General features: G+C 42.9%; 44 protein-coding genes and 1 other annotated feature. Of the genes, 36 read left to right on the forward strand and 8 right to left on the reverse strand.

The genetic code is table 11. From position 1 onward, the window contains the following. Nucleotides 1-196 precede the first annotated feature (196 nt). On the reverse strand, nt 197-904 hold the full coding sequence (locus B0H99_RS15405; protein WP_106534574.1) for an SDR family NAD(P)-dependent oxidoreductase: 708 nt from the start codon (nt 902-904) through the stop codon (nt 197-199). Nucleotides 905-1,029: 125 nt separating this feature from the next. Between B0H99_RS15405 and hpf the strand changes: the two genes are divergently transcribed. The 12 genes from hpf (at nt 1,030) to B0H99_RS15465 (ending at nt 13,628) form a co-directional block, all read left to right on the forward strand. Then, nucleotides 1,030-1,599 (forward strand): ribosome hibernation-promoting factor, HPF/YfiA family, encoded by a 570-nt coding sequence (hpf, locus tag B0H99_RS15410; protein ID WP_106534575.1) that lies wholly within the window; start codon nt 1,030-1,032, stop codon nt 1,597-1,599. 261 nt (nt 1,600-1,860) lie between these two features. Next, the gene (gene secA / locus B0H99_RS15415) at nt 1,861-4,380 is read left to right on the forward strand and encodes a preprotein translocase subunit SecA (RefSeq protein WP_106534576.1); all 2,520 of its coding nucleotides are present in this window, start codon (nt 1,861-1,863) and stop codon (nt 4,378-4,380) included. A gap of 63 nt (nt 4,381-4,443) precedes the next feature. Next, nucleotides 4,444-5,545, forward strand: a protein-coding gene (gene prfB, locus B0H99_RS15420) for a peptide chain release factor 2 (protein ID WP_106534616.1) whose coding sequence is annotated in 2 segments (ribosomal slippage) — nt 4,444-4,515 and nt 4,517-5,545 — 1,101 coding nt in all. Because the reading frame shifts where the segments join, the coding sequence is not laid out codon by codon here. A 160-nt stretch (nt 5,546-5,705) separates the two neighbouring features. Then, on the forward strand, nt 5,706-6,578 hold the full coding sequence (locus B0H99_RS15425; RefSeq protein WP_106534577.1) for a YitT family protein: 873 nt from the start codon (nt 5,706-5,708) through the stop codon (nt 6,576-6,578). A gap of 50 nt (nt 6,579-6,628) precedes the next feature. After that, entirely contained in the window at nt 6,629-6,976 is a 348-nt protein-coding gene (gene cccB / locus B0H99_RS15430) for a cytochrome c551 (RefSeq protein ID WP_106534578.1), read from the forward strand. 263 nt (nt 6,977-7,239) lie between these two features. After that, nucleotides 7,240-7,926, forward strand: coding sequence for a cell division ATP-binding protein FtsE (gene ftsE, locus B0H99_RS15435; RefSeq protein WP_106534579.1), 687 nt, complete (start codon nt 7,240-7,242; stop codon nt 7,924-7,926). Beyond that, on the forward strand, nt 7,916-8,800 hold the full coding sequence (gene ftsX / locus B0H99_RS15440; protein WP_106534580.1) for a permease-like cell division protein FtsX: 885 nt from the start codon (nt 7,916-7,918) through the stop codon (nt 8,798-8,800). Before ftsE ends, ftsX begins: the two co-directional genes overlap by 11 nt. Before the next feature lie 181 nt (nt 8,801-8,981). Further along, nucleotides 8,982-10,301, forward strand: a complete 1,320-nt coding sequence (locus B0H99_RS15445) for a murein hydrolase activator EnvC family protein (protein WP_106534581.1) — start codon at nt 8,982-8,984, stop codon at nt 10,299-10,301. Nucleotides 10,302-10,421: 120 nt separating this feature from the next. Further along, a complete protein-coding gene (locus B0H99_RS15450; protein ID WP_106534582.1) occupies nt 10,422-10,997 on the forward strand; it encodes a redoxin domain-containing protein in 576 nt (191 codons plus the stop codon). 12 nt (nt 10,998-11,009) lie between these two features. Then, a complete protein-coding gene (locus B0H99_RS15455; protein WP_106534583.1) occupies nt 11,010-12,116 on the forward strand; it encodes a trans-sulfuration enzyme family protein in 1,107 nt (368 codons plus the stop codon). Between the two features lie 90 nt (nt 12,117-12,206). Beyond that, nucleotides 12,207-13,358 (forward strand): PDZ domain-containing protein, encoded by a 1,152-nt coding sequence (locus B0H99_RS15460; protein ID WP_106534617.1) that lies wholly within the window; start codon nt 12,207-12,209, stop codon nt 13,356-13,358. Between the two features lie 12 nt (nt 13,359-13,370). Then, nucleotides 13,371-13,628, forward strand: coding sequence for a CsbA family protein (locus B0H99_RS15465; protein ID WP_106534584.1), 258 nt, complete (start codon nt 13,371-13,373; stop codon nt 13,626-13,628). Nucleotides 13,629-13,650: 22 nt separating this feature from the next. Here the strand turns inward: B0H99_RS15465 and B0H99_RS15470 are convergent, their stop codons facing one another. Further along, nucleotides 13,651-13,956 (reverse strand): AzlD domain-containing protein, encoded by a 306-nt coding sequence (locus B0H99_RS15470; RefSeq protein ID WP_106534585.1) that lies wholly within the window; start codon nt 13,954-13,956, stop codon nt 13,651-13,653. Beyond that, entirely contained in the window at nt 13,956-14,648 is a 693-nt protein-coding gene (locus B0H99_RS15475) for an AzlC family ABC transporter permease (protein WP_106534586.1), read from the reverse strand. Before B0H99_RS15475 ends, B0H99_RS15470 begins: the two co-directional genes overlap by 1 nt. 368 nt (nt 14,649-15,016) lie before the next feature. Between B0H99_RS15475 and B0H99_RS15480 the strand changes: the two genes are divergently transcribed. The 7 genes from B0H99_RS15480 (at nt 15,017) to B0H99_RS15510 (ending at nt 27,090) form a co-directional block, all read left to right on the forward strand. Next, the gene (locus B0H99_RS15480) at nt 15,017-15,646 is read left to right on the forward strand and encodes a TVP38/TMEM64 family protein (RefSeq protein ID WP_106534587.1); all 630 of its coding nucleotides are present in this window, start codon (nt 15,017-15,019) and stop codon (nt 15,644-15,646) included. Nucleotides 15,647-15,720: 74 nt separating this feature from the next. Then, nucleotides 15,721-19,197, forward strand: coding sequence for a helicase-exonuclease AddAB subunit AddB (gene addB, locus B0H99_RS15485; protein ID WP_106534588.1), 3,477 nt, complete (start codon nt 15,721-15,723; stop codon nt 19,195-19,197). Further along, nucleotides 19,175-22,786 (forward strand): helicase-exonuclease AddAB subunit AddA, encoded by a 3,612-nt coding sequence (gene addA / locus B0H99_RS15490; RefSeq protein ID WP_106534589.1) that lies wholly within the window; start codon nt 19,175-19,177, stop codon nt 22,784-22,786. Before addB ends, addA begins: the two co-directional genes overlap by 23 nt. 10 nt (nt 22,787-22,796) lie before the next feature. Beyond that, nucleotides 22,797-23,975, forward strand: a complete 1,179-nt coding sequence (locus B0H99_RS15495) for a DUF418 domain-containing protein (RefSeq protein ID WP_106534590.1) — start codon at nt 22,797-22,799, stop codon at nt 23,973-23,975. 43 nt (nt 23,976-24,018) lie between these two features. Next, nucleotides 24,019-24,918 carry a fumarylacetoacetate hydrolase family protein gene (locus B0H99_RS15500; protein WP_106534591.1) on the forward strand — a complete coding sequence of 300 codons (900 nt, stop codon included), beginning with the start codon at nt 24,019-24,021 and terminating at the stop codon, nt 24,916-24,918. A 70-nt stretch (nt 24,919-24,988) separates the two neighbouring features. After that, nucleotides 24,989-25,369 (forward strand): YisL family protein, encoded by a 381-nt coding sequence (locus tag B0H99_RS15505; RefSeq protein WP_106534592.1) that lies wholly within the window; start codon nt 24,989-24,991, stop codon nt 25,367-25,369. A gap of 266 nt (nt 25,370-25,635) precedes the next feature. Beyond that, nucleotides 25,636-27,090 (forward strand): alpha-amylase family glycosyl hydrolase, encoded by a 1,455-nt coding sequence (locus tag B0H99_RS15510; protein WP_106534593.1) that lies wholly within the window; start codon nt 25,636-25,638, stop codon nt 27,088-27,090. A 463-nt stretch (nt 27,091-27,553) separates the two neighbouring features. Here B0H99_RS15510 and B0H99_RS15515 read toward each other — a convergent pair whose 3' ends face one another. Together B0H99_RS15515 and B0H99_RS15520 are read right to left on the reverse strand one after the other, a co-directional pair. Further along, nucleotides 27,554-28,405, reverse strand: coding sequence for a DegV family protein (locus tag B0H99_RS15515; protein WP_106534594.1), 852 nt, complete (start codon nt 28,403-28,405; stop codon nt 27,554-27,556). A gap of 21 nt (nt 28,406-28,426) precedes the next feature. Beyond that, the gene (locus B0H99_RS15520; protein WP_106534595.1) at nt 28,427-29,233 is read right to left on the reverse strand and encodes a Cof-type HAD-IIB family hydrolase; all 807 of its coding nucleotides are present in this window, start codon (nt 29,231-29,233) and stop codon (nt 28,427-28,429) included. A 255-nt stretch (nt 29,234-29,488) separates the two neighbouring features. Between B0H99_RS15520 and B0H99_RS15525 the strand changes: the two genes are divergently transcribed. From B0H99_RS15525 to B0H99_RS15535, 3 genes are all read left to right on the forward strand, one after another. Beyond that, nucleotides 29,489-30,256 (forward strand): alpha/beta fold hydrolase, encoded by a 768-nt coding sequence (locus tag B0H99_RS15525; protein ID WP_106534596.1) that lies wholly within the window; start codon nt 29,489-29,491, stop codon nt 30,254-30,256. 66 nt (nt 30,257-30,322) lie between these two features. Continuing rightward, on the forward strand, nt 30,323-30,631 hold the full coding sequence (locus B0H99_RS15530; RefSeq protein ID WP_106534597.1) for a metal-sulfur cluster assembly factor: 309 nt from the start codon (nt 30,323-30,325) through the stop codon (nt 30,629-30,631). A gap of 144 nt (nt 30,632-30,775) precedes the next feature. Further along, entirely contained in the window at nt 30,776-32,920 is a 2,145-nt protein-coding gene (locus B0H99_RS15535) for an ATP-dependent Clp protease ATP-binding subunit (protein ID WP_106534598.1), read from the forward strand. A 19-nt stretch (nt 32,921-32,939) separates the two neighbouring features. On the opposite strand, the gene B0H99_RS15540 is transcribed toward B0H99_RS15535, so the two are convergent. Further along, the gene (locus B0H99_RS15540) at nt 32,940-33,125 is read right to left on the reverse strand and encodes a DUF2929 family protein (RefSeq protein ID WP_106534599.1); all 186 of its coding nucleotides are present in this window, start codon (nt 33,123-33,125) and stop codon (nt 32,940-32,942) included. 188 nt (nt 33,126-33,313) lie between these two features. On the opposite strand from B0H99_RS15540, the gene B0H99_RS15545 reads away from it, so the two are divergent. The 9 genes from B0H99_RS15545 (at nt 33,314) to B0H99_RS15585 (ending at nt 45,919) form a co-directional block, all read left to right on the forward strand. After that, nucleotides 33,314-34,249, forward strand: a complete 936-nt coding sequence (locus B0H99_RS15545) for a beta-ketoacyl-ACP synthase III (protein ID WP_106534600.1) — start codon at nt 33,314-33,316, stop codon at nt 34,247-34,249. Nucleotides 34,250-34,276: 27 nt separating this feature from the next. Next, nucleotides 34,277-35,518, forward strand: coding sequence for a beta-ketoacyl-ACP synthase II (gene fabF / locus B0H99_RS15550; protein WP_106534601.1), 1,242 nt, complete (start codon nt 34,277-34,279; stop codon nt 35,516-35,518). A gap of 641 nt (nt 35,519-36,159) precedes the next feature. Next, on the forward strand, nt 36,160-37,176 hold the full coding sequence (locus B0H99_RS15555; protein ID WP_106534602.1) for an ABC transporter ATP-binding protein: 1,017 nt from the start codon (nt 36,160-36,162) through the stop codon (nt 37,174-37,176). Beyond that, the gene (locus B0H99_RS15560; RefSeq protein ID WP_106534603.1) at nt 37,163-38,098 is read left to right on the forward strand and encodes an ABC transporter ATP-binding protein; all 936 of its coding nucleotides are present in this window, start codon (nt 37,163-37,165) and stop codon (nt 38,096-38,098) included. The genes B0H99_RS15555 and B0H99_RS15560 overlap by 14 nt, the downstream gene beginning before the upstream one ends. Before the next feature lie 5 nt (nt 38,099-38,103). Next, nucleotides 38,104-39,066: an oligopeptide ABC transporter permease gene (gene opp4B, locus B0H99_RS15565; RefSeq protein WP_106534604.1), complete on the forward strand. Its 963-nt coding sequence runs from the start codon at nt 38,104-38,106 to the stop codon at nt 39,064-39,066. A 25-nt stretch (nt 39,067-39,091) separates the two neighbouring features. Continuing rightward, nucleotides 39,092-40,003 (forward strand): ABC transporter permease, encoded by a 912-nt coding sequence (locus B0H99_RS15570; protein ID WP_106534605.1) that lies wholly within the window; start codon nt 39,092-39,094, stop codon nt 40,001-40,003. 117 nt (nt 40,004-40,120) lie between these two features. After that, on the forward strand, nt 40,121-41,962 hold the full coding sequence (gene opp4A / locus B0H99_RS15575) for an oligopeptide ABC transporter substrate-binding protein (RefSeq protein WP_106534606.1): 1,842 nt from the start codon (nt 40,121-40,123) through the stop codon (nt 41,960-41,962). A gap of 445 nt (nt 41,963-42,407) precedes the next feature. Further along, a complete protein-coding gene (locus B0H99_RS15580) occupies nt 42,408-44,111 on the forward strand; it encodes a peptide ABC transporter substrate-binding protein (protein ID WP_106534607.1) in 1,704 nt (567 codons plus the stop codon). Between the two features lie 110 nt (nt 44,112-44,221). Then, nucleotides 44,222-45,919 carry a peptide ABC transporter substrate-binding protein gene (locus B0H99_RS15585; RefSeq protein WP_106534608.1) on the forward strand — a complete coding sequence of 566 codons (1,698 nt, stop codon included), beginning with the start codon at nt 44,222-44,224 and terminating at the stop codon, nt 45,917-45,919. Between the two features lie 109 nt (nt 45,920-46,028). On the opposite strand, the gene trpS is transcribed toward B0H99_RS15585, so the two are convergent. Beyond that, entirely contained in the window at nt 46,029-47,018 is a 990-nt protein-coding gene (gene trpS, locus B0H99_RS15590; RefSeq protein WP_106534609.1) for a tryptophan--tRNA ligase, read from the reverse strand. A 43-nt stretch (nt 47,019-47,061) separates the two neighbouring features. Beyond that, nucleotides 47,062-47,273: a binding site (T-box leader), on the reverse strand. Between the two features lie 42 nt (nt 47,274-47,315). Beyond that, nucleotides 47,316-47,657 (reverse strand): DUF3899 domain-containing protein, encoded by a 342-nt coding sequence (locus tag B0H99_RS15595; protein WP_106534610.1) that lies wholly within the window; start codon nt 47,655-47,657, stop codon nt 47,316-47,318. Between the two features lie 245 nt (nt 47,658-47,902). Between B0H99_RS15595 and B0H99_RS15600 the strand changes: the two genes are divergently transcribed. The 5 genes from B0H99_RS15600 (at nt 47,903) to B0H99_RS15620 (ending at nt 53,782) form a co-directional block, all read left to right on the forward strand. Further along, entirely contained in the window at nt 47,903-49,627 is a 1,725-nt protein-coding gene (locus B0H99_RS15600; protein WP_106534611.1) for a peptide ABC transporter substrate-binding protein, read from the forward strand. A gap of 191 nt (nt 49,628-49,818) precedes the next feature. Next, the gene (opp3b, locus tag B0H99_RS15605; RefSeq protein ID WP_106534612.1) at nt 49,819-50,754 is read left to right on the forward strand and encodes an oligopeptide ABC transporter permease; all 936 of its coding nucleotides are present in this window, start codon (nt 49,819-49,821) and stop codon (nt 50,752-50,754) included. Further along, a complete protein-coding gene (gene opp3C / locus B0H99_RS15610; protein WP_106534613.1) occupies nt 50,754-51,773 on the forward strand; it encodes an oligopeptide ABC transporter permease in 1,020 nt (339 codons plus the stop codon). Before opp3b ends, opp3C begins: the two co-directional genes overlap by 1 nt. A 15-nt stretch (nt 51,774-51,788) precedes the next feature. After that, nucleotides 51,789-52,844, forward strand: a complete 1,056-nt coding sequence (locus B0H99_RS15615) for an ABC transporter ATP-binding protein (protein ID WP_106534614.1) — start codon at nt 51,789-51,791, stop codon at nt 52,842-52,844. Next, a complete protein-coding gene (locus B0H99_RS15620) occupies nt 52,844-53,782 on the forward strand; it encodes an ABC transporter ATP-binding protein (RefSeq protein WP_106534615.1) in 939 nt (312 codons plus the stop codon). The genes B0H99_RS15615 and B0H99_RS15620 overlap by 1 nt, the downstream gene beginning before the upstream one ends. The last annotated feature ends 199 nt before the right edge of the window (nt 53,783-53,981 follow it).

The raw sequence follows: 53,981 nt of genomic DNA on the forward strand, positions 1-53,981 counted from the left end.
TGGTCGTGGGGGATGACAAGATCATAAAGGGCGGCATAAGGACTGGGTTTCATGGACGGTCTGTCTGGCATCATGGTTATCCCTCCTTGAAGTTAGAACCAGTATACAACAAAAAAAGCACCAAATTTCTAAAATCAGAAATTCGATGCTTTTTCTTAGGGTTTTTCAGTGGCCTCGTACTCCGGATGCCCTTTTTTCAATGCTCATATATCATTTTTCGTGTCATGCCGCCATCAATGGTCAAGCATTCGCCTGTGATAAATGAATTGCGCGGATCACTCAAGAAGAGGCAGGCACGAGCAATATCATCCACTTCGCCGACACGGCCGCTCCAATGTTGGCTGTGGTCAATATTCCGCAATTCTCCTGTCTCGCCAGTATGGATCCAGCCAGGAGCGATGGAATTCACCCGGATCTTTTTCTCGCTTAAGGTTGCGGCCAGTGAATGAGTCAATGCGTAAATCCCGCCTTTTGAAGCGGAATATGTTTCTGTGTTCGGCTCGGACATAAATGCTCTGGTCGAAGCCATATTAACGATCGAACGTATTTCGCCGGTCATGTACCGAGCCGCTTCGCGACTGCAGATAAAAACGCTTTTTAAATTGGTATTTAAAACACGATCCCAATCTGACTCTTCAATTTCCCATATAGACTTGAATTCTGAGACTCCTGCGTTATTGATTAAAGCATGGATTTCTCCGTAATCCCTATGGATTTGGGCAAATACCTCTGTTACTTGGCTAAAGTCGCCTACATCACATTGCCTGGAGTCAACCCCTTCAAGAGTAAACTTTTCTAGATCCAGTCCGATAACACGGGCTTTTTCAGACACGAAATGCTTGGCGATACTTTTTCCGATACCGTTTGCTGCTCCTGTAACAATAATTGTTTTGCCAGTGAACATTAGATCAACTCCTTCCGTTTAGTTTACCTGAATTATCATACTACAAAACTTTTTTTACGTTTTAAGGAGGAGGAGAAAGGGAAGATATAGAACTGTATAGATAGATACAAGAAGGAGGAGTTAAGATGCTACAATTCAATATTAAGGCAGACAACGTAGAAGCAACTCCAGCAGTGCGTGACTACATTGAAAAAAAAATTAGCAAAATTGAACGTTACTTCCCGGAAGGTACAAACTCAACAGCGATGGTTTACTTAAAAGCGATCAACCATAGCCAAACAAAAGTGGAAGTTACGATACCAATGAAAAACTTAACCTTACGGGGTGAAGAAAGCCATATAGAATTATATGCAGCAGTAGATTTGATTGTAAGCAAATTAGAGCGGCAAATACGTAAATATAAAACGAAAGTGAACCGCAAATTCCGCGACCGTGATGGCATCGGGGTTGCATTTGCAGCAGCAGAAAACGATTTGAGAAACCAGCAGGAAGAATCGGAAGAAGAAGATGATCTGACGATTGTCCGCACAAAACAATTCGATCTAAAACCGATGGATGAAGAAGAAGCGGTATTGCAGATGAATATGTTAGGCCACGATTTCTTCGTATTTACGGATGCAGAATCGAACGGCACAAACATCGTCTATAAACGCAAAGACGGAAGCTATGGTTTGATTGAAACAAGCTCTTCTTAACCGATGAATAAAAAGCCTCTCATGACGAGAGGCTTTTTTTGTTTGCCTCTGAATATAGCGCTATACCATGCAATTAAACCCGTTCGGATATTTGCACCCATGTATTCTCAGTGTTAAAATAAGAAGTGAGATTTTTGAAAAGACTAAACGCATAAGGGAATTAGGGAATTTATAAAGCGTTGCGTTAATTAAAATTATTCTATTATAGCAAAGGCGATCCGGCGATTTTCAAGGCGGACACTATGCAAGGAGCGGTTATAAATGCTTGGAGTATTGAACAAAGTATTCGATCCAAACAAACGGGACTTGAAAAGATTTGAAAAAATGGCTGATCAAATAGAGGCGTTAGCTTCTGACTTTGCAGCTCTTTCTGATGAAGAGCTTCAAGGGAAAACGCCAGACTTAATGGAGCGCTACCAAAAAGGTGAAACCCTTGATGCTTTGTTAGTAGAAGCGTTTGCTACAGTGCGCGAAGCTTCTAAACGGGTCCTAGGCATGTTCCCGTTCCGCGTCCAAATCATGGGTGCTATCTCCCTTCATGAAGGCAATATTTCCGAGATGAAAACAGGGGAAGGGAAAACCTTGACTTCTACTTTGTCGGTTTATTTGAACGCTTTATCAAAAAAAGGCGTACATGTTGTAACTGTCAATGAATACTTAGCGAGCCGGGATGCTGAAGAAATGGGCAAGCTGTTCAGATGGCTAGGGTTGTCTGTCGGCTTGAACCTGAATAGCCTAACAAAAGAAGAAAAGCGTGAAGCCTATGCTTCCGATATCACATATAGCACAAACAATGAACTAGGCTTTGATTACTTACGGGACAACATGGTTTTGTATAAGGAAGAGATGGTACAGCGTGAACTAAATTATGCTGTTATCGATGAAGTCGATTCAATCCTTATTGATGAAGCGCGTACACCGCTGATCATTTCCGGCCAAGCTGCAAAAGCTGCACAGCTTTACATGCAAGCTAATGCATTTACGCGAGTTTTGACTAAAGATACTGATTATACGTATGACGAGACGACTAAAGGAGTCATGTTAACGGAAGACGGCATTGAAAAAGTAGAGAAAGCTTTCGGGATCGAAAACTTGTTTGACATGAACCATGTACGCTTAAACCATGCAATCAACCAGGCACTGAAGGCGCAAGTGACGATGCACCGGGATGTTGATTATGTTGTCCAGGACGGCGAGGTTATTATCGTCGATCAGTTTACAGGACGTTTGATGAAAGGCCGCCGCTATTCGGACGGTCTGCATCAGGCAATCGAGGCTAAAGAAGCTTTGGAAGTCCAAAACGAATCCATGACGATGGCTACGATTACATTCCAAAACTATTTCCGTATGTACAAAAAGCTTTCCGGCATGACGGGGACAGCAAAGACTGAGGAAGAGGAATTCCGCAATATTTATAATATGAACGTCATTTCCATCCCGACCAATAAACCGATTATCCGGGATGACCGGGTCGACTTGATTTATGCAACGATTGCCGGAAAATACAAGGCGGTGGGCGACGATATAGCGGAGCGCCATAAAAAAGGGCAACCGGTTTTGGTGGGGACAGTTGCTATTGAAACGTCCGAAATCATATCGGATTATTTGACGAAAAAAGGCATCAAACATTCCGTATTGAACGCTAAAAACCATGCTTTTGAAGCAGAAATCATTTTGAATGCCGGCCAAAAAGGCGCCGTTACAATTGCGACAAACATGGCTGGACGCGGTACAGATATCAAACTTGGCGAAGGTGTTAGAGAAGTCGGAGGCTTGGCTGTCCTTGGTACAGAGCGCCATGAGTCCCGCCGTATTGATAACCAGCTGCGCGGACGTTCTGGACGACAAGGGGACCCGGGCGTTACACAATTTTATCTTTCTCTGGAAGATGAATTGATGCGCCGTTTCGGCTCTGATGCAATGCGCAATATGATGGGCAAGTTAGGTATGGACGATTCCCAGCCGCTGCAATCGCGCATGGTTACCCGCTCGGTCGAATCCGCCCAAAAACGTGTGGAAGGCAATAACTTCGATGCACGGAAACGCTTGCTTCAATACGATGATGTATTGCGCCAACAGCGTGAAATTATTTACAAGGAACGTATGGAAGTAATTGAAACCGATGATATGCGCGCTTTGGTAGAGAAGATGATTGACAGTACAGTCGATAGAATGGTTGCGGTTCACACTGCAGAAGAAAAGCAAGAAAATTGGCACTTGAAGTCTCTTGCTGATACGATTGCCGCTAATTTACTTCCGGAAAACACCATTACCGAAGCAGATTTGCAAAACAAATCACAAGAAGAAATTACAGAGTTAATTAAAACGAAAATAACAGCACATTACGATGAAAAAGAAGCGGAATTGACACCGGAACGCATGCGTGAATTCGAAAAAGTCGTTCTTCTACGTTCAATTGATTCTAAATGGATCGATCATATTGATGCGATGGACCAATTGCGCCAGGGAATTCACTTGCGCGCATATGGACAAACCGATCCGCTTCGTGAATACCAAAATGAAGGCTTTAATATGTTCGAAGCAATGGTTGAATCCATTGAAGAAGACGTAGCCAAATATGCTATGAAGGCGGAAATACGCAATAACCTGGAGCGCCAAGAAGTGGCGAAAGGACAAGCCATCAATCCAAAAGAAGATGGTCCGCCAGCTAAAAAGAAAAAAGAGCCTGCACGGAAGAGTGTCGAAATTGGACGAAATGATGCATGTCCTTGCGGCAGTGGCAAGAAGTATAAAAACTGCCACGGTGCAGCAGCGCTATAAGAAGCACGACAAGACCGAAGAGCCAAGCTCTTCGGTGTTATTTTGAGGAGGAACATATACATGATGGATTTAGCAGATATCCGCAATGAGCTCGACAAATCAGCCAAGAAATTGGCGGACTTCAGGGGGTCTCTTTGACTTAGAGAACAAAGAGGCGCGGATTCAGGAATTAGATGAAATGATGATCGACCCGGATTTTTGGAATAGCCAAGAAAAGGCTCAGGTAGTCATTTCCGAATTGAATGGATTGAAAGATATTGTAAATACGTACCACGGGTTCGTGGATACTCAGGAAAATTTAGAAATGACACTTGAACTTCTGCGGGAAGAACAGGATGAAGATTTGCATGAAGAACTGAGTACGGAAATGAAAACATTTGTATCTGAACTCAGTGATTATGAATTGCAAATGCTGTTAAGTGAACCGTATGACAAAAACAACGCCATTTTAGAATTGCACCCGGGAGCCGGTGGAACTGAGTCTCAAGACTGGTGCTCAATGCTATTGCGCATGTATACCCGCTGGGCTGAAAAACGCGGCTTTAAAGTAGAGACGCTTGACTACTTGGCAGGTGATGAAGCTGGAGTCAAGTCCGTCACACTTGGCATTAAAGGCCATAACGCGTACGGCTACTTGAAAGCTGAAAAGGGCGTTCACCGACTTGTAAGAATTTCTCCTTTTGATTCATCTGGCCGTCGCCATACATCGTTCGTGTCATGTGAAGTCATGCCGGAATTCACTGGCGAAATTGAAATCGATATCCGCACGGAAGACTTGAAGATTGATACGTACCGGGCAAGTGGAGCTGGCGGACAGCATATCAATACAACCGACTCAGCGGTGCGGATTACGCATTTGCCTACGGGAGCTGTTGTCACGTGCCAACAAGAACGTTCGCAAATTAAAAACCGCGAAAAGGCTATGCAAATGCTAAAAGCAAAATTGTATGCTTTAAAGATAGAAGAGCAGGAAGCCCAATTGCTTGAAATCCGTGGTGAGCAAAAAGAAATCGGATGGGGAAGCCAAATCCGTTCTTACGTGTTCCATCCATACTCAATGGTAAAAGATCATCGCACCAATTATGAAACAGGCAATTTATCAGCGGTTATGGATGGGGATATTGATGGTTTCATCAATTCTCTTCTCCGCTCGAAAATGCAGTAATTTTTAAGACCCGAAGCACTAAGTGCTTCGGGTCTTTTTGTTTCCATTCTTTAATATAAGATTTGCTTTATCCGGATGAAGTTCACAAGAAGGCTGCCATTTGCTATACTCTGACAGGAATCATGTGTACTTACTTATACGGAAAGAGGCATCATAAAATATGAAGAAAAAACAGGAACGCACCTACAACGAACCGCATCCAGTGTTATCTGCCATAAGAGATTATCTTGGCGTACTTATCGGATCCGCTATTGTTGCCATTTCCTTCAACGTGTTGCTGCTGCCTAATGAAGTGGCTTCGGGAGGCGTCAGCGGCATTAGTACGATCTTGAAAGGGCTGTTTGAATGGAAACCGGCTTTTGTCCAGTGGACATTCAATATCCCTCTGTTTATCGCTGGAGTCCTTCTTCTCGGCAGAAATTTTGGAATCAAAACAGCCGTAGGAACGATTTTTTTGCCATTTGTCGTGTTCCTGACAGAAACATGGGAACCGTGGACGTTAAATCCTTTGCTTGGCGCGTTGTTTGGCGGCATCATGGTCGGACTTGGACTAGGCATTGTATTTCGGGCAAAAGCTTCAACTGGCGGAACTGATTTGGCTGCGCAGATAATTACAAAGTATACCGGTCTCTCGCTGGGAACCAGTATTGCACTTATTGATGGCTTTATCGTTTTGGCTGCGGCTTTTGTTTTTAATATTGAAAATGGGCTTTATGCATTGATTGGCCTGTTCGTTACGACAAAAACGATTGATCTTGTCCAAGTAGGGTTCGGCCGTTCCAAATTGGTTTATATTATTACTACCAAGCAAGTCGAAATCCGGGACGCTATCTATGAAGAAGTGGACCGGGGAGTTACAAAACTTACTGCAACCGGTGGCTATACAGATACCGAAAAACCGCTTCTGATGGTTGTCGTGCATCAAACAGAATTTACCCGATTAAAGCAATTGGTGAAATTAATTGACCCTTCTGCTTTTGTTATCGTTTCGGATGCATCGGAAGTTCTTGGCGAGGGTTTTAAACGTTCTTAAATTAGGTATACTTTAATTAACGTGAAAACATCTTGGAGGAGGCAGCATACATGAAAAGAGGAATACTCGCTTTAATGCTCGGCTCGGCACTTGCCTTGGGCGCTTGTGGAGGAAATGGCGAAACGACAACAGAACCTGCACCTGCACCAACAGAAGGCGGCGGCTCTGGCTCATCTTCTGTTGACCCGGAACAAGTCGTCCAGCAAAATTGCATCTCTTGCCATGGTGAAAATCTGGAAGGCGCAGGTAATTTTCCTGCATTAAATAATGTTGGTTCGCGTTTATCTCAAGAAGAAATCCGCAGTGTTATTGATAACGGTAAAGGTGCAATGCCTGCTGATATTATCGAAGGCGAAGAAGCAGACGCAGTGGCTGAATGGTTAGCAAGCAAAAAGTAAACCGGCTTAAGAGCCGGTTTTTCTTATGCAAAAAAATTCAAAAATTAGACACATAAACTGCATACTTAATAAAAATGTATGAAAAACAGAAATTAAAATTGTCTTTTATAGGGACTTTAGATATAGATAAGCGAAAACCTTTTAAAATATTTGAAACACAACTGTAATACAAAAAAAGGTTTAAGGTGATATAATAAGTCAGTCGGAAATTTTAACGGAAATGCAAATTGGAGAAAATCCAATAAATATAGGTGGTTAAGTAAATGATTCAAATGAAGAATGTTTATAAAAAATATCCGAATGGCATTGTCGCTCTCAACGGATTGACTGTTGGAATAGAACAAGGTGAATTCGTATATGTGGTAGGTCCGAGCGGCGCGGGGAAATCAACATTCATCAAAATGATGTATCGTGAAGAACGCCCGACTTCAGGACAAATGCTGATAAATGGCGTAGATCTTGCTACGTTAAAAAATAAAAAAGTTCCATTGCTTCGCCGTCAAATCGGTGTTGTATTTCAGGATTTCAAATTGCTTCCACGGCTGAATGTATACGAAAACGTCGCATTTGCTCTTGAAGTAATTGAAGAAACTCCAGAAAAGATCAGGAAACGGGTTATGGAAGTATTAGAATTGGTTGGATTAAAACATAAAGCACGGATGTTCCCGACAGAACTGTCAGGAGGGGAACAGCAACGGGTTTCCATTGCGCGTTCAATCGTCAACAAACCTAAAGTAGTGATTGCAGACGAGCCTACTGGAAATCTGGATCCTGAAACATCTTGGGACATAATGGATTTGTTTGAACAAATCAATGCTACTGGAACGACTATTTTAATGGCCACTCATAACCGTGAAGTGGTTAATAACAGAAGACATCGTGTAATTGCGATAGAAGGCGGCTTAATTGTTCGTGATGTAGCTGGAGGTGATTACGGCTATGAAGGCTAGAACATTAACACGCCATTTTAGAGAAAGCTTGAAAAGCTTAGGCCGCAACAGCTGGATGACATTTGCCTCTGTCAGCGCTGTTACTGTCACTTTGCTCCTAGTCGGTGTATTCGTTTTGATCATGATGAACCTAAATAAAGTAGCCGATGATTTAGAAAATGATGTTGAAATAAAAACATTCGTTTCTTTAGAGGCGGATGATGCTAGAATAGAAGAAATACAAAAAACAATCCAATCCATGCCGGGTGTTGAATCCGTAACTTTTTCGACAAAAGAACAAGAATTGACTGATTTGGTTCTTGATTTTGGGGATGAGCTAAGCTTGTTTCAGCAAAGCAACCCATTGTTTGATGTCTTCTATATAAAAGCTTCGGAACCTCAAAAAACACAAGAAGTAGCGACTGAAATAGCAAAAATAGAAAATATCGAAGACGTGAAATACGGCGAAGGCAAGATTGAAAAGCTGTTCAACGTATTAAATACGGGACGGAATGTCGGTTTAGTCTTGATTCTGGCATTGCTGTTTACCGCTATGTTCTTAATTTCTAATACAATACGGATCACGATTGTAGCTAGACGCCATGAAATTGAAATCATGAAGCTAGTGGGCGCAACCAACTGGTTTGTCCGTATTCCGTTTATTTTAGAAGGCATGTGGCTAGGGCTCTTGGGGTCGATTATTCCGATTGCGCTCGTATCTACCCTCTATTATAAAGTAACTGATTTTGCAAAACCTAAGCTAAGTGGTGAAATGATTCAACTGCTTGATTTAACTCCGTTCATTTATCAAGTGAGTGTATTGATTTTGGTAATGGGCGTGTTTATCGGAATCTGGGGCAGCTTTATGTCCATCCGGAAATTCTTACGCGTATAAGGGAAGTAATTTGCTCTGTTAAAGGTTATTGTTGATTTTTTTAGAAGGAACAAAGGATACGCGCTTTTTTTGAGAAGAGCGCGATTCCCTTCAAAATCAATAACTTCATTTAACAGAGTTTTTGGATTAAAAAGAGATAGAGAGATAGGCAAAGAACGAAAGCCGAAAGGGGAACACGAACTTGAGCTCGAAATCGAAATGGATGTTGTCAGGTATTTCGTCGGTGTTAGCTTTATCTATTTTATTGCCGACAGCTGCAAATGCGGACAAATTAAGTGACTTGGAACGAAAGCAGCAAGAAGCTCAGCATCATAAACATGAATTGACTTCTGATATAAGCAAAAAAACAGAGAAAATGGCTAAAAACGCATTAAAGCTGGAAGAGATTATGGGGAAAATCGAGGATTTAAACCATAAAATTGAAGAAACAAAAGCCAAAATTGATAGTGTACAGGCTGATATAGATTATACAAAAGCTGAAATCGATGAATTGAGAAAGTCGATTGAAGAACTTGAACGCAAAATAGCAGAACGTGATCAATTGCTGCAAGAACGCGCCCGCGCCATTCAATTAAGCGGCGGATCAGTCGACTATGTAGACGTACTGCTTGGAGCGAACAACTTTGTTGATTTTATTGACCGGTTTTCAGCTGTTAACACATTGATTGAAGCGGATCGCGAAATCATGCGTGAACAAGCAGCTGACAAAAAGCTATTGGCAGAACAAAAAGTGCAAGTCGAAAGAAAACTTGCTGAGCAGGAGCAACGGCGTATAGAATTGGTTTCCCTTAATGATAAATTGAATGGCCAAAAGAAAGAACAGGCAGGTCTTGTAGAAGAACTGAAAGCCGAGCAAAAGCAATTGTCCAAAGAAAAGTCGCAATTGGTGCAGCAACGCAATGAAGCAATCAGCGTCAGCTCAGACTTGGAAAAGCAGATTGAAAAAGAACAAAACCGCCTTGCAGAACTAGCTCGCAAAGCGGAAGAAGCACGCCAGCAAAAGCTTGCAGCTGAACGCAAAGCAGCAGCTCAGAAAGCACGCAATTCAAGTTCGTCTGCATCTTCTTACACAGCACCCGCAAGAGTTATAAATTCAGGATTCATCACGCCAACTTCAGGCCGTTATACATCTAGATTTGGCTGGCGCAATATAGGCGATGGGCCTGAATTCCATCAAGGAGTGGACATTGCAAATAGTATTGGTACGACTGTTAAAGCAGCGGCCAGCGGCTATGTATCATTTGCTGGCAATATGGGCGGTTATGGCAATGTGGTAATCCTAACCCATTCGATTAACGGACAAACCCATGCAACGGTTTACGCTCATTTAAATTCAATTGATGTTTCTGCAGGGCAAGAAGTATCACAGGGGCAGCGTGTTGGCGGATTAGGCAACTCTGGCCGTTCAACTGGGCCACACCTACATTTTGAAATTCATGTTGGTCCATGGAATGGCGCACGTACTAACGCAGTCAATCCTGCTTCATTTGTATCCCTATAATCTTAAACGGCCGGCATCTTCGAGATGCCGGCCGTTTTTTTAGAAGGGAAATCATTGCATCATTAGTGGAATGTTTAGGGGGTTCTATCGTATGATGAAGAAGAACGGAGTGAAGAAAAAATGCCGAAAAGAATAATTGGCTTATTGCTGATGGCTGTTATGATAGGAATTGTGATTTCTGGAATTGTAAAAAATAATATAGAACAAAATGAATCTCTTGAAACAATGTCTGTCGGTACTGACGTGGAGTTTTTGGCTACAAAAGAAGGGCTGGCGCCAGGTGAAGTCGCCCCAGATTTTGAACTGACTACATTATCAGGGGAAGCGGTAAAGTTATCAGATTACAAGGGGAAAAAAGTGATATTAAATTTTTGGGCAACGTGGTGCCCTCCTTGCAAAGCAGAAATGCCGCTTATGCAAAATTACTATGATGATGCAAAAGAAGAAAATGTGGAAATCTTAGCCGTCAATTTAACGACAGAAGACCGGGGGATTGACAAAATTACGGAATTTGTAAGAGCTCATAACCTGACATTCCCTGTTCCGATGGATAAAGAAGGTGATATTGGCTCTATTTACCAAGCTATTACAATACCGACTTCTTATATGATCGATACAGAAGGCCGTGTCCAAAAGAAACATATTGGCCCAATGGACGAGAAAGTAATGAAGGATTATATTGCCAATTTACAATAAGGAGATGTGGTTATGAAGTCATTTGAAACAATGTCAGTCCAGACGGCAAAAGCGGAGGGAAGAGTTATCCAACCAAAAGTGATGCCTGTCTACCAAACATCCGCTTTCTCTTTTTCTTCCTTAGAGGAAATGGAAGGCTACTATGAAGGAAACGGAACTTACCTATATTCCAGAACTGCTAATCCAAATACTGATGCACTTGGGCAAACGGTCGCCGATCTAGAAAAGGCACCTAAAGGGATAGCAGCATCTTCCGGGATGGCTGCGATACTTGCCGGTACTCTGGCAGTTGTTCAAACTGGCGACCATGTGCTGGCGGCAGAAGATGTTTATGGAGGCACTTTTCTTTTGTTGAAGGAAGAGCTTTTGCGAATGGGCATCCATGTCCACTTTGCTGATTTCAAAGATACGAAAGCAATTGAACAGCAGCTGATTGATTATCCGGAAGTGAAATTGGTGATCAGCGAGTCTATCACGAATCCATTTTTACGGGTGGAAAATATTGAAGGACTCTGCGGAATTGCAAAACAATATGGCGTAAAAGTATTGATCGATAATACGTTCGCTACGCCATATACCATACAGCCTTTTATACATGGTGCCGATTTAGTCGTCCACAGCGCGACAAAGTATTTAGGCGGACATGGAGACGTTACAGCGGGTGTTTTGGTGGGGCACGGAGACTTGATCGAACAAGCAGAAAAACGGATTGTCAATTTCGGCATGAATTTAAGTCCGTATGAAGCTTGGCTGACGATCAGAGGCATAAAAACCTTAGCTCTGCGCATGAAAGCCCAGACGGAAAATGCGATGGCCATTGCAGCGTTTCTGGAAGAAAAACTGCGCGTATGGTATCCAGGAAAGGGAGCCATTGTAACTTTTGAGCTTCCAGAGCATGTGGACGTCTATCGCTTTTTTTCTTCCCTCGGCTGGATTGGGATTGTGCCGACTCTAGCAGGTGTTGAAACAACTGTTTCTTATCCATACAGCACATCACATCGTGAATTGACGGATGAAGAAAAACAAAAAGTTGGTGTGACTAAACAGACCGTCCGTTTGTCAGCGGGAATAGAAGGCACCCAAGATATTTTGGATCAGCTTGCCGCTGCAATCAATTAACTGAAAAAGAAGTGCAGAATACGGAGAATCTTTGATACAATGGTAAGAAACGTGTGTTGCCGGTGATGGGAAGGTGTTAATAACGTGATAATGGATGTATTGCTCGACATAGGAAGGTTTTTTATCAATCCGGTTTTTTACATAGCGCTAATAGCCGCGATTCTTCTCGGATATTTTCGGGTGAAAAAAGAACGGAAAGAGTTTAGGACACGGATAGTCTGGGGTTGGACAGAGCTCGGTGGTTTATTAAAAGAAGGATTTTTATTTGCAGTTGGATTGTCCATCTTGATTGCAGGACTTGGTCTAGTAGTGCCAACGGAATGGCTTATTGCGTTAAGCATCGTCACCCTAATATTGCTTATTTCTGGTCTTTACCAAATAGGTTCATTCATTTATTTGTCAACAGCAGCCGTGCTTTTAGGCTGGTTGATGCAAAAAAACGATTGGGCTATTGACCTCGGCTTTTTCCGGTTCGACGGCTACTCTTTATCGTGGAACTGGCTGCTTCCGGTCGCCTTGATTACAGGGATTGTGGTTTTGATTGAAGGCTGGCTGGTCAGAAAATATGGCGCCGCTTCTTCTTCACCGAGACTGGAAAAATCCCCAAGGGGAATGATGGCTGCCCTTTACCAAACAAAACGGTTATGGCTAATTCCTGTTTTATTTGTTGTACCGGGTTCATTAGTGGAGTCTTATGCACCCTACTGGCCGCAATTGCCAATTGGGGAAAGTTCTTTCTCATTTATTTTATTTCCCCTTGTTTTCGGTTTTCAAAATCGCGCACGAAAAACCTTGCCGATCTATTTCTTTCCGCGAATCGGTAAGTTTATCATGATAGCCGGAGGAGCGGTTGTCCTCTTATCGTTAGGGGCGTTCCTGTGGAAGCCGATGGCGTTAGCAGCACTGATTGTTGGTACATTGGCGCATTTAGCAATCACTATTTACTTTACTGTCAAAGAACGCCAAGGAAATCACGCGGTCACTCCTCAAGCCGTGGGAGTAATGATTGTCGATGTACTGCCGGATTCGCCTGCCGATAAAATGGGCTTGATCCGCGGTGAAGTGATTCGTAAAGTAAATGGGTTAACGGTTACAAACGAATCGGAGCTTTATGAGGCGATTCAGGTCAATGCCGCGCATTGCCGTTTGGAAGTGCTGGACCACAACAGGGAAGTCCGGCTTCGCCAGCATGTTATCTTCCGGCATGACCATCACCGCTTAGGATTGATTGTAGTAAATTAAGGAGACAAGAAAATGGACTCGATGTTAACGAAATTTTTATTGTCTTTATTAGTGCCTGGCTTGCTTGTGGTTCTTTTCACCCGAGTGACTTTCCATCATATAGTCGGATTGGTTTTAACGGTAGCACTGATAGCGGCAGCTGTTTATGCCGGTTATACAAATACATGGTTTTTATACGTCGTCAATGCCGCATCCCTGACTATTGGATTTTGGTATGCCACCAATATGTTCAACAAACGCAAAAAAGCCGAAACTCATGAAAATGAGTGACGGCTTTTTTCTTTGAGGAAAATCAAAAAAGCAAACTATAAATCGACAATACAGCAATCGAACCTAACACAACAGTCATCACATTGGCGCCGGTAAAGGCAATGCCAAATGCTGCAACCGCACCTATAACGCCAAACCAGATATTTTCTTGGATAAAAAAGATGGCAGGAAAGATCAAAGCGCCTAGAACTGCGTATGGGATGTTTCGAAGAACGTGCTGTATAGGTAGTGGAAGTTCACGCCCTTCTAACAATGTTAAAGGAATAGCTCGCGGAAGGTAAGTCACTGCCGCCATCCCAAGAATCATCCACCAATACCAAGTTTCCATTACGATTTCACCTCTTTTGGAGAAATAAGTTCAATAAGGACTGCCGAGACCAGAGTGGAGACCATAATGGCCCAACCAGTCGAAAGCCACCCGGTAAAATAAAAAAATGAGTTGGTGAGTGCAGCAATGGCTGCCAAGCTGACCACTTTTCGATTGCCCCGCATTGAAGGGACGAGCAATCCAACGAACATGGCATATAGCGCAATCGACATTGATGCCTGCAGAAACTGTGGCAGATTGGCGCCAATCAAATGTCCGATTGCCGTAAAGATGACCCAACTGCCATAAGAAATGAGGATGACACCAGCAGCGAAGGGTGTTCGAAGCTTGCCGCCTTTTTGGGTAGCTAATACTGAAAATGACTCATCCGTAATGCCAAAAGCATATAATGCTTTTTTCCAACGGGCATCCGGTTGCATCTTTTCATTGAGCGCAGCCGTCATTAAAAAGTGGCGGATGTTAACGATGAACGTATTCAATACAATCACTGCAGGAGCTACACCCGCTGCTATCAATGACAATGAAATGTATTGCGCAGCGCCTGCAAAAACAAAAATACTCATAGCTGTCGCTTCAATGATGGAAAGCCCTGTTGTTTTTGCAAGCAAACCGAAAGTTAAAGCTATTGGGAAATACCCGATTGCAATACTCGTCCCGGCTTTCAGCCCGGCGGTGAATCCACGTGTGTCCAAATGACTCTCTCCTTATGTACGAGTATTTCTCTTTTCCAAATAGGGCTAAAGAGTGTAAAGTAATGATTAACATGTATCATGCACTAAATGATTCCAGAAAGAGAAGCTTTAAGCCCAGTGCTTGTTCAAACTGGCGGTTTCAGCGACTTACTTTAAGCAACATAAGTCAATGATACTGTATTTTCAGTTTAACACTTGCCTTCTTTGAAAAAAAGGAACCGCCTAAAATAAGTATATTTGCTTAGTACTATTTTTGTACCAGCAGTACGTATTTTAACTCTATTTATTAAAAGGAATGCATTATAAATAAAAAGAAATATGCTTTTAAGCACGATAATTAAAATTAATCAATTAAAGGATGAGCTAGAATGATGGATATCGTTTCGTGGGAAAATATATATGAGTTGACTCAGTCGTATCGGGCATTAGGGCCGATTATCGGATTTTTGCTTCCTTTTCTTGAGTCGTTTCTTCCCTTTTTGCCTTTATTTGCTTTTGTAGTAGCAAATGCCACAGCCTACGGTTTTTGGTTCGGGTTTCTTCTATCATGGGCAGGAACCGTGGCAGGATCATATGCGGTATTTTTGATAATCCGTAAATTTGGCCAAGCCCGTTTCTTAAATTTTATGACTCGTCACAAAAGAGTCCAGCGGCTCATTCATTGGGTGGAGCGAACTGGCTTCGGCCCGCTCTTCTTAATTATTTGTTTTCCTTTTACACCTTCTGCACTTGTGAATTTGGTTGCTGGACTGGCAAATATAAGAAAACATTATTATTTGGGAACGCTCATGGCCGGAAAATTTGTCATGGTTTTTATTGTCACTTTTGTTGGGCATGACATCCAAGCCCTCTTTACCCAACCGCTTCGTACAGCTATTGTTGTGCTGCTTATTGCTTCCCTGTATATTGGCGGAAAAATTCTTGAAAATCAAATGAATAAAAAAGCTGAAGCAGAATTTCGCAGAATAAGAGCAGAACGCAGCAAAGAGCAACCGTAAAACAACTGCAGTGGATTTTATAAAAGTTTTCCTTTAAAATAAGAACAAATGTTCTTAAGTGGAGAGGTGATTATGTGCCATTACGAATCGTATATGGGCGCGCAGGGTCCGGAAAAACCCGGTTTATGCAAGACGAAATCGTAGAAGAATTAAAACAACGGGCAGATGGCGATCCGATCTTTTTGATCGTACCCGACCAGATGTCTTTTTCAACTGAGTACCGGCTATCGACAACCGATGGCATGAAAGGGACAATCCGGGCGCAAGCCATGACTTTTAAACGCTTAGCCTGGCGGGTATTGCAGGAAGTTGGCGGAATTAGCCGAAAAGAAGTGGATACATTCGGCTATCGTATGCTGATTCGAAGCCTGCTAGAAGAGCACCGGGAAGATTTCCAATTGTTCCGGCGTGCTGCCGGAAAAAGAGGCTTTACCGACCAGATTGAACAATTAGTAAAAGAGTTTTCCAGATACTGTGTCGCTTGCGATGAATTGACTGCTATCCGCTCTTCTTTGTCTGAAGCGGGAGCTCCAAGAACCTTGCTTGACAAGGCGGCGGATCTGGAACTGATCCTTATAGAAATTGAAAGCCGTCTGGGAAAAGTTTTTGTCGATTCCGAAGGACATCTTGCCCTGTTGTCGGAAAAGATAAAGCATTCCGAGACAGTGAAAAAAGCAGAAATCTATATGGATGGATTCGTGACATTTACTGCCCGGGAGTTTGAAATCATTGGCGAGTTGATGAAGTACGCAAAATCCGTGACGATTGCCTTGCCCATGGACGATCAGGCTGATCCCCAAGATGAACAAGCATTGTTCTTCCAATCGGCAATTACAGCTCAACGATTGATTGAGCAGGCTAGAAAAGAAGGCGTAGCTATTGATCCTTCTGTTTACAAGGATTCCCCACGCCGCTTCAATAACCGTGAACTTTCCCACTTGGAGGAGCATTTTGATGACTATCCTATGCAAAAAACAGTGTCAGAAGGAAAGATATCTATAATTGAAGCATCAAACAGAAGAGCAGAAATGCATGCCGTAGCTAGAAGCATTCGCGATCAAGTAAGAAGCGGCATGCGTTATAACGAAATTGCCCTTTTATATCGGGATCCGGAAGTATACGACGAGTTGATCAATACAATTTTTCCGCAATACGATATCCCTTATTTCATCAGCCGTAAAAAGTCGATGCTTCATCATCCGCTGGTTGAATTCAGCCGCTCGGTTCTGGAAGCAATCCTTTCCAATTTTTCCTACGAACCGGTCTTCCGGGCAGTAAAGACAGATTTGTTTTTTCCGGAAGGCAACGTTGCAAAATGGCGTGAAAGAAGCGATATACTAGAAAATTTCATTATTGCAAACGGAATTTATGGCGAGCGGTGGTTCGAAGAAAATCGCTGGTTCTATAAAAAATACCGAGGACTGGAATTCCATACAGGCATTCAAACAGATGAAGAATTGGCGATGCAAATGGAATTGCATGCAGTCCGCGATTTGGTGCGGGAGCCGCTTGCCGGCTTGAAAAATAACTTGGATCACTGTGCTACTGGTAAGGAAATCGCCCAAGCGCTGTTTTTATTCATAGAAGAAATGGACGTCTATGCAAAAATACAGCACCTTAAAGAACGGGAAGAAGCGGAGCATCGCTTGCTTGCAGCTACAGAGCATGAGCAAGCTTGGAACCAATGGATTGGTGTGCTGGACCAGTTTGTGCTTATGTTCGGGGATAAAGAGCTTGAGCTTGCGACAGCAGTTAAAATTTTGGACGAAGGATTTGAAACACTGGAATTTTCCCGTATTCCGACTTCCCTCGATCAAGTGACAGTTTCGAAAATTGATTTGGCACGATTAATGGATATCAAATCGGTCTTTGTTATTGGCGCTAACGACGGCGTATTGCCTAGAAGAATTGAACAGGAAGGTTTGTTGACCGATACCGATCGGGATTGGTTTGCCCAAATCGGCATTGAATTGGCGCCTTCATCCAAAACTAGGCTTATGGACGAAACTTATATGGTATACCGGGCGTTTACTTCGGCTTCTGATTTGCTGACGGTGTCATATCCGATTGCAGACGAAGAAGGAAAGGCATTATTGCCATCTCTTTATATTCAAAAGCTGGTGGATATGTTTGCACTGGTCATTCAGCCAGCGGTCATCGATCCTGAAGAATTAACAGAAGCCTCGCATGTGGAATATATTTCGCACCCGCGTGCAACTTTATCGTATTTGACTTCTCAAATACGAGGAGGAGAACTAGGGCCTGAATGGCGTGCGGTGCTTGCTTATTACCATGAAGATCCGTTTTGGTCTTCGGTAGTGGACCGGATTCTGGCGCCTATCGGACCGAACAAAGCAGACGAACTTCGGGAAGAAATTGCGGACCCCTTATACGGAACGCCTATTTCTTCAAGCGTATCGCGTGTTGAAACCTATTTTAGCTGTCCGTTTGCGCATTATGTCCAATACGGTTTGCGGCTTGAAGAACGCGATCAGTATAAGCTGGCGGCGCCTGCAATGGGCGATTTGTTCCATGCGGCCATCAAATGGATTTCTGATGAAGTGAACCGGTTGAATGTGTCCTGGTCTTCATTATCCCGCAAACAGTGCCAAGAGCTGGCCAAGCAAGCGATGGAACAACTGACGCCTTACTTTGTTAACCGTATATTGATCAGTTCGCACCGCTACCGCTACATTCAGCATAAGCTTGAGGGCATCATCCGCCAAACTGCTTTCATGCTGAGCAAACACGCAAAAGTAACTGGGTTTGCACCCGTTGCGCTGGAAGTCGGCTTTGGGCCAAAAGAAACGATTCCGCCGCTCGGCATCAATTTGAAAAAAGGTCGAAAGATGAATGTAAGAGGGCTCATCGACCGTATTGATTCCACGAACATTAATGGCAAGCCCTATATCCGCATCGTCGATTACAAATCATCCAAGCAAGGGCTCGATTTGAGTGATGTCTACCATGGCCTCGCTCTTCAAACTTTTACGTACCTTGACGTGGCGCTGACTCACTCAGAGCGATGGGTAGGAGAAGCGGCTGAACCAGCAGGCGTTCTATATTTTCATATGCATAACCCCATGCTGAAGCTGACAAAACTGATGACTTCGGAAGAGCTGGAAGAAGAAGTGGCTAAATCGTTCAAGATGAACGGACTGATAGTGGAAGACCCGAACGTTATTTATGCAATGGATGAAGACATCGAAGGGTTTTCAAATATTATTCCGGTTCGGATGAACAAAAAAGGCGGAATTTCAAAGTCCCAATCCAAAACAGTCCTGAAAGAGGACATGGAAGTAATCCGCAGATTTGTCCGCAACAAGCATCAAGCTGCCGGCAATGGGATTCTAGATGGGGATACACGCATCATCCCGTATAAAGTGAAAGAAGATACGCCATGCCAATTTTGTTCATACCGCTCAATTTGCCAATTTGATCCTGCAGATCCCGAACAATCGTACCGGAAATTACCGGCATTGCCAGCCGATAAAGCGGTGGAAATGATAAGAAAGGAGACGACAGAGAATGATTCCGATAAAACCAGCTGATGCCACATGGACTGATGCACAATGGCAAGCAATATGGGCAAAGGGACAAGACATGCTCGTTTCCGCAGCCGCCGGTTCCGGAAAAACGGCTGTCCTGATCAACCGGATGATCGAAAAAGTGCTGGATGAGGAAAATCCGATTTCTGTTGATGAACTGCTGGTTGTTACATTTACTAACGCATCGGCCGCTGAAATGCGGCACCGTATGTCGAGTGCACTTGAACAAGCTGTAGCCGAAAATCCGGAATCCAAGCATTTGCGCAAGCAACTGCGCTTGATCAATAAAGCCCAAATTTCCACCCTGCATTCGTTTTGTCTGCAAGTGGTCAAGCAATATACTTACCTGATGGAAATCGATCCCGGTTTCCGTATTGCCAATGAAACAGAAGCAGCCTTATTGCGAGATGATGTGATGGAAGCGGTCCTTGAAGCGGCATATGAGGGAGAGCAGGCAGATGAAGTTTATCGCTTGGCAGACAGTTTTACTTCTGACCGCAGCGATCAGGCGATGGAAGTGCTGATCAGCAAATTGTACGATTATTCGCGCGTGCATCCGCAACCAGAGCAATGGCTTGAGCAAGTGCCAGCTCTTTATGATGTGCCCCTTGGCGCTTCCATTGACAGTTTGCCGTTTATCGGCGATTTGAAAATGGCTATCCGCCACGCATTCGAAGAAGCGATGCAAGTGACGCAAGAAGGCTGGCACATAGCCAATGCTCCAGATGGTCCAACCCTGTTGACCAATACTTTTGAAATGGACGCTGCAGTGATAAATACGGCGATCGAAGCGCTTGACGAGTCTTGGGAAAGCGTTTATTCGCTGGCAAAGACGTTCTCATGGGCAAAAGCGGCAAGCATCCGCAAAGACTCCTGCGATCCGGAATTAGCAGAAGAGGCAAAAGGCAAACGCAATCAAGCAAAGAAAATTGTAAATGAAGTGTTTGAAGCTTACTTTGTCCGGACACCGAAGCGGTTATTGGATGAGATGCGGGAAATGGCTCCTTTGATGAAAACATTGGTGCGCCTGACGCAAACTTTTGCCGATCAATATAAATTGCTGAAAATCGAGCGGGCACTTGTCGATTTTTCTGATTTGGAGCATTACGCGCTGGAAGTTTTATCTGAAGAAGGCAAACCTTCCGCAATTGCTTTTGAATACCGAAATCTCTATAAAGAAGTTCTCGTAGACGAATATCAAGATACGAACATGCTGCAAGAAACTATATTGAATCTCGTAAAGTCAGGCGATGAAGAAACAGGCAACCTCTTTATGGTTGGAGACGTCAAACAGTCCATTTACCGCTTTCGCTTAGCAGAACCGATGCTGTTTTTGGGCAAGTATTCCCGCTTTACGAAAGATGCCAGCAAATCGGGGCTGCGCATTGATTTAAATGCCAATTTCAGAAGCCGCAAAGAAGTATTGGACGGAACGAATTACATTTTCGCCCAGATTATGGGGGAGCGCGTCGGTGAAATAGATTACGATGAAGCGGCTGCCTTAAAAGCGTTGGCGCCTTATCCCGAACAAGATGTTCCGATCGAGTTGGCGTTGATCCACGAACCGGAATCCGAAGAAGAACCACCGGTAGACGACGACTTGGAAAAATCGCAATGGGAAGCCCGTTATATTGCAGGCAAAATCCGCGAGTTGATGGAGAAAGAAACTTTTGTCTATGATCCATGGAAACAAGCTCAGCGAAAATTGGAGTACAGTGATATTGTTGTTTTAATGCGTTCGATGACTTGGTCGGGCGATTTCGTGGACGAATTCAAAAAGGCCGGCATTCCGCTATACGCAGAATTGACTGGCGGTTATTTTGACGCGCTGGAAGTGATGATCATGATGAATACATTGCGCGTCATTGACAACCCATATCAAGATATTCCGCTTGTTTCGGTGCTGCGGGCGCCGTTTATCGGACTTGCAGAAAATGAATTGGCAGAGATCCGCTTGGCTGCGCCGCAAGCTTCGTTTTATGAAGCGGTGAAAACTTTCATCCGTGGCGGTTCGGGCATTGATCCGGCAGCAGCGGAAAAGCTGCGCCGCTTCGTTGTTCAATTGGAAGACTGGCGCAACTTGGCGCGCCGGGGTTCATTGGCTGAATTGATATGGCAAGTTTATTTGGACACCAGTTATTATGAAATGGTCGGCGCGATGTCAAACGGCAAGCAGCGGCAAGCGAATTTGCGCGCGTTGCATGACCGGGCGCTGGAATATGAGAAAACGTCATTCCGCGGTTTGTTCCGCTTTCTCCGCTTTATAGACAGGATGCGGGAGCGGGGCGACGATTTAGGAACGGCCAAATCGCTGAGCGAAAAAGAAAATGTTGTTCGTCTTATGACAGTCCATAAATCAAAAGGGCTGGAGTTTCCGGTTGTCTTTTTTGCAGGAATCGGACGGTCGTTCAATGAAATGGATTTCCGCAAGTCGTATTTGCTTGATCAAGACTATGGCCTTGCAGTAAAAGCGGTGAATCCTGACACGCGTATCGAGTACACCTCGTTGCCGTTCTTGGCCGTTAAACAAGTAAAAGAACTGCAAATGAAGGCGGAAGAAATGCGGGTATTGTATGTGGCAATGACGCGTGCTAAAGAGCGCCTGTTTCTAACAGCTTCTGTCAAAGATATTGATAAGCTGTTCGAAAAATGGAAAGTGGCTTCTACTGAAGTGCGCCTCCCTGAATTTGTCCGCTCTAGGGCAAAAGGTTATTTGGACTGGATCGGTCCTGCCCTGTCCCGCCATCCGGATGCTAAGGAAATCTTTAATCTGAATGGCAACATTTTGCCGCATCATTCTCGTTTCCTTATTTCTGTAATTGAAACACGGGACCTCGATTCAAGTGCAGCGGTTCTTGAGGAGTTGCTGCAATCAAAAGAGGGAGACCGGGATTTTACAGAAGAAGTAGCGAAAAGATTTGATTTCCGTTATCCGCATCAGCATACAGTGGAAAAACGGTCCAAGCAATCTGTTTCAGAGATGAAACGGCTGCAAATGCTGCAGCGTTTGGATGAACCGGAATCCTTTATGCAAACGGCAACGTCAGAGCGGCGTACTATTTTTAACCGGCCTGATTTTATGCAGGAAAAACGGTTGTCCGCAGCAGATGTTGGTACGGCGGTCCATGCAGTCATGCAGCATCTGCCACTTGACCGGAAATTGTCGCGGGTTGAAATCAAAGAATTTACCGAAACTTTGGTCGGCATGGAAATCCTGTCACCGGATGAAGGCAATGCGGTCAAAGTAAATGAAATTGAACGTTTTTATGAAAGTGATATTGCGCAGCGGTTGAAAAATGCAGCAAACATCAAGCGGGAAGTACCGTTTACGTATGCTAGAGAGGACACTGAGGGTGATCATCAAATTATCCAGGGGATTGTCGATTGTTTGTTTGAAGAACCGGATGGATGGGTGTTGCTCGATTATAAAACAGACCGGATCAGCCAGCTTTCAGATGTGCAAAGTGAAATGGCAGCCCGATATACGGTGCAACTTTCGGTTTATCAAGAAGCGGTTGAGGCTATTCTTGGAATTACGATCAAAGAGCGCTTGTTGTATTTGTTTGCGGCTGGCCATGAAGTGAAGATATAGGAGGATTTATGTGAAATTACAACCCGTTTCGTTGAATGAGCGGGTGGAAGCGATTGATATGATGAGAGGGTTTTCGCTTCTCGGCATTTTAGTCATTAATATGTTAGCATTCCACTCGCCGTTATCATACGTAGATCCATATACGTATTTTGCCCGGCCATACGACACCGAAATTTATGATTTTATCGATGTTTTTATCCAAGCGAGCTTCTATCCGCTGTTTGCCATGCTTTTCGGATATGGTTTAGCTATGCAATATTTGAAAGCTGAAGAAAGAAAGCAGGCATTCATGCCGGTAGCCGTAAGACGGCTGCTGGTATTGCTGGCTATTGGGATACTCCACGCCTTTTTTCTATGGTATGGTGATATTCTTATCTCCTATGCCATTATCGGTTTTTTGCTGATCGGCATGCTAAGGCTATCATCAAAGCTGCTTGCGGGCATGGCACTATTGATTTATACGGTTCCACATGCTTTGATTCTTGCCTTAATGTTTTATGCAGTATCAATCAATCCGAGCTTTTATACAGGGATCCAAGCTGTTCAAAGTTCAATTGATGCATATGCAAATGGAACTTTTATTGATATTTTTGCTCAACGTCTGTCAGATTGGGTATACAGCAATAACCCGTTTAATTTCATCGTTCTGCTTGCGACTATTCTGCCATTCATGATGGTTGGAGCGGCTGCTGCTAAATGGCGGTTGATTGAGCGGACCAAACACTATCGAAAGGTATGGATCTCTCTTGCAGTCGTACCGTTATTTGCCGGAGTGCTGCTGAAAGCGACGCCTCAACTTATTGATAAAAATTATGCATATGTTTATTTGCAGGATTTTTTCGGAGGTCCGCTTGTGGCAATAGGCTATGCAGCCATTATTGCTTTGCTTGCTCAAAGTGAAGGTTTTCGGAAACTGTTGCGTCCGCTCGGCCAAGTGGGCAGGATGTCGTTGACTATCTACATCATGCAGTCATTAATCGCGACATTTATTTTCTATTCATATGGTTTTGGCTTATACGGCAAAGTGGATTTGCTGACCGGTACGCTGATTGCTCTTGGCATTTTCGCTATCCAAATGATTTTTGCGGAAGCCTGGCTGTCGAAGTTTAACCAAGGTCCGCTTGAAAAGTTGTGGAGAAGATGGACTTACGGGAAAAGTTTCAAAAAAAATAGCAATTCAAAACCTTGAGTGTGTATAATGAATGGAATCAAAGAAAAGGAGTGTTTATTGAATGAAGCTGTTATCGTTTCGCTATGGAGAAAAAGAATGTTTTGGACCGAAAGTGAAAAAAGAAGAAGCCGTATGGGATGTACTTGAAATACAACAACAATTAGAGGTCTTACCATCTTTTCCGGCACAGCTAATTGAAGGGATCGCGCAGGGAATGGAATTTGTCGAACAAGTCCGCAAGCTAGTGGAAGCTGCATCCCAATCTGATCGCCCTGAAGATTTTAAACACTCTTATTCAGAAATTGAATGGTTGGCGCCAATTTCAAGAACCCCTAAAAATATAATTGCAATCGGCAAAAACTACGCGGATCATGCGAAAGAAATGGGTGCTGAAGCCCCTGAAAATTTAGTGGTTTTTACAAAAGCGCCGAATTGCATTGTGCCGGATGAGGCTACAGTGCCTGTCCATAGCGAATTAACGGATTCATACGATTATGAAGGCGAATTGGCGGTGGTTATCGGCAAAGCAGGAAAGTCGATTCCGAAGCAATTGGCTTATGATTATGTATTTGGTTATACGATTGCCAATGACTTAACAGCCCGTGACATTCAAAGCAAGCACCAGCAATTCTTTTTAGGGAAAAGCTTAGAGGGCTCTTGTCCGATGGGCCCATATTTAGTGACAAAAGATGAAATTCCAGAAGCGCAAAATTTGTCGATTGTTACCAAAGTGAACGATGAGGTCCGCCAAAACGGTAATACAGAAGATATGATTCGCCGTGTCGACGACATCATTGCCGAAGTATCAAAATATGTGGCGCTTGAACCGGGCGATGTGATTTTGACTGGAACTCCTGCTGGTGTCGGAAAAGGCTTTAATCCGCCGAAGTTTCTTAAAGCAGGCGATACAGTCAAAGTATCGATCGAATCAATCGGCACGCTCGTCACACATTTGTCATAACGGCAAGCTTGTCTATTAGTCCTCCACTTATGCTAAACTGAGAAGGACTAAATGATAAAGAGGTGACGTTTTGGACTTTTTAACTCAAACTACACATTTTCACATTACAACTTGGGTTGTAGCGCTTGTACTTTTTTTGGTGGCAGCGTTTAAGGACCGGAACAGCAAAGGCCGCAAAATTCTTCATATGGTTCTGCGCTTGTTCTACGTTCTGGTTATTATCACTGGATTGGCATTGTTTATCGAATGGTCTTCTTCTGACGCGATGCAATACGGGTTGAAATTCCTTTTCGGCTTGTTGACAATCGGCATGATGGAAATGGTTTTGGTCCGTTCGAAAAAGCAGAAACCGACAACTCTTTTCTGGGCATTGTTCGCGGTTTTCCTATTCGTGACCATGTTCTTAGGTTTCAGATTGCCGATAGGCATCAACTTTTTAGCGAATCTCTAAAAAACAAGCGCAACTGCGCTTGTTTTTTTTGTTGAATGAAATCAAAAGTTCGACTCGGCTATAGAAGCTGAAGGACAATCTTCATTTATAAAAAGATAAAATTAAATAAAGCGCATAAGTCTGTTTATGCCGGAAATTCACAGTTTAGACGAAACCTGCTGAAAGAAACTTGTCTTTCATGAACTTTGCATGGCGGCAAAACTGGGATTTTGATAAAATGGACCGGGTGTACAGATTATAGTTGCCTCATTGAAGGAGGATTTAGATTGAAAGCAAAGTGGATTTTAACTCTTTTCATCGGAGTGCTGTTCAGTAGCATAGCAAATCCGGCAATAGCGGCAGATGATTCGCTGGAATTGCAAGATGAAAGCATATATGACGTTTTGGTTGACCGTTTTTTTAATAAGCAAATCCAGAATGATTATGACGTGAATGGAACAGACCCTGAGGCGTTTACTGGGGGTGATTTTGCTGGTCTTACGAGTGAAGTCAACCACATCAGCGAAATGGGGTTTACCGTATTATCGATTGGACCCGTTTTTTCTTCTACAAGCTATGACGGCAAAGAAGTGATCGATTATAACCAATTGGAGCGCCATTTTGGAACCGAAGAAGAATTAAAAGCATTGATTGAAAAAACCCATGAATCGGGTATGAAAATACTGGTGGATATGCCGACGCAGCAAGTGAGCAAAGACCATGTATGGGTAAAAGAAAATCCGGAATGGTTTACTGAGAATGAAGATGGAACTTTTGCTTTGAATTTGGAAAATGCGAATGCGCAAGCGGCTTTAACAGAAGTTGCCACTGGCTTTGTTTCAAAATACGATATCGATGGACTGCGCTTACAGCAGACAAACGCTATCAATACAGAGTTTATCGGCTCGTTTTCCAAAGCGGTAAAAGGAGTCCGTGATATCTATTTGTTGAGCGATGAGGAAATGGAACGGGTTGAAGGGCTTGATGCTGTACTGTTGCCAGGAGTAGAAAAAGCGCTTCGCAATACCTATAAGTCCTTTGACCAAGAAACAGTCGTTTTAGGTGATTTGATGAAAGCCAGCGAAGGAAGCTTAATACAAGTCGATTCTCTCTCGAACTCTCGTTTTACATCGGATATTGTAGCGGAAAAAGGATATCCCCCGACCCGGTGGAAAATTTTATTCACCCAGTTGTTTACAATGCCAGGAATACCGGTCATGCAATACGGTTCTGAGATTGCAATGAATGGGGAAAAAGCGCCTGAAACGCATCAAATTATGGATTTAGGGGTAGATCCGGAAATGGCGGAGCATATCACAAATCTTAATTCGTTGCGCAATACTTCCGAGGCGCTGCGGACGGGCAATTTGGAAATATTGCACGAAGAAGCTGGATGGCTCGTTTACAAGCGTTCCAATGAAGATGAAACTTGGATTATTGCCATCAACAACTCATCGACAACTAAAAGCATTTCGTTGCCGGCAGCGGTTGTCGGAAGCGACAAAGAAATGCGCGGCTTGTTTGAAAGCGATATTGTTCGCCAGAAAGCCAGCGGAGAATATCTGATCACGTTGGATAGGGAAGTTGCAGAAACATTCAATGTCATAGACGAACGCGGATTTAATAAGGCATACATTATAGCTTTGATTGTCCTGTATGTTGTTTTTCTGGCCTTTCTGCGGATTGTTTGGAAAAAAGGCAGACAACGCAAAGCTGAAGAAGCCGCAAAAGTGAATGCATAAGAAAAAGCATCTACCTATATAGGTAGATGCTTTTAGCTTGTAAAAAACTTTATGATTGATAAATGAAAATGCCTAACCCAACCGGCCCGGCCACTTCGCTTTCCGTGGGCACGGCTTCAGCCGCTTCCTTTGCTCCTGCGGTTACTCGTCGCAAATGCAAAACATTCGCTTTCGCTCAGTCCAGGGTCTTCAGCTCGTGTCGCTCCGTCGTTTCACTCCGTCACTGCTCCCACAGAAGTCTCAGTGTCCGGCCTGGTTAGGCAACCTCCGTAAATGGGGGCGAAGTTTTCTATTCATGTTCCATGACTTGGCAAAGCAGGCGCGAGCCCGCGGAAAGCGTCCGCCTGAAGCGGAGGTGCCGCTACTTTTCAGCAAAATCTGGATGTTTATTCCTTTAAACAAATAACTAATCTTTGTCTACAAGCTGAGCAGTTATCCATAGAGGATAGCTGCTTTTATTTTTTTAAAGTGCCCGGTTCAAAAAGAAGACAGCAAGCGTACCAGGTCCGGTGTGAGCCGCGATGACGGAACCAATCAAATAGATTTCAACATTTTTTGGCTGAAAATGCTTTTCTATTTCATTTTTTACAAAATTGGCGAACTCTTCGTCATCGCCATGGCTGATGGCGATCGTTTGGTTTTTAAGTTGCTCTCCGCGTGTTTCCATCAGTTCGATCATACGTTTGACGACTTTTTTGCGTCCACGCAATTTTTCTATCGGCACCAGCTTGCCTTCTTCAACATGAAGCAGCGGCTTTATGTTCAACAAGCCGCCAACGAACGCACTGCCCTTGGAAATGCGTCCGCCTCGAGCCATATAATCCAAATCTTCTACAGTAAATAAGCTTTCTGTATGGTTGGCCATGGTACGAACGCGTTCAATAATTTCGTTAAGCGGTTGTCCAGCATTCCGAAGTTTGGCGGCTTCTTTGACCAGAAGTCCATACCCGAGCGAAGCGGCTTTGGAATCAAGAATCGTCAATTTCAAGTCTGGATAGTCCTCGCGCACTTGATCGGCCACCATAACAGCTGTACTATACGTGCCTGACAACTCGGAAGAAAAGGCGATATAGAAGCCCTCTTCTTCGTCCTTCGCCAATTGCTCGAACGCTGACAACATCTCTTCGGGAGAAGCTTGTGAAGTTTTTGGCTGTATGCCAGAACGAATGGCATCATATACTTTTTTCGAATGGATTGTCCGGATGTCCTCATATTCTTCGTCGCCGATATGGACACGCAATGGAAATAAAACCACTTGTTCTTTTTCGAAAAACTCTATTGGTAAATCTGAAGCGCTATCAGCAAATATTCTCATCAAAGATCCCCCAGTTTCTAGTTACAGTTTCAAACGATCAATCAGCAATTCAGCAATTCCATCTTCATTATTAGTTAACGTAATTTCGTTGGCGATATTTTTTAATGGTTCAATGGCGTTGCCCATAGCGACACCTACTCCTGCATATTCCAGCATTTCCAAATCATTGTCTTCATCCCCGAAAGCGATGATGTTTTCTTTTGATATGCCGAGTGATTTGGATACGCGGTCAAGGCCGACAGCTTTGCTCAACCCGCTTTTGACAATTTCAATTACATGCCAAGGAGCTCCCCATCTTCTATGATCTATGACTTCGGCATGGACAGAAGACAAGTGCTCGTGAATAGACTGAACTTTTTCAACTGGCGCATGGATTAGCATGGATGTTGGATCGACTTTCAAGTAATTGCGCAAATCACCCGTAGTGATGTTCGGATCGCCAAAACGGAATATATCCATCAGCTTCTCATCGTGATAATGAACATAAACATCATCCAACACTTCTGCCACGATGTTATGGAAATCAAAATCGTGCATGGATTCTACCACTTCGTGTACAACATCAAGTGATATCGGTGTATGATGAGTTCCCCAGTTTACGTCAGTTGGATGGTGGACGAAGGCACCGTTAAAATTGACTATGGGTGTGGTCAATCCCAATTCCTTATAATAAGCTTCGCTTGATCGGTATGGTCGCCCGGTGGCAATCATCACTTGATGGCCAGATTCCATAGCTTTTCCAAGCGTTTTTTTTGTTTTCTCTGAGATGACCTTCTGGTCAGTCAATAACGTGCCGTCCAGATCAAGGACGATTAAATGCTGTTTCATAAATAGCTGTCTCCTTTCTCAACTTACTTACAGTGTAGCGATAACTAGCACATCCCGTCAAAAAATACTGAGAAAGGCGGGCTTTGGGAAAATAAAAAATGTCAATCTTTGATGAATCACGATTTCACAAAAATATACAGCGGGATTGTTTGCCGGCGGGCTGGAACATTGATACGATTAGTAAGGGAAAACCAGAAGAAATGTCGTGGCATTCGATGGAGAAACAGTTTAAGCAAGAAAAAGGATGTGGAACAAATGAGAGTGGAACGTGAAGTGTGGAGAGGGGTTCCTTTGCTCCACGTGGCGCCGGAAAAAGAATGGAGTGAACCGCTGCCGACAGTGGTGTTTTTTCATGGCATTACAAGCGCAAAAGAACATAATTTGCATTATGCCTATCAACTGGCTGAGAAAGGACTGCGCGTACTCCTGCCGGATGCTCTTTTGCACGGAGAACGGACAGAAAATTTAACAGAGATGCAGTTGATTGTCCGTTTTTGGGAAATTATATTGAATTCCATCCAAGAATTGGATTACATAAACGGGATTGCTCAGGAAAGAAAGTTAGTAAAAGGGGATATTGCAATCGGCGGCACGTCAATGGGAGGCATTACGACGCTGGGTGCTTTGGCTGCCTATCCGTGGATCAAAGCGGCTGCGGTCATGATGGGGGCAGGCAATTATGTCGAACTTTCCAAAGCACAAATTGTTCAGTTCGAATCTCGCGGATTTCAACTGCCCTTTACTGACCAGCAGCGCAAGGAGTTATTTGAGACCTTAAGCAAATTCGACAGCATACACAACATAGAAGCGTTCAATCAACGGCCGGTTTTCTTTTGGCACGGGGAACAGGATACAGTAGTGGCATTTGAGCCGACATTCAAGTTATACAACCAGTTAAAAGAACATTACCGCGATACGCCTGAACATCTCTATTTTATGCGAGAAAGGGAAGCGGGTCATGCCGTCACCAGGCAAGGAATGCTAGCCGCAACAGATTGGCTTGGCAAGCATTTGAAAACTTAAGCAAGTAAATTTCATTTACTCCAGATGTTTGCTAAGATTAAGAGAACAGAAAAGGGAGGGAATCTTATGGATCAAGATATGCGCGACAGCCTTATGGGTGCATTAGAACAAGTTATTGACCCAGAGCTTGGAGTTGACATTGTCAACCTTGGCCTCGTATACGATGTGGATATGTCAGAAGAAGGGTTTACAGTTGTAACCATGACGCTGACTTCAATGGGATGCCCAATGGGCCCGCAAATCGTAAACGATGTAAAACACGCTTTATACGAATTGCCGGAAGTATCTGAAGTCGATGTGAAAATTGTTTGGCAGCCGGCTTGGAGTAAAGACCACATGTCACGTTATGCGAAAATGGCGCTTGGCATTCGATAAGCAATAGCTTGAATAGTTCATGCTACAGCGAACCTGTCCGGAATCTCGGGCAGGTTTTTTGATGTGTTTTGTTTGCCATTTCATAAAAAATCTCCTATAATTTAATTAGTCAAATAAGGTCAAGCTCGTTAAGGAGTGATTTTAATGGTTCGATTCAACACAGAAGAACAAAAAAAGCCGCTTGATCAATATGGAAGAAATATGGTGGAAGATGCACAGTCTGGAAAGATGGATCCGGTCATCGGACGCGATCAGGAAATCCGCAACGTAATCCGCATCTTATCCCGGAAAACAAAAAATAACCCCGTACTGATCGGAGAACCTGGCGTGGGCAAGACGGCAATTGTCGAGGGGCTGGCCCAGCGCATTGTCCGAAAAGATGTGCCGGAAGGATTGAAGGAAAAGGTTATTTACGAACTGGACATGAGTGCGTTGATAGCAGGTGCAAAATACCGCGGGGAATTTGAAGAACGGCTAAAAAGCGTGCTGAAGCAAGTCAAAGACAGCGAAGGCCAGATCATTCTGTTTATAGATGAAATTCATACAATTGTTGGCGCGGGGAAAACTGAGGGTGCGATGGATGCCGGCAATATGTTAAAACCGATGCTTGCACGCGGGGAATTGTTCTGCATTGGGGCGACTACGCTTGATGAATACCGGATGCACATTGAAAAAGATCCGGCATTGGAGCGGCGTTTCCAGCAAGTGTTGGTACGGGAGCCTTCTGTTGAAGACACTGTTTCGATTTTGCGCGGATTAAAGGAGCGCTTTGAACTGCATCATGCGGTGCGTATCCACGACCGTGCTATCGTGGCGGCAGCTGCCATGTCCGACCGCTATATCACAGAACGGTTTTTGCCGGACAAAGCGATTGATTTGATCGATGAAGCGTGTGCCATGATCCGCACTGAAATCGATTCGATGCCGCAAGAGCTGGATGAAGTCACCAGACGGCTGATGCAACTGGAAATCGAAGAGCAGGCGCTGATGAAAGAAAAAGACGCTGCAAGCAAAACGCGGCTTGAGACATTGCGCAAGGAAATCAACGAACTGAAGACGGCTTCGGGAGATATGCAGAAGCAATGGGTAGAAGAAAAAGAGTCGTTGAAAAAAATCCAAGTTAAGCGGGAACAGCTTGATCAGTACCGCAGACAGTTGGAAGATGCGGAAAACAAGTATGATCTGAACGTAGCCGCTGAATTGCGCCATGGCAAAATTCCGTCTCTTGAAAAAGAGCTGGCTGAACTTGAAAAAGAATTGGAACACGAAGGAGCAGAGCGCCTTCTCCGTGAAGAAGTAACAGAAGAGGAAATTGCGGGAATCGTGGCACGCTGGACAGGCATTCCTGTGACAAAACTGGTGGAAGGCGAACGTGAAAAATTGCTGCGCCTAGGCGAAACGCTGAAAGAACGGGTCATTGGCCAAGACAATGCAGTTCGCTTAGTGACCGAAGCCGTATGGCGTGCGCGTGCGGGCATCAAGGACGAGCAAAAACCAATTGGTTCATTTATCTTTTTAGGACCGACCGGAGTGGGGAAAACAGAACTTGCAAAAGCCTTAGCTGCAAACCTTTTTGATTCTGAAGACCATTTTATCCGCATAGATATGTCCGAGTATATGGAAAAGCACAGCGTATCCCGTCTTGTTGGGGCTCCTCCTGGTTATATCGGATATGAAGAAGGCGGCCAATTGACCGAAGCAGTCCGCCGGAATCCATATTCTGTTGTCTTGCTGGACGAAATCGAGAAAGCGCACCCGGATGTAGCAAATATTCTCTTGCAAATTCTTGATGACGGTCGCATTACAGATAGCCAAGGACGCCTTGTCAACTTTTCGAATACGGTTGTAATTATGACTTCGAACATCGGATCCGCTTTTATCGGAAACGAAAGCGATGAACACGATATTGAAGATATTATAATGGCTGAACTTCGCCGGCACTTTAAACCTGAACTGTTGAACCGCATCGATGATATCGTTATTTTCCATGCATTGAACAATTCGCATTTTTACGGTATCGCGAAGAAGATGCTGGCAGAACTGGCAAACCGTATGCGCCAGCAGCAAATCGAATTGTCAGTAGAAGAATCTGTTGTGGAATATATCGTAGAAGCGGGTACTGACGCCGTTTTTGGCGCCCGTCCATTAAAACGCTTTATCCAGCGGGAAATCGAAACAAATATTGCCCGGGAGCTAATCAAAGGAGACATCGTTCCGAATACGGTGTTGCATTTATCGATAGAAGACAAGCAATTGAAAATCAGTAAAAAAGAAGCGCAATCCGTGTAACGGACTGCGCTTCTTTTGATTAATGTTTTTCTTGTGTCGGGCTGTCTGGAATGATTGAAGAAATAATGAAAATCAGGATAGAAACAGCTAGAGAAATGTAAACGCCAAGCATAAAATCAAAATGAACGTTTTGTACAGCGCTTACGACATAGTTAAGCAACGAAATCAATAAAAATGACCAAAAGAAAGTTCCAATAAATTGCATCTAAATTCACCCTCTACATAAAATATCTTTATTCATCATATCATACGCTTCTTCTGACAGAAAGAATGTTTCTTTATTTTAGCGATTTTTTGTCGGAAGTATGTCAATCAGTTGAAATAAGGTAAGTATTGACGTATTATTAATACCAGGTACTAATAAGTGATGATAAGCGAAAAGAGGGGCTATCGATGAATGCAGGAATAATCGGTATCGGCAGATGTCTGCCTGAAGATAAATTAACTAACTTTGACTTGGAAAAGCGCATGGATACTTCCGATGAATGGATCCGTACGATGACGGGAATAGAAGAGCGCCGAATTGCCAGAGACGAGCAAGATACATCACATATGGCGAGAGAAGCTGCCCAAAAAGCGATTGAAGATGCAGGGATCGATCCTGCAGAGATCGGTTTAATCTTAGTCGCTACAGTAACAGGTGATCAACCGTTTCCATCCATGTCTTGCATGATCCAGCAGGAAATTGGGGCGATCAACGCAGCTGCGATGGACTTGTCAGCCGCTTGTGCCGGTTTTATGTATGGAGTGGTTACAGGAAAACAATTTATTGAGTCAGATGTCTATAAATATGTATTGGTTGTTGGTGTTGAAAAATTATCGAAAATTACCAATTGGGAAGACCGCAATACTGCTGTGCTGTTTGGTGATGGCGCAGGAGCAGCCGTTCTCGGGAAAGTTTCAGAAGGACGGGGCATTTTGTCGTTTGAACTTGGAGCAGACGGCAGCGGCGGAAAACATTTGTACCAGGAAGAAAAATTCCTGCAGATGAATGGCCGTGAAGTATTTAAATTTGCTGTACGCCAAATGGGCGAATCGGCTGAAGCAGTAATTGAAAAAGCTGGCCTGACAAAAGAAGATGTCGATTTCCTAATTCCTCACCAAGCGAATATCCGCATTATGGAGGCGTCACGAGCGCGTTTGGATCTGCCAATTGAAAAAATGTCGAAAACGATTCATAAATATGGCAACACATCCGCTGCATCAATCCCTATTTCACTTGTAGAAGATGTGGAAGAAGGCCGAATCAACGACGATGATGTAATCGTTATGGTCGGCTTTGGGGGCGGCTTGACTTGGGGCGCAATTGCTATGAGATGGGGCAAATAATAAGATATGCGAAAGGAAGAAAATAAAATGTCGAATCGTCGTGTAGTTATTACAGGTATGGGCGCTGTAACGCCATTAGGGAACAATGTAGAATCCACATGGGAAGGCATTAAAGCAGGGAAATCAGGGATCGGGCCTTTGACAAGGCTTGATACAGAAAAGTTCCCAGCAAAAATTGCTGCAGAAGTAAGAGATTTTTCTATTGAAGATTACATTGAAAAGAAAGAAGCGCGTAAAATGGACCGCTTTACGCACTATGCGCTTGCCGCTTCGATAATGGCGATGAAAGATGCAGCTCTTGACTTGGATGAAGCAACAGCACTGCGTACTGGTGTGTGGATTGGATCAGGGATTGGCGGGATGGAAACGATCGAAAATCAAATGGATGTGCTCAACGATCGTGGCGTTCGCCGCATCAGCCCATTTTTGATTCCGATGATTATTCCTGACATGGCATCTGGCCAAGTATCCATTTACTTTGGCGCTAAAGGAATCAATTCTTGTTCGGTAACTGCATGTGCCTCTGGAACAAACTCCATCGGAGATGCATTCAAAGTTATCCAGCGCGGAGACGCCGACGTAATGATTTCCGGTGGTGCCGAAGCGCCGATTACGAGACTTTCAGTTGCAGGTTTCACTGCAAATACAGCTTTGACGACAAACGAAGATGTCGCTACCGCATCTCGTCCTTTTGATAAAAACCGTGATGGATTTGTTATTGGTGAAGGAGCCGGCATTGTTATTTTAGAAGAATACGAGCACGCAAAAGCACGCGGGGCCAAAATCTATGCAGAGCTAGTCGGCTACGGTTCGACTGGGGATGCCCACCATATTACAGCTCCAGCACCAGGTGGAGAAGGCGCAGCACGCGCAATGGTTCAAGCAATTGAAGATGCAGGGATCGATAAAACAGAAATCGGTTATATCAATGCCCACGGAACAAGCACTCCTTACAATGACTTGTTTGAAACGATGGCTGTTAAGTCAGTGTTCGAAGAGCACGCTTATAAATTAGGTATGAGTTCTACCAAATCAATGACAGGCCATTTGCTTGGAGCAGCAGGCGGTATTGAAGCGATTTTTACAGCTTTGGCATTAAAGGAAGGCATTATGCCTCCAACTACCAATTACGGTACGCCGGATGAAGAATGTGATTTGGACTACGTACCGAACGAAGCACGAAAAGCAGATTTAGCTTACGCGATGAGCAATTCTCTAGGCTTCGGCGGTCATAACGCATCAATAGTCATGAAAAAGTTTGAAGAATAATTTTTGCACCTTGCTGAAATGGCAAGGTGTTTTTTTATGAACTATTTAAAGTGAAATTACTGCGTGAAATATTGATTGGATATTCAAATCCATTTTATTTGAACTAGCTGTCTATGAGGGCAATTTGCAAGGGAGCCTCTTTGATTTCTTCTAGAAAAGTATAAAAGGGTGAAACCATAATTTTATAAAAATTGAAAAAGTTTTCCTTTTTGCATTTACTTTATGTTATTCTAATATCTAAAGAAAATATAATTGATTCCCTAGTATCCATTTTGTAAGTTACATAGAAAATTTTATTATCAGATTCCCTTGCTAAAACGCGAATTTACATTCTTGGAAAGTTATTGAAAAAACATTGATTTACCATTAGTTTGATAGGAGTAAAACCAACTTTTCTATTCTAATTAGTTGGAAAATTTAAAATAATATTGTTTTTGTAATCTTATTGTAATAAAATTAACATTAGGGACAATTATTCAGAAATTGTAGTTTTCATACTCACCACTCAGAAAAGCGATGGAGATCAGCTTTTAATCATTTTTTTAACGTAATAAAACTGAAGATTTTGAATCTTTGATGTTGTGACATTTTCTGCATTTTGGAAACAGCGATAGTAAGGCTTCATTTTGAGGAGGATAAAAATGAACAATGTTTTGCTTGATATTAAAAATTTAAAAACATCTTTCAGAATTAAAGATGATTATTACGCAGCAGTTGATAATGTTTCATTAACTGTAAGAAAAAATGAAGTGTTAGCAATCGTAGGTGAATCGGGTTCCGGAAAAAGCGCATTTGCATTTTCCATTATGGGGCTTCATACAAGAGCTAAAATTGAAGGGGAAATAAATTATAAAGGCAATAATTTAGTGGAAGCAAACGCAAATCAGTTGAAGAAATTGCGCGGCAGCGAAATGGGAATGATTTTTCAGGATGCCCTTTCAGCTTTGAACCCACTTATGGTGGTAGGTGCCCAGATCGATGAAGCAATTTTCCTTCATAATCCAAAAAGCTCAAAAAGCATGCGGAAAAAACAAGTTATTAGTTTACTGAATATGGTCGGCATTCCCAGACCTGAAAAAACGTATTTTCAGTATCCGCATGAATTATCAGGAGGAATGCGCCAACGTATTGTCATCGCAATGGCAATTTCTAACCAGCCTGAAATTTTGATTGCAGACGAACCAACTACTGCTTTGGATGTGACAATTCAGTCGCAGATTCTGGATTTGATCAAAGAATTGAAAGAGAAGATTCATGCCGGTATTGTCTTGATCACTCATGATTTAGGGGTAGTCGCTGAGATGGCCGACAGGGTGGCGGTCATGTATGCCGGCCAGATTGTGGAAATCGCTGACGTCTATACACTGATGGAAAATCCACAGCATCCGTATACACGGTCTCTTTTAAATTCAATACCGACCTTGTCTGAAGTGAAAGCGGATCTCCATGTTATTCAAGGCGTTGTGCCATCGCTTCAAAACTTGCCGAGAACAGGGTGCCGCTTTGCTTCTCGAATTCCTTGGATTGAGGAATCTGCGCACGAAACTTCACCGGAACTCCATGAAATTAGTCCAGGACATTTTGTACGCTGCACATGCTATAAGGACTTTTACTTCCCAGAACAAGCCAAGGAGGAGCGAAACTATGTCGCTAATTGAAGTTGAAAACCTGAAAGTCCACTTTCCCATTCGTGGAGGAGTCTTTCAGACTGTGAAAGATCATGTTCGTGCAGTCGATGGGGTCTCATTCTCAATTGAACAGGGCCAAACATATGGGCTTGTAGGAGAATCAGGATCAGGAAAAACCACGACAGGCCGTGCAATCATCGGGTTAAATGATATAACTTCAGGAAAAGTATTGTTTGAAGGCAAGGATTTAGCTTCTGTCAGTAAAAAAGAATATATAGACGTTAGAAAAGATATTCAAATGATTTTCCAGGATCCATTTTCATCGTTGAATCCGAAAAAGCGGGTAGTGGATATCGTAGCTGAACCGCTTCGCAATTATGAAAAACTATCTGGCAAAGAAGAACGTATCCGCGTTCAGGAGTTGATGGAACTGGTAGGGCTGAGCCCGGAAGCAATCTATAAATATCCGCATGAGTTTTCAGGGGGGCAGCGGCAGCGGATCGGTATAGCTCGTGCAATTGCCTTAAACCCAAAGTTGATCATTGCGGATGAACCGGTTTCTGCTTTGGATGTATCGGTTCAAGCCCAAGTGTTAAACTTTATGCGAAAAATACAAAAAGAACTGAACTTGACTTACTTATTCATTAGCCACGACTTAGGCATAATCCGTCACATGTGCGATCATATCGGCATCATGTATAAGGGAAGATATGTCGAACATGGCACTTCAGAAGAAATCTTCACTAATCCTCAGCATATTTACACGAAACGCCTAATTGCAGCAATTCCCGACAGTGATCCGAAAAATCGTGAACTGCACTACGAAAAACGTAAATTGGTGAAATCCGAATATGACAAGCTGGAAAAGGACTTTTTTGATGAAGAGGGTTTGCCTTTCTCGTTAAAATCAATTTCAGCTACCCATCAAGTAGCATTACCTGAGAGAGGTTGAATGGTATGTGGAAATTAATTGTACGGAGAACATTCTTAACAATCCCGCAAATTATTATCTTAAGCGTATTGGTATTTATTTTAGCTCAAGCCATGCCTGGGGATGCCCTGACAGGATTGATCGATCCGAGCATTGACCCGGCCACTATTGAAGCGATGCGAGAGCGCCTTGGATTGAATAACCCTTGGTATGTACAGTATATCGATTGGATCAAAGGAGTGGCGCAAGGAGACTTCGGGCAATCATTCCGTTTCAAGATGCCGGTATCCGAATTGATCGGTGGCCGTATTATTAATACATTATGGCTGTCATTGGCAACATTGGTTTTGACGTACCTGATCGCGATTCCTTTAGGTATAACTAGTGGACGTTTCAATGACACATGGTTGGACCGAGCCATTACTGGATATACGTATGTCGGTTTTGCAGCTCCATTATTTATTTTCGCACTGGTTATGCTATTTATTTTCGGGTTCCAGCTGAGCTGGTTTCCAACAAGTGGAAGTGTTGCTCCAGGAACTGAGCCGGGAACTTTCGCCTATTTTATGAGCAAGCTTTATCATTTGTTATTGCCGGCATTATCGATGGCATTAATTACAACAGTTTCTACAGTCCAATACCTTAGAAGTGAAATTATTGATACGAAGCAAAAAGACTTTATCGTAACCGCCCGGGCTAAAGGAGCTTCAGAATCTCGTGTCTATAATCGCCACGTCCTTCGGAATTCCTTGCTCCCGATAGCAGCCTTCTTCGGATATGAGATTACTGGCCTGATTGGCGGCACCATATTCATCGAAAATATTTTTGGTTATCCAGGTATGGGCGAACTGTTCCTGTCTTCCATCAGCTTACGTGATTACAGCGTAATGACGGCTCTCGTTCTCTTATTCGGACTGGCAGCCATCATCGGCGCGTTATTATCAGACATTATCCTGAGTTTGGTCGATCCACGTATTCGGATTAAATAATAAATGATAATTTTGAGGTGTAAATATGAGAATTGATAAAGACAGTGGAACACAAATTCCAGATGTGGACCTTGGCAAAAGCCCATCCGGATTCAGTATATTACTAAGAGAGTTGATACGGGACAAAGTAGCATTTGTCTCTCTGCTGTTCCTTTTTCTAATTATTGCCGGTGTTTTTGGCGCATCAATCATCATGGATCAAAACGACATCGTCAAAGTCGATTTATTTGCCCTGTATGAACCGCCATCTGCTACTTATTGGTTGGGAACTGACTATGGCGGACGTGATATCTTCGGACAACTGATTATTGGGACGCGCAACTCGTTGGCTATCGGAATTCTAGTCACCCTGTTAACAGGTATCATAGGCATTTTAGTTGGGCTGATCTCTGGATATTACGGTGGTACTATCGATAATATCTTTATGCGGTTTGTCGATTTCTTTATGGTATTGCCGATACTAATGATTGTTATCGCATTTGTAACTGCTGTACCTGGTTACAGCATTGTGTCTTTCTCATTGATTATGACGGCTTTCCTATGGATGGGAATTGCACGATTAATCCGTTCCAAGGCGTTGCAGGAAAAAGAATTGGATTATGTAAAAGCTTCTAAGACATTAGGAACATCCAATTTTAAAATTATGTTTTTCCAAGTTCTGCCGAATTTAAGCTCGATCATCATTGTTACGATGACGTTGAATTTGGCAGGGAATATCGGAATCGAGTCAGGCCTTTCCTTTTTAGGATTTGGTTTCCCGGAATCGACTCCGAGTTTGGGGACCTTGATCAGTTATGCAAGAAACCCTCAGACGCTGGAATTAAGATGGTGGATTTGGTTACCTGCATCAATCCTAATATTTGTATTGATGCTTAGTATAAATAATGTTGGGCAAGCATTAAAACGCGCTACAGACGCCCGACAACGTAGAGGGTAACAAAAAAAGAAAGGCAAAAGGGGGATACGGGTTCGGCAGCATTCAGAAACAACGTTACTCGAGTACACTGGCAGCTAGAAAGTGCTCTATCCATGAAAAAAAAGGAGGAAACAGAGAATGGCAAAGAACAACTGGTCTAAATTTTTATTCTTGTTAATGTTGTCTTTTGTTTTAATATTGGCAGCTTGTTCCGGTAATGAAGGTACTTCCACTGAAGGTAACACTTCGACTGAAGAAGGTGGAGGAAAAGAAGCTGATGAAGGAACAAAACTGGAAAATGGCGGAATGTACTCGATTGAAGATTTTAATAACGTAAAAACAAATAATGGAGAAGCTATTGAAGGCGGAAACATTACATTTGGTTTAGTTTCTGACACAGTTTTCGAAGGTACATTAAACTGGAATTTCTATTCTGGGGATCCAGATGCACAAATTCTAAACTGGTTTGATGAAGGCCTATTAACTTGGGATGAGAACTATGTCTATACAAATGATGGTGCGGCAACATACGAAGTTTCAGAAGATGGCCGTACATTCACTTTTAAAATTGGCGATAACGTCAATTGGCATGACGGGAAACCAGTAACTGCAGAAGATTGGCAGTTCGCTCACGAAGTGATTGGCCACCCTGATTATGATGGCCCGCGCTACAATTCAGATTTTACGAATATAGAAGGAATGGAAGACTACCACAGCGGAAAGGCTGACACGATTTCAGGGATTGAAGTTATCGATGAGAAGACATTATCGATTACTTATATCGAGTCAACTCCTTCATTGCTGACAGGAAGCATTTGGTCATACCCGTTGGCTAAACATATTTTTGGAGAAATGGCAGTTGCCGACATCTCTTCTTCACCTGAAGTACGTGAAAAACCAATTGGGTTCGGACCTTTTAAAGTAGAAAGCATCGTGCCTGGTGAGTCTGTAACTCTTGTTAAAAACGAAGACTACTGGCGCGGCGAACCAAAATTGGATGGTGTAACCGTTAAAGTAATCAGCTCCTCAACAGTTGTTCAGGAACTGAAAACCGGTGGAGTCGATTTAATCAGTGATTTCCCTGTAGATCAATTCCCGGACAATGCTGAAATGTCGAACGTAGAATATTTGGGAGCGGTTGACCGCGCCTACACTTATATTGGTTTTAAATTAGGAACATGGGATGCTGAAAACAACCGCGTTTCCCCTAATCCAGATGCGAAAATGGGCGACGTTGCACTACGTCAAGCAATGTGGCATGCAGTAGATAACAAAACAGTGGGTGAGCGTTTTTACAATGGATTGCGCTGGAATGCGACAACTTTGATTCCGCCATCTCACCCTGAATTCCATGATGAGAATAACAAAGGAAGAGAATTTGATCCAGAGGCTGCTAAAAAACTTTTGGATGACGCAGGATATGAAGATACAGACGGAGATGGCTTCCGTGAAACTCCGGAAGGCGAGCCATTGGAAATCAATTTCATTTCGATGACAGGCGGCGATATTGCTGAACCTTTGGCACGCTACTATGTTCAGGCTTGGGAAACAATCGGTTTGAAGGTTAATTTGGAAATGCTTGAATTCAACACGTTCTACGATCGTGTGGGCAACGGAGGAAAAGATGATCCGAAAGTAGACGTTTATCAAGCTGCTTGGGGAGTCGGGATTGACGTAGATCCTTCAGGACTTTACGGCGCTGATGCACTTTACAACTTTGCACGTTGGGAAAATGAAGAAAATGAACGTCTTCTGAAAGAAGGGCGTTCAGAAAAAGCATTTGACCTAGCATACCGTCAGGAAATCTACAACGAATGGCAACAATTGATGGTGGATGAAGTGCCGGTATTCCCTACTCTATACCGTGCAACATTAAGCCCGGTCAATAACCGCGTATTGAATTTTGCAATCGGTGACGGCACTGGAGTTTATTTAAATGAACTTGCTGTTAGCGAGGAATCACCAATTAAAGCAGAATAAGAGTTAGATAAAAAGGAGCTGCGATTTCGCAGCTCTTTTTTTAAGTTTTATAGGAGGGGCAAACTTTTTTTGGATTATTACGCAATAACTCAGTTTAATAGGTAAAAAAGATAACTTAAGGAGTCTTTAATTTCTATAAACGGTTATTTTGCTTAATGGAAGATCGCAAAAGAAAAATGGTTTGCTGCAGGTAAAACGTAAGTTAAAGTATTTATAGAATAGTACACACATATTATTAAAATTAAAGGAGATGCAGGAGTCGCTGCACCTTCTTTTTTTTGCATATATATAGAAGAAACTTTATTTGACTAGAGAAAGAGAGAGAATGGTATTATCAAATAATTAATATAAAATAATTAAAAAAACAAATAATTACTATTAAATTACTTTAATAAGATGTAAACTAATGGTAGATGTAATTTTCTGAAAATAGGAGGTTTTTCAAGTGAAGAACGGCAAAATCATGGTTTTGCTAGTCCTAATTTTAGTTTTGGGAAGTATTTTGGCTGCTTGCAGTGGCGGAGGCGACACTAGTTCTGAACCGACGGAAACCGGAGGCACTGGAGGAGAAGGGGCAACGGGTGAACCGGATGCAGTGCAAGAACTGAATTTGATGGAGCGGGCAGAAATTCCAACTATGGATTCGGCGATAGCGGAAGACGAAGTCACGTTTAACATTTTGAATAATGTTAGCGAAGGGCTTTTCCGCTTAAATGAAGAGAACATAGCCGAACCGGCCATGGCTGCAAACGAACCGGAAATTAGCGAAGATGGTTTGACTTACACATTTACTTTGAGAGACGCAAATTGGTCAGACGGCAGTCCGGTTACAGCGCAGGATTTTGTTTTTGCTTGGCAACGGGCAGTAGATCCGGAAACTGGTTCGCCTTACGGTCCATATATGATGGGAGGGACAATCAAGAACGCGACAGAAGTTGCAGCAGGTGAGATGGATAAAGCGGAACTAGGGGTGCAGGCAATTGATGACAAAACATTGGAAGTAACACTGGAACGGCCAGTTCCTTACTTTATCTCCTTAATGTCATTTGGTACATTTCTTCCACAAAAAGAAGCCTTTGTAACAGAAAAGGGCAATGATTATGCTTCGAACTCTGACAATGTTTTGTACAACGGCCCATTCGTATTGACTGATTGGGACGGCACTGGCCTTAAATGGTCACTGGAGAAAAATCAGGAATATTGGGATGCCGAAACAGTGCAGCTAGAGAAAATCGATTTCGATGTTGTGAAAGAACCGAGCACCGCTGTGAATCTCTATACATCGGGTGAAAAAGATCGTGCTACATTGTCTGGTGAATTTGCGTTGCAATATGCGCAAGATCCAGAAGTGGTGAGAGAACTTGATCCAAGTACATTTTATTTGAAATTCAATCAAGAGCGTAATGGAGAAAAAACTCCTTTGGCAAACGTCAATATTCGAAAAGCCATTGCCATGGCTTTCAATAAACAAGACATGACAGATGTGGTTTTAGCTGACGGTTCACTTCCTGCCAATTACTTGGTTCCAGTGGAATTTGCTTTTGATGAAAATCAAGCCGATTTCCGGGAAGTGAATGGCGATATGATGGCGTTTAACGCAACTGAAGCACAAACCTTATGGGCGCAAGGTTTAGAAGAAGAAGGATTGACCGAATTGACTTTGGAACTTCTTGGTGGAGACACAGAAACCGCAAAAAATTTGGATGAATATATGAAATCCCAATTAGAAGGAAATTTGGAAGGCTTGACTGTCCAGCTTAAAGCTGTTCCTTTCGCAGTACGTTTAGAACTTGATGAAGCCCAGGACTATGATATCCAAAGCGCTGGATGGGGACCCGACTATCAAGATCCGATGACTTTTCTGGATCTATTTGTAACCGACTCTCCTCAAAATAAAATGTCATACTCGAATAAAGAGTTTGATGCATTGATTGAATCTGCAAAAGGAGAGCTGGCACAAGATGCTGCTGCTCGATGGGATGCGATGGCACAGGCAGAGCGAATTTTGCTTGAAGAAGATGCAGCGATTGCGCCAACATACCAGCGGGGCCACATGTCACTTCAAAAGCCATACGTAAAAGGGATTGTCGCTCACCCGTTCGGCGGGAATTATGCATATAAGTGGGCGTTTATCTCCGGAAAAGAATAAGAAATAAAAGGGCCTGCAGCTGCAGGCTTTTTATTGTTTCGAAGCAAGAAAAAGGAAAAGCCTGCCTAAAAGTCTTACATAATTAAAACTTGAAAGAGGAGGCTTTTCCAATGAAGAATCACAGATTATTTTTATTGCTGGTTTTGGCTGTCAGTTTAATAATAGCAGCATGCAGCGGAAAGGATGAACAGAGCAAAGCTTCTCAAGAGCGGGAAGCCAATCCAAGCGGCGATGTCCCAAGCGAACCGGATACAGTACAAGAATTAAATCTGGTAGATTACTCAGAAATTCCGACGATGGACTCTGCTATTGCTGGAGATGTTGCTGGTTTCAATCTTTTAATTAATGTTAACGAAGGGCTTTATCGCTTGAACCAAGAAAACACTGCTGAACCTGCAATTGCTGAAGGGAAACCGGAAATCAGTGAAGATGGATTGGTTTATACTTTTAAGCTGCGCAACGCCAATTGGTCGGATGGAACTCCAGTTACAGCGCAAGATTTTGTATTTGCTTGGCAACGGGCAATTGATCCGGAAACTGGATCGCCTTATGGGCCATATATGATGGCGGGGACTATAAAAAATGCAGAAGCCATAGCAGCGGGAGAGATGAATAAAACGGAGCTTGGCATTGAAGCGGCAGATGATCGGACACTTATTATTACCTTGGAACGTCCAGTTCCATATTTTATGTCTTTAATGGCCTTTCCGACCTTTTTCCCTCAACAAGAAGATTTTGTGGCTGGAAAAGGTGAAGACTATGCTTCTAATTCGGAAAACATCTTATACAATGGCCCTTTTCTCTTAAAGAACTGGAATGGTACAGGCACTTCCTGGTCATTGGAGAAAAATTCGGAGTATTGGGATAGTAAAGCGGTAACCCTTGATAAAATTAATTTTGATGTTGTTAAAGACACAAATACAGAAGTGAATCTCTACAATTCAGGCGAAAAGGACCGTGCAGTTTTGACTGGAGAATTTGCAAGACAATACAGCGACAGCCCTGAGATAATCAAGGAAAAAGATCCGGCAATTGCTTACATGAAATTCAATCAGGAAAGGGATGGCAAAAAAACGCCATTAGCGAATGAAAAAATTCGCAAAGCTATCGCAAAAGCATTCGACAAGCAAGAACTGACAGATAGTTTGTTAGCGGATGGTGCCGTTCCTGCAAATTATATTGTTCCATCTGATTTTATTTTTGATGAACAGGGCAACGATTTCCGAAGCACAAATGAAGAAATGCTGGAATTTGATGCAGAAGAAGCGAAAAAACTTTGGGCACAGGGGATGGAAGAAGAGGGGCTAAATGAACTGACGCTTGAACTTCTTGGAGATGACATTGCAGTTGCAAAAATAGTTGATGAATATATAAAAAATCAATTGGAACAAAATTTGGATGGATTGACCCTCAATCTTAAGGCAGTGCCGTTTAATGTGAGGCTGGAACTTGATGAAGCTCAAGACTATGAGCTGCAAAGTGCCGCTTGGGGACCTGATTATCAAGATCCAATGACATACTTGGATTTGTTTGTGACGGATTCCCTGCAAAATCGGATGTCTTATTCGAATAGTGAGTTTGATGCGCTAATTGAATCAGCGAAAGGCCAGCTGGCAATGGATCCTGCTGCACGTTGGGATGCAATGGCGCAAGCCGAAAGAATATTGATTGAGGAAGACGCAGCTATTGCGCCAGTTTTTCAATTTGGTTCAATGGTTCTTCAGAAGCCGTATGTGAAAGGTATTGTCAAGCACCCTTTCGGTGGACAATTCGGCTATAAATGGGCATATATTTCAGGGAAAGAGTAAAACATAAGACCCTCATTTTGCTCCTAACCTACAGGCGCCAGTATATTTTTCAAATGATGGCTAGATTGTGCCCAAAAAAAGAGGCTGCCTATGCAACCTCTTTTTTTCATCATTTGCGCTTGCGGCCAAGGCCCATAGCGTTTTGCATTTTTTTGAGTGTTTTGTTGGCAAGCGCCTCGGCTTTTTCTGCACCTTGATCCAAAATAACGTCGAGTTCTTCCGAATTCACCAATTCGTTATAACGTTCTTGGATTGGCGCAAGATGATCTGTAACTGCCTGTGCAACTGAAGCTTTAAAGTCGCCGTAGCCTAGTCCTTCGTATTTTTTTTCGAGATCTTTAATGCTTGTATTGGTTAAGGCAGCTTCGATAGTCAACAAATTTGAAACACCAGGTTTGTTTTCGGGATCAAACTTCACAATGCCCTCTGAATCGGTCACAGCACTCTTTATTTTCTTTTCAATTGTTTTCAAATCATCGAGGAGCGAGATTACTCCTTTTTTATTCGTGTCTGATTTGCTCATCTTTTTTGCAGGATCTTGTAAAGACATGATGCGCGCCCCATTTTTAGGAATGCGTATTTCAGGTATTGTCAAAACATCATTGAATTTTTTATTAAAGCGTTCTGCCAAATCCCGAGTCAACTCGATATGTTGTTTTTGATCATCGCCTACAGGGACCACGTCCGTCTGATACAGTAAAATATCTGCGGCCATCAAAGGCGGGTAAGTCAATAACCCGGACGAAACGGAAGTGTTTTTAGCTGACTTGTCTTTATACTGAGTCATTCGCTCAAGCTCGCCAATTGTTGAAATGCACTGCATCATCCAGCCGGCTTGTGCATGGGCCTGAACTTCCGATTGAATAAACAATGTAGCTTTTTCTGGATCAATTCCAGCCGCAAGGTATAGGGCAGCAAGCGATTTAATCGTTTTTCTAAGTTCTAGCCGGTCTTGCGGCATTGTGATTGCATGCAAGTCAACGATACAGAAAATGCATTCATACTCGTCCTGTAATTCTGTAAACTGTTTGAAAGCGCCAATATAGTTTCCTAGTGTAACGGTACCGGTAGGCTGAACACCTGAAAAGATTTTTTTCATCCAAATTCCTCCTCATAATAAAAAACACAGCACACATCCCTAAAAAAGGGACGAATGATGTGTTTTCCGCGGTACCACCCTAGTTGCCGTCACCGGCCACTCTTCTTCTTAACGTGAAGATCACGGAACTGGCTACTGTTATTTCACCAGTTCAGCTCAAAAGCCCATTCAATACAGCCCAACATCTGTTTCCACCGACCACAGACTCTCTTTATAGAAGGAACCGCATTTACTCTTCTTTATCATCGCTTGATTATATTTGCTATTATAATACAGGAAATATTTTTTGTGCAATGTTTATAACTCATAAATTACAAGCATCAGCCCCATTAAAAGTAACGTAACAGATCCGATAATCAGAAACGGAGCACTTGAAAAACTAAGAAGTTCTGATGGTGGCCTCATTTCATCATCTTCTATAGTGCTTTTGGCTTTAAAGACTTTTCTCATGCTCATGGTGAATATATCAAAAACTCCAGTGCGGATTACAAAAGTCCATAAACCCAAAAATACTATTATGCCCCCATAAATAAAGGAATTATTAATATAGGACAATAATGATAGATTTTCGGACCGAAAAAAGATCGTTACAAAAATAAGGATTTGAACTACAGCTATTCCAATTAATGTTTTTTTCAATATTCCCACCCCTCATTTCTCATCTATTTTAGATGAATTTTAAGAAAAAATCAAAAAAAATCAGGTTTTTTTAAAAAATGTCAAGGGCTTATAAATCCCATTATTACGCTATTTCGCTGAAATATTAATGTCATACTATTGTTACAATAGTGAATATGATTTTAAAAAAGTACTGTACAATAAAAAAAGAATATGTATAATTAACAGTGTACCAAGTTTTCAGAAAATTTAAGGGGGTCAATCAAGTGAAGAACAGCAAGTTATTTTGGCTACTTAGCCTAGTTTTAGTTCTTAGTGCCTTCTTAGCTGCCTGCGGCGGCGGAGGAGATTCTAGCTCTGAAACTTCTACAGAAAAAGAAACAGAAACAGAAGAAGGAACAACAGAAAGCGGTGCTTCAGGCGAACCAGATGCAGAACAAGTATTGAACTTGATGGAAAGCGCTGAAATTCCAAGCATGGATTCGGCAATCGCTGAAGACTCTGTAGCATTTAACATTTTAAACAATGTTAACGAAGGGCTTTACCGTTTGAACCAAGAAAATATCGCTGAGCCTGCTATTGCTGAAGGCGAACCAACAATCAGCGAAGACGGCTTGACTTACACTTTCAAATTGCGTGATGCTAAATGGGATAACGGTGAGCCTGTAACAGCTCAAGACTTCGTATTCTCTTGGCAGCGTGCGATCGACCCAGCAACTGGATCTCCTTATGGTCCTTACATGATGGCTGGTACACTTAAAAATGCTGACAAGATTGCTGCCGGCGATATGGACAAAGCAGAATTAGGAGTAAAAGCAGTTGACGAAAAAACTCTTGAGGTAACTCTTGAGCGTCCAACTCCATACTTCCTTTCACTAATGTCATTCGGTACATTCTATCCGCAAAACGAGAAATTCGTTACTGAAAAAGGCGACGCTTACGCTTCAAACTCTGAAAACTTGCTTTCTAACGGACCATTCAAACTTGCAAACTGGGATGGCACTGGCCTAACTTGGTCATTAGAGAAAAACCCTGAGTATTGGGACGCAGAAACAGTTAAACTTGATACGATCAATGTCGATGTTGTAAAAGAACCTGCTACTGCAGTTAACCTGTACAACTCTGGCGAAAAAGACCGCGCTGGTCTTTCTGGTGAATTTGCATTGCAATACGCTGACAACGAAGAAGTTGTTAAAGAACTAGAACCTACTATTTTCTACTTGAAATTTAACCAAGAACGCAACGGAGAAAAAACTCCACTTGCTAACGTAAACATCCGTAAAGCCATCGCTATGGCTTTCAACAAGCAAGACCTAGTTGACGTCGTTCTTGCGAACGGATCACTTCCTGCTAACTATTTGGTGCCAACAGAATTCACTTTTGATGAAAACAACAAAGATTTCCGCGAAGTAAATGGAAATGAAATGCTTGCTTTCAATGCAGAAGAAGCGAAAAAACTTTGGGCTCAAGGTTTGGAAGAAGAAGGCTTGACTGAAGTATCTCTTGAATTGCTTGGCGGAGATACTGAAACAGCAAAAGCTATGGACGAATACATGAAAGCTCAACTTGAGGAAAACCTTGAAGGTTTGACAGTAAAACTTAAAGCTGTTCCTTTCGGAGTTCGCTTAGAGCTTGACGAGAAACAAGACTATGAAATCCAGACTTCTGGATGGGGTCCAGATTACCAAGATCCAATGACATTCATTGACTTGTTCGTAACTGGTTCTTCTCATAACCACATGGGCTACTCAAACGAAGAGTTTGATAAATTGATTGAACAAGCTAAAGGCGAACTAGCACAAGATGCTGCTGGCCGCTGGAATGCTATGGCTGAGGCAGAGAAAATCATGCTTGAAGAAGATGCGGCAATCGCGCCAATCTACCAACGTGGTTTGATGTCACTTCAAAAGCCATATGTACATGATATTGCTTCTCACCCATTCGGTGGAGATTACAGCTACAAATGGGCTTACATTTCTGGAAAAGAATAAGTTGAACTTGCCATTGTAACAAAATAACAAGAGAGTATATCACTGCTAAAGTGCATATACTCTCTTTTATAATGTATGAAAATTCACGGAAAATTAAACATTTTCTGCTAACTAGAGAAAAAAACAAGCGAAACTGTTGCAATAAACAGAATGCTTGTATAATAGAACTAATCATTTTTGGAGGTGCTAGTATGGCACGATATATTGGTAAGCGCTTAATATATATGTTGATTACTTTAGCGTTGATCGCTACATTCACTTTTTTCCTGATGAAGATTTTACCAGGTTCCCCTATCGCTTCCGCTGATAAGTTATCTCCTGAACAAAGGGCAGTTGTAGAAGCAAGATACGGTCTTGATAAACCGCTACCGGTTCAGTATTTTGATTATATGCTAGGCCTGGCACAAGGAGATTTGGGCATATCCATTAACCAATTCAAAGGTGCTAATGTAACTGACGTTATTATAAGCCGCATGGGGCCATCAGCTCAAATCGGTTTCCAAGGCATGGTTTTAGGTACTGTAATCGGTGTATTGCTTGGTATGATTGCAGCTTTGCGCCAAAACACTTGGATTGATTATTCCAGTACCTTGGTAGCAATCGTTGGTATTTCGATTCCATCCTTTGTCTTCGCCTCCTTGCTTCAATATTACTTTGCATTACAATTAGAATGGTTCCCGGTCGCACTTTGGAAAGATGGCTTCATGTCGAGTGTATTGCCATCTATTGCACTTGCCATGTTCCCGCTTGCAACAGCAGCGCGATTTATCCGTACGGAAATGATTGAAGTTTTAGGTTCGGATTATATTACATTAGCGCGTGCAAAAGGGGCAAGCGGTTCTGAAATTGCATTCAAGCATGCATTCCGCAATGCTTTGATTCCGCTTATTACGGTTCTTGGGCCAATGGCTGTAGGTATCCTCACAGGATCTCTAGTAGTAGAACAAATTTTTGCAATTCCTGGTATCGGGGAACAATTCGTTAAATCCATCATGGTCAGCGACTTCTCAGTTATCATGGGAACAACTATTTTCTTCTCCGTGTTCTTGATCGTCGTTATTTTAATAGTAGATATTCTATACGGCATCATTGATCCTCGGATTCGTCTTTCAGGAGGTAAAAGTTAATGACTCAAAATCTTGAAAAGTTACCAAAAGGTTCTTTTGAACGCATTACTGTGAGTGCGGAGCAAGCTGAGCGCATCTCAAAACCAAGTGTAAGCTTCTGGCAAGATGCCTGGTATCGTCTTCGGAAGAACAAAGGTGCCCTTGTTAGTTTAGTTCTATTTGCTTTAATTTTGTTTATGTCTTTCCTCGGTCCAGTCATCAGTCCGTATGAGCCGAATGCTCAAACGATTACACATGCAAATTTACCGCCGAAAATTCCGGTCATTGAAAATCTTGGTATTTTCGATGGAGTAGGAAAACTTGGAGGCAAAGAAGTAGACTTATATGAATTGAAGAAAGTTGAAGTGAATTATTGGTTCGGTACTGACGGACTCGGGCGTGATATGTTCTCCCGTGTTTGGAAAGGAACTCAAGTTTCCTTATTTATTGCGTTTGTTGCTGCTGCAATCGATATGATCATTGGCGTAATATACGGAGGGATCTCGGGTTATTTCGGCGGCCGCGTGGATGATATCATGCAGCGCATCGTTGAAATTCTTACAGGTATTCCGAATCTTGTTGTAGTAATTCTCTTTATTTTAGTTATGGATCCTGGAATCTTGGCCATCATCATCGCCTTGACCATTACCGGTTGGACCGGAATGTCCCGTGTGGTCCGTGGGCAAGTACTGAAATTCAAGAGCCAAGAGTTTGTGTTGGCGGCTAGAACATTAGGGGCAAGCGACAGCCGCATTATCTGGAAACATTTAATGCCGAACGTTCTTGGCATTATCATCATCAATACTATGTTCACTATTCCTAGCGCTATTTTCTTTGAAGCATTCTTAAGCTTCATTGGATTGGGATTACAGGCACCAGACGCGTCGCTTGGTACGTTGATCAACGATGGTTACAAGTTGCTTCAATACCAACCGCATATTCTTGCGATTCCTGCTGTTGTCTTGAGTTTAATCATGATCGCCTTCAACTTGATCGGTGACGGACTTCGTGATGCTCTTGATCCTAAGATGAAAGATTAAGGAGGAAAGACTGAAATGGAGAAAATTCTACAAGTTAAAGATCTGGAGCTTTCCTTCAACACGTTTGCAGGCGAAGTAAAAGCTATCCGCGGAGTTAACTTTGATTTATATAAAGGTGAGACGCTGGCAATTGTAGGGGAGTCCGGTTCAGGTAAATCGGTAACTACTAAATCCATTATGCGCTTATTGCCGGAGCATTCTGCTGAATTCAAAAATGGAGAAATTTTGTTCGGCGGACGCGATTTGACTAGATTAACGGATAAGGAAATGCAAAAAATCCGCGGAAAAGAAATTGCTATGATCTTCCAAGATCCGATGACTTCTTTGAATCCGACCATGCCTATTGGACGTCAGCTTACAGAGCCGCTTTTAAAGCATCAAAAAATCAGCAAAGCAGAAGCGAAAAAAGTGGCAATTGACTTGTTGCGGCTTGTAGGGATGCCTAAACCGGAACTGCGGATGAAACAATATCCGCACCAATTTTCAGGTGGACAACGCCAGCGGATTGTTATTGCGATTTCACTTGCATGTAATCCGCAAATTCTGATTGCAGATGAGCCGACAACGGCATTGGATGTAACTATCCAAGCGCAGATTCTAGAGCTCATGAAAGATCTTCAAAAGAAAATTGACACATCCATCATCTTCATTACGCATGATCTTGGAGTTGTGGCTAACGTAGCTGACCGGGTAGCGGTAATGTATGGTGGGAAAATTGTAGAAATCGGTACAGTAGATGAAATTTTCTACAATCCTCAACATCCGTATACATGGGGCTTGCTGAGTTCAATGCCTTCTCTGGACGCCGAGGATGCGAAATTATACGCTATTCCAGGAACTCCGCCAGATTTGCTTTCTCCGCCAAAAGGAGATGCGTTTGCGCTTCGGAGTGAGTATGCTTTGCAGATTGATATGGAGCAAAATCCTCCATTTTTCAAAGTCAGCGATTCCCATTATGCAGCAACATGGCTCTTGCATCCGGATGCCCCTCGGGTCGAGCCTCCGGCAACTGTTATTGAGCGTATGAAGAAGTTCCCGGGAAGCAGATATTATGAAGGGAGCAGAGTGTAATGGCTGAAAAGTTACTGGAAATCAAAAATTTAAAGCAACATTTTAACGTTGGGAAAGCAAACGAAGTCCGCGCTGTAGATGATATTAGCTTTGATATCTATAAAGGAGAGACATTAGGATTAGTTGGGGAGTCAGGTTGCGGGAAATCGACGACTGGACGCTCAATCATCCGTTTGTACGATGCGACTTCTGGAGATGTATTTTTCGAAGGTGAAAATGTTCACGGCAAAAAGTCGAAGAAGGACTTGAAAAAATTCAATCGCAAAATGCAGATGATTTTCCAAGATCCATACGCATCATTGAATCCGCGTATGAAAGTTATGGATATCGTTGCAGAAGGTATCGATATCCATGGTTTAGCAAAAAATCCGGCGGAACGAAAAAAAATGGTTTTCGATTTACTGGAAACAGTAGGATTGAACAAAGAACACGCGAACCGTTACCCTCACGAGTTTTCAGGTGGACAGCGCCAGCGTCTTGGTATTGCGCGTGCACTTGCAGTTGATCCGGACTTTATCATTGCAGATGAGCCGATTTCTGCTCTTGACGTTTCTATCCAAGCTCAAGTGGTCAATTTACTGAAAGAGCTTCAAGAAGAAAAAGGATTAACGTATCTGTTTATTGCCCATGATTTATCGATGGTAAAATATATTTCAGATCGTATCGGCGTTATGTATTTTGGCAAGCTGGTGGAACTTGCGCCGGCAGAAGATTTGTACAAAAATCCGATGCATCCGTATACTCAATCCCTCTTGTCAGCAATACCGCTGCCGGATCCAGACTATGAACGTAATCGTGTACGGAAATCGTATGACCCTGCAGTTCACAGCTATGCAGAAGGTGAAGATGTCCAAATGAGAGAAATTACTCCAGGCCATTTTGTTCATTGTTCAGTACGTGAATTTGAATCGTTAAAAGCAACTGCATCTCGAGTTTAAAGAAAAAGCAATGTCAATTTTTTGAGGCCACTGAAAAACCCTAAGAAAAAGCATCGAATTTCTGATTTTAGAAATTTGGTGCTTTTTTTGTTGTATACTGGTTTTAACTTCAAGGAGGGATAACCATGATGCCAGACAGACCGTCCATGAAACCCAGTCCTTATGCCGCCCTTTATGATCTTGTCATCCCCCACGACCA

This window comes from Planomicrobium soli (genome assembly GCF_003014655.1).
GTDB classification, from domain to species: domain Bacteria; phylum Bacillota; class Bacilli; order Bacillales_A; family Planococcaceae; genus Planococcus; species Planococcus soli_B.

What these genes read in the sequence shown, in the direction of transcription:
- B0H99_RS15520 (WP_106534595.1), bottom strand. Translation starts at nt 29,233, where the DNA reads ATGAAACAGCATTTAATCGTCCTTGATCTGGACGGCACGTTATTGACT.
- B0H99_RS15540 (WP_106534599.1), bottom strand. Translation starts at nt 33,125, where the DNA reads ATGCAATTTATTGGAACTTTCTTTTGGTCATTTTTATTGATTTCGTTG.
- fabF (WP_106534601.1), top strand. Translation starts at nt 34,277, where the DNA reads ATGTCGAATCGTCGTGTAGTTATTACAGGTATGGGCGCTGTAACGCCA.
- ftsE (WP_106534579.1), top strand. Translation starts at nt 7,240, where the DNA reads ATGATTCAAATGAAGAATGTTTATAAAAAATATCCGAATGGCATTGTC.
- opp4B (WP_106534604.1), top strand. Translation starts at nt 38,104, where the DNA reads ATGTGGAAATTAATTGTACGGAGAACATTCTTAACAATCCCGCAAATT.
- cccB (WP_106534578.1), top strand. Translation starts at nt 6,629, where the DNA reads ATGAAAAGAGGAATACTCGCTTTAATGCTCGGCTCGGCACTTGCCTTG.
- B0H99_RS15465 (WP_106534584.1), top strand. Translation starts at nt 13,371, where the DNA reads ATGGACTCGATGTTAACGAAATTTTTATTGTCTTTATTAGTGCCTGGC.
- B0H99_RS15515 (WP_106534594.1), bottom strand. Translation starts at nt 28,405, where the DNA reads ATGAGAATATTTGCTGATAGCGCTTCAGATTTACCAATAGAGTTTTTC.
- B0H99_RS15585 (WP_106534608.1), top strand. Translation starts at nt 44,222, where the DNA reads ATGAAGAATCACAGATTATTTTTATTGCTGGTTTTGGCTGTCAGTTTA.
- B0H99_RS15470 (WP_106534585.1), bottom strand. Translation starts at nt 13,956, where the DNA reads ATGGAAACTTGGTATTGGTGGATGATTCTTGGGATGGCGGCAGTGACT.
- B0H99_RS15455 (WP_106534583.1), top strand. Translation starts at nt 11,010, where the DNA reads ATGAAGTCATTTGAAACAATGTCAGTCCAGACGGCAAAAGCGGAGGGA.
- B0H99_RS15425 (WP_106534577.1), top strand. Translation starts at nt 5,706, where the DNA reads ATGAAGAAAAAACAGGAACGCACCTACAACGAACCGCATCCAGTGTTA.
- B0H99_RS15460 (WP_106534617.1), top strand. Translation starts at nt 12,207, where the DNA reads ATGGATGTATTGCTCGACATAGGAAGGTTTTTTATCAATCCGGTTTTT.
- B0H99_RS15570 (WP_106534605.1), top strand. Translation starts at nt 39,092, where the DNA reads ATGAGAATTGATAAAGACAGTGGAACACAAATTCCAGATGTGGACCTT.
- B0H99_RS15545 (WP_106534600.1), top strand. Translation starts at nt 33,314, where the DNA reads ATGAATGCAGGAATAATCGGTATCGGCAGATGTCTGCCTGAAGATAAA.
- hpf (WP_106534575.1), top strand. Translation starts at nt 1,030, where the DNA reads ATGCTACAATTCAATATTAAGGCAGACAACGTAGAAGCAACTCCAGCA.
- B0H99_RS15560 (WP_106534603.1), top strand. Translation starts at nt 37,163, where the DNA reads ATGTCGCTAATTGAAGTTGAAAACCTGAAAGTCCACTTTCCCATTCGT.
- B0H99_RS15480 (WP_106534587.1), top strand. Translation starts at nt 15,017, where the DNA reads ATGATGGATATCGTTTCGTGGGAAAATATATATGAGTTGACTCAGTCG.
- B0H99_RS15530 (WP_106534597.1), top strand. Translation starts at nt 30,323, where the DNA reads ATGGATCAAGATATGCGCGACAGCCTTATGGGTGCATTAGAACAAGTT.
- secA (WP_106534576.1), top strand. Translation starts at nt 1,861, where the DNA reads ATGCTTGGAGTATTGAACAAAGTATTCGATCCAAACAAACGGGACTTG.
- B0H99_RS15620 (WP_106534615.1), top strand. Translation starts at nt 52,844, where the DNA reads ATGGCTGAAAAGTTACTGGAAATCAAAAATTTAAAGCAACATTTTAAC.
- B0H99_RS15450 (WP_106534582.1), top strand. Translation starts at nt 10,422, where the DNA reads ATGCCGAAAAGAATAATTGGCTTATTGCTGATGGCTGTTATGATAGGA.
- B0H99_RS15405 (WP_106534574.1), bottom strand. Translation starts at nt 904, where the DNA reads ATGTTCACTGGCAAAACAATTATTGTTACAGGAGCAGCAAACGGTATC.
- addA (WP_106534589.1), top strand. Translation starts at nt 19,175, where the DNA reads ATGATTCCGATAAAACCAGCTGATGCCACATGGACTGATGCACAATGG.
- opp3b (WP_106534612.1), top strand. Translation starts at nt 49,819, where the DNA reads ATGGCACGATATATTGGTAAGCGCTTAATATATATGTTGATTACTTTA.
- opp3C (WP_106534613.1), top strand. Translation starts at nt 50,754, where the DNA reads ATGACTCAAAATCTTGAAAAGTTACCAAAAGGTTCTTTTGAACGCATT.
- B0H99_RS15525 (WP_106534596.1), top strand. Translation starts at nt 29,489, where the DNA reads ATGAGAGTGGAACGTGAAGTGTGGAGAGGGGTTCCTTTGCTCCACGTG.
- B0H99_RS15615 (WP_106534614.1), top strand. Translation starts at nt 51,789, where the DNA reads ATGGAGAAAATTCTACAAGTTAAAGATCTGGAGCTTTCCTTCAACACG.
- B0H99_RS15535 (WP_106534598.1), top strand. Translation starts at nt 30,776, where the DNA reads ATGGTTCGATTCAACACAGAAGAACAAAAAAAGCCGCTTGATCAATAT.
- trpS (WP_106534609.1), bottom strand. Translation starts at nt 47,018, where the DNA reads ATGAAAAAAATCTTTTCAGGTGTTCAGCCTACCGGTACCGTTACACTA.
- ftsX (WP_106534580.1), top strand. Translation starts at nt 7,916, where the DNA reads ATGAAGGCTAGAACATTAACACGCCATTTTAGAGAAAGCTTGAAAAGC.
- opp4A (WP_106534606.1), top strand. Translation starts at nt 40,121, where the DNA reads ATGGCAAAGAACAACTGGTCTAAATTTTTATTCTTGTTAATGTTGTCT.
- B0H99_RS15555 (WP_106534602.1), top strand. Translation starts at nt 36,160, where the DNA reads ATGAACAATGTTTTGCTTGATATTAAAAATTTAAAAACATCTTTCAGA.
- B0H99_RS15500 (WP_106534591.1), top strand. Translation starts at nt 24,019, where the DNA reads ATGAAGCTGTTATCGTTTCGCTATGGAGAAAAAGAATGTTTTGGACCG.